Below are 55,000 nucleotides of genomic sequence, written 5' to 3' on the forward strand. Positions count from 1 at the left end.
TCGATGTCGTTAAGTGAGACACGCATCACTCTTACTGAATTGACCAAGCGTTTAGAGGAAGATTTAACTCAAGCAATGGGTGATGAAATTGACGAGTTGCAGTTTGAATTAGACGCAGCAAAACATTCATTAAAGAAATAAGGGAAGAGGGTAAGAGCGATGAACCGAGACCAAAGCGACCTTCATATAGATGAATTATTGGCAGATCCTTTTGGTGGTAACATAGAGATACCAGGTTCGGAGGCTGTAAAAGCAGAGAAAGAGCAAGTACGGCTTGTTGATGTTCTTCCTGAGGAAAACAAGGAAAAAGCAATTCAGCTTGCTGGACAGATTGATCATAAAAATATGCAAAGCATTGTCTTATACGGTTCACAAGCTCAATCTAAACTGCTGAACTTTTCTCATGATATGATTAATCATGTTCAAAAGAAGGATGTCGGGGAGATTGGCGAAATACTTGGAGAGCTGATGAAAAAGCTGGAGCAAGTAAATCCTGATGATCTCCAATCTAAGAAAAAGGGTTTTTTGGCACGCATGTTTGGAAGAGTATCAAGTTCTCTTCAAGAGGTGCTGTCTAAATACCAAAAGACCAGTGTGCAGATAGACAGAATCAGCTTGAAGCTGGAGCACTCTAAAAATGCTTTAATCAGTGACAACAAGCTGTTAGAGCAGTTATATGAAAAAAATAAAGAATATTTCGCAGCGCTGAATGTTTATATTGCTGCAGGAGAACTGAAGCTGGAGGAATTAAAAACAAAAACGATTCCTGAACTGAAGCAACAGGCTGAATCGAGTGATCATAACCAAATGGCCGTTCAAGAGGTGAATGATTTAATTCAATTTGCTGACCGGTTAGATAAAAGGGTGCATGATTTGCTGCTGAGCAGGCAAATTACAATCCAAAGTGCACCGCAAATCAGGCTGATTCAAAATACAAACCAAGCGTTAGCTGAAAAGATTCAGTCATCCATTGTGACAGCGATTCCGTTATGGAAAAATCAAGTTGCCATTGCACTGACGCTTTTAAGGCAGCGCAATGCAGTGGATGCACAGCAGAAAGTATCTGATACAACCAATGAGCTTTTGCTGAAAAATGCGGAGCTTTTAAAAACCAATACAATTGAAACTGCACGGGCAAATGAAAGAGGCCTTGTTGATATAGATACCTTGAAGAAGGTGCAGGAAAGCTTAATAAGCACGCTTGAAGAAACACTGACTATACAAGAAGAAGGACGAATCAAACGCCGTCAGGCAGAAGAAGAGCTCATGATGATGGAAGGCGACCTGAAGCAAAAGCTGATTACAATAAAGGAAAGATGATTACCAGTAAGTCTGGCTTTAAGTTCTGTCAGAGGCACGATATAATAAGGTGTAAGAAGACACATTCAAAGGATTGTTTTCATGAACACACCTTTATATAAAGCATTAATTCAACATGCGAGAAGAAATTCTCATTCATTTCATGTTCCGGGACATCACAATGGAGATGTCTTTTTTGATGACGCTAAGTCAATATTCGATCCGCTTCTCACCATTGATGTAACTGAACTGGCAGGACTGGATGATCTCCATCATCCTTCTGGGGTGATTAAGGAAGCTCAGGAGCTTGCCAGTCAATTATATGGATCGGCGGAAAGTTTTTTTCTGGTAAATGGTACGACTGTCGGAAACTTAGCGATGATTTTATCTGTTTGTGAACCTGGTGATACAATTCTGGTTCAAAGAAACTGTCATAAATCTGTATTTCATGCTGTTGATTTGTCCGGTGCTGAGCCGGTTTATCTTGCACCTGACGTTGATTCAGCGATGCATGTGCCTACGCATGTTCCGCTTGGAACAATTAAAGAGGCCCTGGAAGCATATCCAGATGCGAAAGGCTTGGTACTGACCAATCCGACATATTACGGACATAGTGCTGATTTGACTGAGATCATTACTGAAGCCCATCATTACGGGATTCCTGTTTTGGTCGATGAAGCGCATGGCGCACATTTTATTTTAGGTGAGCCTTTTCCGGTCTCAGCTTTAAAAATGGGGGCAGATATTGTTGTTCAGTCGGCCCACAAAACGTTGCCTGCCATGACGATGGGTTCTTATTTGCATCTCAACAGCAGCTGCAGGATTAACAGGGATCGGGTGGCAGAGTATTTAAACCGATTACAAAGCAGCAGCCCGTCTTATCCGATTATGGCTTCGTTAGATATTGCCCGCGCTTATGTACAGCATATTATAGAAGAACAAAAGCTTTCTGACATTCTGCAGCGGATACAAACACTTAAACAAACGTTTGATTCACTTACAAATGCTGAAGCTGTTAACCCTGCTAATCCACTGATCATCACGGACCCGCTGAAGCTCACAATTCGTTCAAAACGCGGGCATTCTGGCTATACGCTGCAAAGCATTTTAGAGCGTGCCAACATATTCACTGAGCTTGCTGATGAAAATCAAGTTCTGCTCGTTCTCCCATTGGGGGGAAAACGGAGAATAAATGCTGAAACCATTAGAAGCATTGATGAAAAGATTGAGAAAACGCCTCCGGATCAGGCGTTTGTTTCTGCAGAATGGGGAGTGCAGCCTGTTACTGTCTTGCCTTATCCAAAAAAGGTCTTACATTCGTTTAAGAAAGAATATGTGGACTTTGAGGAAGCAACTGGCCGGCTGAATGCAGAAGATATCATCCCTTATCCTCCGGGTATCCCGATGATTATGGCGGGAGAAAGAATAACAAAAGAAAGTGTGCAAAAGCTCAGCCGCTTGATCAGCATGAAAACGCATGTTCAAGGGAATATGAAAATCAAAGAGAAACAACTACTTGTTTATATAGAAGAGGAGAAATCATGAGCGGTTTATTTATTACATTCGAAGGTCCTGAAGGTGCAGGAAAAACGACTGTTCTGCAGGAGATCAAAAACATACTGACAGCAGAAGGCCTTCAGGTTATGGCAACTCGAGAGCCAGGCGGAATAGATATTGCAGAACAAATTCGAGAGGTTATTCTGAATGAGAACAACACATTAATGGACCCAAAAACAGAAGCTCTCTTATATGCGGCTGCAAGGCGCCAGCATTTAGTTGAAAAAGTAAAACCTGCTTTAGAACAGGGGTTTATCGTTCTTTGCGACAGATTTATAGACAGTTCTCTTGCGTATCAAGGATATGCAAGAGGACTTGGAATTGATGAGGTTCTGTCGATTAATGAATTTGCCATTGGAGATATGATGCCCCATGTAACGGTTTATTTTTCAATTGATCCGGAAGAAGGACTGAAGCGTATTTACGCAAACGGCTCACGGGAGAAAAACAGGCTCGATTTAGAAAAACTGGACTTTCATACAAAAGTACAAGAAGGTTATCAAGAGCTGATGAAGCGATTTCCGGAAAGATTTCATTCAGTTGATGCCGGGCAATCCAAAGGCCTCGTCGTTCAGGATGTTCTAAAGGTGATCGATGAAGCGTTGAAAAAAATTCAATTGTGACCTGTTTCCCAATAGTTGATATAATAATGTAAACGAGATCACGTTGTTTCCAATCTAAAGGAGGCCTTCACAGATGAAATTGATAGTGGCAGTTGTACAAGATCAGGACAGCAACAGACTTTTGAAAACCTTAACGGATCACAACTTCAGAGTCACAAAGCTTGCGACGACAGGAGGATTTCTTAAATCAGGCAATACAACGTTTATGATCGGTGTCGAGGATATACGCGTCAATAAAGCGTTGAGTCTCATTAAAGAAAACGGGCAGAAACGTGATCAGATGATTGCCCCTGTATCTCCAATGGGCGGAAATGCTGATTCCTATGTCCCTTATCCAGTCGAAGTTGAAGTTGGCGGAGCGACAGTATTTGTCCTTCCAGTCGATGAATTTCATCAATTTTAAGGATCTGAAACTGTGAAAATTAATAAAGATATACGTACATTTATAGATAATAAGCAGATTCCCTCTGTGAAAACATCTGAGATCACGGCATCGTTTAAAACATCAATGGAAAACCAAAGCAGCAAAATGAAGCTTGATCAGCTTACCAGGCTGTTATCTGATATAGAAGCATTCGGAAAAAGGCTAACGAAATCTCGGAATTTTAAAGACTTAGCGAGATTTAAAGGACTTGTGAAACGTTTTGTCAAAGAAGCTGTGGACAGCGGCCTTTCACATGAAACATCGAAAAGCTTTGACCTTTATGGGAACAGCAGAACGCTGGGACTTGTGAAAGAAATAGATGACAAATTGATACAGCTTACGGAAGAGATGATGGATCAGGAAAAACCGGCAATTGATTTGCTGGAGCGTATTGGCGAAATAAAAGGTTTATTAATTAACCTTTACACATAGAGAGTGATACAATGGCAATATCCTGGAAGGAAATGAACGAGCTTCAGCCCAGAGTGATGAAGCTTTTATATAATAGTATTGAGAAGGACAGACTATCACACGCTTATTTGTTTGAGGGGAAAAAAGGAACAGGCAAGCTTGATGCCGCGCTGCTTCTTGCAAAAAGCTTCTTTTGTCTGGAGGATGGCGCGGAGCCTTGCGAGAGCTGCCGAAACTGTAAACGGATAGAGTCAGGGAACCATCCTGATCTCCATCTTGTTCAGCCTGATGGCTTATCAATCAAAAAGGCGCAAATTCAAGCGCTCCAAGAAGAGTTTTCTAAGACAGGACTTGAATCGCATAAAAAGCTGTATATTATTTCGCACGCAGATCAAATGACAGCAAATGCGGCGAACAGCCTGCTGAAATTTTTAGAAGAACCGAACAAAGACACAATGGCCGTCCTCATCACTGAGCAGCCCCAAAGGTTATTGGATACCATCATTTCAAGATGCCAAACCCTTCCTTTTCAGCCTTTGCAGCCGAAAGCAATTGAAGACAGACTGATCGAACAGGACGTCTCGCCTCATATGGCAAGGCTTCTGGCCAACATGACTAATAATGTAGCAGAAGCAGTCGAATTAAGTCGAAATGATGAGTTTGCAGAGTCTAGAGCGAAAGTGATAAAATTGTATGAAGTCCTACACCAGCGGAAAGGACATGCTTTTTTCTTTATTCAAGATCAATGGATGCCCTTTTTCAAAGAAAAAACCCATCAAGAAATGGGTCTTGATATGCTCTTATTGATATATCGTGATGTGTTGTCCATCCAAATAGGAAATGAAGATAAATTGATTTATCAAGACTTATTCCAATCAATAAAACAGCATGCGCTACAATCAACACAACAAAGCGTTACGAATCAGATACTTGCTGTTTTAGAAGCAAAGAAACGGCTTCATTCCAATGTGAATGTACAAGGATTAATGGAGCACTTGGTGTTAATGTTGCAGGAGGGATAAGCTTGTACAATGTAATTGGTGTCCGCTTTAAGAAAGCGGGTAAAATATATTATTTTGATCCGAATGGATTTCATATAGAACATGACAGCTGCGTAATTGTAGAAACTGTCAGAGGCGTTGAGTACGGCCAGGTCGTAATTGCAAATAAACAGGTGGATGAGCATGATGTGGTGCTTCCCCTTCGAAAAGTGATACGTGTGGCTGACGAGCGCGATCTTCTCATTGTAGAAGAAAATAAACAGGAAGCACTATCAGCATTTGATATCTGCCAAAAGAAAGTGATTGAGCATGGCTTGGATATGAAGCTGGTCGATGTTGAATTCACGTTTGATCGCAATAAAGTCATTTTTTACTTCACTGCTGACGGCCGAGTCGACTTTAGAGAGCTTGTAAAGGATTTGGCTTCTATCTTTAAGACAAGAATTGAGCTGCGCCAAATCGGAGTAAGGGATGAGGCAAAAATGCTCGGAGGAATCGGTCCTTGCGGAAGAATGCTTTGCTGTTCAACGTTTCTTGGAGATTTTGAACCCGTTTCCATTAAAATGGCCAAGGATCAGAACTTGTCTTTAAATCCTACGAAGATTTCGGGTCTTTGCGGACGATTGATGTGCTGTCTAAAATATGAGAACGATGAGTATGAGACGGCAAAAGAACAGCTTCCGGATATAGGAGAAATGATTACGACAGCAAACGGTCCCGCGAAGGTCGTCGGACTAAATATTCTGGAACGGGTGCTTCAGGTGGAACTGATAAACCGTGAAAAAGTGATAGAATATACTTGGGAAGAGCTCTTGGAAGAGGGCGTCGTATCCGCACAAACCACAGATTAACGAGGTGTGGAACCTTGGATAAAAAAGAGTTATTTGATACAGTCATTAACTTAGAAGAACAAATTGGCTCACTGTACCGGCAGCTGGGGGATTTGAAGCAGCATATCGGTGAGATGATTGAGGAAAATCATCATTTACAGCTTGAAAACAAGCATTTGCGCAAACGGCTGGACGATACGACGCAGCAGATTGAAAAGTTCAAAGCTGATAAAAAAGAATCAAAAACACAGAAGACGGAGCAAACTGATATAGGGGAAGGATATGATAATCTGGCACGTCTGTATCAAGAAGGATTTCATATCTGCAATGTCCACTATGGAAGTGTTCGAAAAGAGGATTGTCTTTTCTGTCTGTCATTCTTAAATAAAAAATAGGGAAAAGGCTTCCGCATAAGACGGGAGCCTTTTTCAAAGGTACTGAAAGGATAAGAAGATGGTTTCATTACATGATGATGAAAGATTAGATTATTTGCTGGCAGAGGACATGAAAATCATACAAAGTCCAACAGTGTTTGCTTTTTCGTTGGACGCTGTGCTTCTGTCCAAATTTGCGTACGTTCCGATTCAAAAAGGGAAAATTGTTGATTTATGCACCGGCAATGGTATTGTGCCGCTGCTGCTCAGTACAAGATCAAAAGCAGACATTCTGGGAGTCGAAATTCAAGAAAGACTGCATGATATGGCTGTTCGCAGCGTGGAGTATAATAAGTTGGACGATCAGATCGAGATCATACATGATGACCTGAAAAACATGCCGGAGAAACTTGGACATAATCGATATGATGTTGTCACCTGCAATCCGCCGTATTTTAAAACGCCGAAACAAACTGAACAAAACATGAACGAGCATCTCCGAATCGCAAGACATGAAATCCACTGCACGCTGGAGGATGTCATTTCAGTCAGCAGCAAGCTGCTCAAGCAAGGGGGAAAAGCAGCTCTTGTTCACCGGCCGGGAAGGCTTCTGGAGATTTTTGAACTGATGAAGGCTTATCAAATCGAGCCGAAACGTGTACAATTTGTCTATCCGAAGCAAGGGAAAGAAGCCAATACCATTTTGGTTGAAGGTATCAAAGGCGGGCGCCCGGATTTGAAAATTCTTCCTCCCTTATTCGTATATGATGAACAAAATGAATATACAAAAGAAATCAGGACCATTTTATATGGAGACAAATAACCATTTCTTCTACGTCGTGAAATGTAAGGACAATAGCTGGTATGCCGGGTATACCAACGATCTGCATAAACGAGTGAAAACGCACAATGATGGAAAGGGCGCAAAGTACACAAAAGTAAGACGTCCGGTTGAATTAATTTTTGCCGAGAGCTTTTCAACAAAGCGGGAAGCTATGCAGGCGGAATATTATTTCAAAAAACTAACTCGGAAGAAAAAAGAGCTTTATATAGAAGAAAAGCGGAACAGCAAGGAGGCTGTATATGTTAAGGCGCCAAATGAGCTTTAATGGAAAGTCGGACATGGGGATTCTTTACTTGGTCCCAACCCCAATCGGAAATTTAGAGGATATGACATTCCGGGCGATCGACACGCTGAAATCAGTGGATGCGATTGCTGCGGAAGATACGAGGCAAACGAAAAAGCTTTGTCATGTATATGAAATTGAAACACCGCTCGTCAGCTATCACGAACACAATAAAGAAAGCAGTGGGCACAAAATTATTGAATGGCTGAAATCGGGAAAAAACATTGCTCTTGTCAGTGATGCCGGTCTGCCGACGATTTCTGATCCCGGAGCGGAAATTGTAAAGGATTTTACGGATATAGGCGGTTATGTTGTTCCGTTGCCGGGAGCAAATGCTGCATTAACAGCTCTTATTGCTTCAGGTATTGTACCGCAGCCTTTTTTCTTTTACGGTTTTCTCAACAGACAGAAAAAAGAAAAGAAGAAGGAGCTTGAAGCCCTTAAAAAACGGCAGGAAACGATCATTTTTTATGAAGCGCCCCACAGATTGAAGGAAACCTTGTCAGCGATGGCAGAGATATTAGGAGATCGGGAAATTGCTGTAACACGTGAACTCACTAAGAAATATGAAGAGTTTATCCGAGGAACGATATCCGAGGTCATTGGATGGGCAAACGAGGATCAGATACGCGGCGAGTTTTGTCTTGTTGTAGAAGGAAGTAATAATGAAGAGGTAGATGAGGAAGAACAATGGTGGGAAACCCTCACTGCGAAAGAACATGTCGAGCATTACATCTCGAAAGGCGCTACGTCTAAAGAAGCCATTAAAAAAGCAGCAGTCGATCGCAATGTACCAAAGCGTGAAGTGTACGATGCTTACCATATTAAGCAATAAAAAAACGTTCTTGTGTCATAACAAGAACGTTTTTTGTACAAGAAATGATTATTTAAGGTTTTGAAGCTGGTTTTGGATTTCGCTGATGATTTGCTCAGCGCCTTCTTTACTAAGAACCAATTTACCGCCTGCAAGTTTAAGGTTATCATCAGAAACTTCACCAGTTACTTGGCAAGTCATGTTTGGTTTATATTTTTTAAGGATGATTTTTTCATCATCAACATAGATTTCAAGAGCATCTTTTTCTGCGATTCCAAGAGTACGACGCAGTTCGATAGGAATAACTACACGTCCTAATTCATCAACTTTACGTACAATACCAGTAGATTTCATAAACATTCTCCTCCCAAGAGATACTTATTTGTTTAAATTATATTTTTCTTCGTCATTATTCGACAAAATCCTTACCTTCATAGCATAACAAGGTTTCCAATAATCGTCAATCATTTTGTTTACTATTGATTGTAAGAATTAGTTCTTATAGTCAGTAATGTCTTAGAAACTACCGAAATAACAGCATTTTATAAATATTTAATAAAGCTATTATCCTACTAAAAATCCTTTTAAATCAAGACTTTCGAACCAAAGTTTTTTATTTCATTTGATTATATACGACAAAATTCGACACGAACAGACTTTTTTTATTTTCATTAAAGATTTTTAATTTTAATTATTCTTTTTCAGGGCGTATGTATATATTCTTGATCTTAAAGGCTAAGATGGTATCATAGATAAAGGATAAATATAAATAATATTCATATATGATTTGCACTTATCGCCGCTCTCGTCCTTTGGGCGGGAGCTTTTTGACATTCTGATTAGGAGGTTTCAAGATGCCGCAAGAAAACAATACATTTTACATTACAACACCGATTTATTATCCGAGCGGAAAATTACATATCGGCCATGCATATACGACAGTCGCGGGAGATGCAATGGCACGTTACAAAAGATTAAAAGGGTTCGATGTTCGCTATTTAACGGGAACGGACGAGCATGGACAAAAGATCCAGCAAAAAGCTGAACAGGAAAACATTACACCTCAGGAGTATGTGGATCGCGCAGCGGCAGATATTCAAAAACTGTGGAAGCAGCTTGAAATCTCAAACGACGACTTTATCCGCACGACAGAAAAACGGCATAAAGTTGTCATTGAAAAAGTGTTTCAAAAGCTTCTTGATAACGGGGACATCTATCTTGATGAGTATGAAGGCTGGTACAGCATCCCTGATGAAACGTTCTACACGGAAACTCAGCTCGTTGATATTGAGCGGAATGAAAAGGGAGAGGTCATCGGCGGAAAAAGCCCTGACAGCGGTCACCCAGTTGAATTGATCAAAGAGGAATCTTATTTCTTCCGCATGGGGAAATACGCGGATCGTCTTCTGAAATACTATGAAGAAAACCCGACATTCATTCAGCCAGAATCACGCAAAAACGAAATGATTAATAACTTTATCAAACCTGGACTTGAGGATTTGGCAGTATCACGTACCACTTTTGATTGGGGCGTGAAGGTGCCGGAAAATCCAAAGCATGTTGTATATGTTTGGATTGACGCACTATTTAACTATTTAACGGCACTCGGTTATGATACAGAAAATGATGAGCTTTATCAAAAATATTGGCCTGCCGATGTTCATTTAGTCGGTAAGGAGATTGTACGATTCCATACTATTTACTGGCCAATTATGCTGATGGCGCTGGATCTTCCGCTGCCAAAGCAAGTATTCGCGCATGGCTGGCTTTTGATGAAAGACGGAAAAATGTCGAAATCAAAAGGAAACGTTGTAGATCCGGTTACATTAATTGAACGCTATGGTTTAGACGAACTTCGCTATTACTTGCTTCGCGAAGTGCCGTTCGGATCAGACGGTGTTTTCACGCCGGAAGGATTTGTTGAGCGAATCAACTATGATTTAGCGAATGATTTAGGAAATCTATTGAATCGTACTGTTGCGATGATTAATAAGTATTTTGACGGACAAATCGGTTCTTACAAAGGTGCTGTTACGGAATTTGACCATACGCTCACTTCTGTTGCTGAAGAAACAGTGAAAGCTTATGAGAAAGCAATGGAAAATATGGAGTTCTCGGTAGCACTTTCGACTTTATGGCAGCTCATCAGCCGCACAAACAAATACATTGATGAGACAGCTCCATGGGTGCTTGCGAAAGATCCGGCAAAAGAAGAAGAATTGCGATCAGTTATGTATCATCTCGCTGAATCATTGCGTATTTCAGCGGTACTGCTTCAGCCATTCTTAACAAAAACACCTGAAAAAATGTTCGAGCAGCTGGGCATTACTGATGAATCTTTAAAAGCTTGGGACAGCATTACAGCTTTCGGCCAGCTGAAAGATACAAAAGTACAAAAAGGCGAGCCATTGTTCCCTCGTTTAGAGGCAGAAGAAGAAATTGCTTACATCAAAGGGAAAATGCAAGGTTCAGCACCAGCGAAAGAAGAAACAAAAGAAGAAGAGCCTCAAGAGGTCGATCGTTTACCTGAAATTACGATTGATCAATTTATGGATGTAGAGCTTCGCGTAGCTGAGGTCATTGAGGCAGAGCCAGTGAAAAAAGCAGACCGTTTATTGAAGCTGCAGCTTGATCTTGGTTTTGAAAAGCGCCAAGTGGTATCCGGCATTGCGAAGCATTATACGCCTGAAGAGCTTGTTGGAAAAAAACTCGTTTGTGTAACAAATCTAAAACCGGTTAAACTCAGAGGAGAGCTTTCTCAAGGTATGATCCTTGCAGGAGAAGCAGACGGCGTTTTAAAGGTCGTGTCTATCGATCAGTCGTTACCAAAAGGCACAAGAATTAAATAATGATAAAACAAAAGGTGTTTCACGTGTAACAATTCGTCGAACACCTTTTGTGTTTCGACAAGAAAGGAGTTTTTCACTTATGTTGTTTGACACTCACGCGCATTTAAATGCAGAACAATATGATACTGATCTTGAAGAGGTTATTGAACGGGCAAAAGCTGAAAAAGTTGAACGAATTGTCGTAGTTGGTTTTGACCGTCCGACGATTACCCGTGCGATGGAAATGATTGAGGAATATGATTTTATTTATGCAGCCATTGGCTGGCACCCTGTTGACGCAATTGACATGACAGAGGAAGACTTAGCGTGGATTAAAGAGCTTTCTGCTCATGAGAAAGTGGTAGCCATAGGGGAAATGGGACTGGATTATCATTGGGATAAATCACCTAAAGATATTCAAAAAGAGGTGTTTAGAAAACAAATCGCCTTAGCGAAAGAGGTCAATTTGCCTATTATCATTCATAACCGTGATGCAACGGAGGATGTCGTGACCATTTTGAAAGAGGAAGGCGCAGAAGCTGTGGGTGGAATCATGCACTGCTTTACAGGAAGTGCGGAAGTGGCAAGAGAATGCATGAAAATGAATTTTTATTTATCATTTGGGGGACCGGTGACATTTAAAAATGCGAAGAAACCGAAGGAAGTAGTGAAGGAAATTCCCAATGACCGGCTGCTGATTGAAACGGACTGCCCGTTTCTCACACCGCACCCTTTCCGCGGGAAAAGAAATGAGCCAAGCTATGTGAAATATGTGGCAGAACAAATCGCCGAATTAAAAGAAATGACCTTTGAAGAGATTGCTTCCATCACGACTGAAAATGCGAAAAGACTTTTCCGTATAAACTGACAAAAAACGCTAGCGGGTTTTGTAAGAGCTTGTCCCTTACAGCGTTTTTCTATAAAAGTTCTACATGCTTTCTTCTCCTCATAGGATAGGTTTGTCGACAAGTCTTTCTTCCGTTTCTCAGTGTATTTCAGGATAATGAAGAGGACACTGAGCTTTTGGGAGAAAGAGAAGGGAGGGTTGACAGCCTTTTAGATACTCTATATAATCTCTCCGAGGAGAAGGAGGCGTTTTTCATCACACAAAAAATGAAAAAGCTGTTTTCCGTAAAGCTTAGCAAAAGCAAAGTCATTCTGGTTGCTGCTTGTTTGCTTTTGGCAGGAAGCGGGACTGCGTACGCGGCTCATGAGCTGACGAAACAATCAGTCTCAGTTTCTATCAATGGCAAAAAGAAACATATACGCACACATGCAAATACAGTCGGTGATCTTTTGGAGACGCTTGATATAAAGACAAGAGACGAAGACAAGATCACACCTGCTAAACAGACAAAGATAACAGCAGACATGGACGTTGTGTATGAGGCTGCAAAACCTGTGAAGCTTACAATAAACGGGGAAGAAAAGACGTTATGGTCAACAGCAAAAACGGTCGGTGCATTACTGGACGAACAAGATGTTGATGTGAAAGAACAAGATCAAATTGATCCCGCAATAGATACAGATATTTCGAAAGACATGAAGATTAACATAGAGCCCGCATTTCAGGTTACTGTGAATGATGCAGGGAAACAAAAGAAGATCTGGACGACTTCGACTACGGTCGCTGACTTTTTAAAACAGCAAAAGATGAACATAAAAGACGAAGATAAAATCAAGCCTGCGTTAGATGCAAAGCTGACGAAAGGAAAGGCTGATATTACAATTACTCGTATCGAAAAGGTCACCGATGTAGTTGAAGAGAAGATTGCGTTCGATGTGAAAAAGCAAGAAGACGCTTCTCTTGAAAAAGGGAAAGAAAAGGTCGTCCAAAAAGGAAAAGAAGGCAAGCTAAAAAAACATTTCGAAGTCGTTAAAGAAAACGGCAAAGAAGTGTCCAGAGAGCTTGTAAAAGAAGAAACAGCTGAGCAAAGCAAAGATAAAGTGATTGCTGTCGGCACAAAGCAAAGCAGCCCAAAAGTTGAAACGGTCAGTGCTTCAGGTGATTCAAAAACAGTTGTGTCCCGCAGCAATGAATCAACAGGCAAAGTCATGACTGTATCATCTACGGCTTATACGGCAAGCTGCAGCGGTTGTTCAGGACATACAGCGACAGGCGTCAATTTAAAAAATAATCCGAATGCCAAAGTCATCGCTGTGGATCCAAACGTCATTCCGCTAGGCTCCAAAGTCCACGTGGAAGGCTATGGATATGCCATTGCTGCAGATACCGGTTCAGCGATTAAAGGGAACAAGATAGACGTCTTTTTTCCAGAGAAATCATCGGCGTACCGATGGGGAAATAAAACAGTCAAAATTAAAATCTTAAATTAATATATACTTATGTATTCAGAGGGTTTTGCGCCCTCTGTTTTTTTCGTTATAATAGACAAAGTGCATTTTCTGCTTATTAGACGCTCGATATAAGAAAAAGTTTCATGAATATACAAAAGTTTTTATTTTGTCTTGGAGGAAATAATGAAAATTAAAGAGATCATTGTGGTCGAGGGGCGTGACGATACGGCCCGCATCAAATTGGCTGTTGATGCAGACACAATTGAAACAAATGGTTCAGCCATCGATGATCATGTGATTGACCAAATCCGTTTGGCCCAGAAGACCAGAGGCGTCATTATTTTAACGGATCCTGACTTTCCGGGAGAGAAGATTCGCAAAACCATCTCAAAGGCTGTACCCGGCTGTAAGCATGCATTTTTGCCAAAACATCTTGCCAAACCTAAAAACAAGCGGGGAATTGGTGTGGAGCATGCATCGGTTGAAAGCATTAGGGCATGTTTAGAAAATGTGCATGAGGAGATGGAAACGCAGCCGAGTGACATTTCAGCTGAGGATTTGATTCATGCCGGACTAATAGGCGGACCTGCGGCCAAACGCCGCCGGGAACGACTGGGTGATCTGTTGAAAATCGGCTATACAAATGGTAAACAGCTTCAAAAACGGCTGCAAATGTTTCAAATTAAAAAAAGTGATTTTATGAGTGCGCTCGATACCGTTATGCGGGAGGAACAGAATGAATAAAGATATTGCGACACCGATTAGAACGAAAGAGATACTGAAGAAATACGGTTTTTCTTTTAAAAAGAGCTTAGGACAGAATTTCTTAATTGATACGAACATTTTAAACAGAATTGTTGATCACGCGGAAGTGACTGAGAAAACAGGTGTCATTGAAATCGGCCCGGGAATCGGGGCTTTAACCGAACAGCTTGCCAAGCGGGCGAAAAAGGTCGTGGCATTTGAGATTGACCAGCGATTATTGCCGATTCTGAAGGATACGCTGTCACCTTACGACAATGTCACTGTCATTCATCAGGACGTGTTAAAGGCTGATGTCAAATCAGTCATTGAAGAACAATTTCAAGATTGTGATGAGATCATGGTAGTTGCCAACCTTCCTTATTACGTAACAACACCGATTATCATGAAACTGCTTGAAGAACATCTTCCGCTGAAAGGGATTGTGGTCATGCTGCAAAAAGAAGTGGCTGAGCGCATGGCGGCTGATCCTTCATCTAAGGAATACGGCTCGCTTTCAATCGCGGTGCAGTTTTATACAGAAGCCAAAACGGTGATGATCGTTCCGAAAACCGTATTTGTTCCTCAGCCTAATGTCGATTCCGCAGTCATCCGTCTGGTTCTCCGAGACGGTCCGGCAGTGGACGTGGAAAACGAATCCTTTTTCTTTCAGCTCATCAAGGCAAGCTTTGCACAGCGCCGTAAAACGCTGCTCAATAACTTAGTTAACAATCTGCCTGAAGGAAAAGCGCAAAAATCAACAATTGAGCAAGTGCTCGAAGAAACAAATATTGACGGTAAGCGCCGAGGTGAATCCCTGTCTATTGAGGAGTTCGCAGCGCTGTCTAACGGATTGTATAAAGCCCTTTTCTAAAAGGGCTTTTTGTTTTGCGCACCACATGGACTGCCGCTACATAGGCTAGAGAAGGACCTTTCATTCAATGATAAGAAAAAACTTGGACTCAGCGAAAAAAGGCGCTTTCTCAAGGCTCTTTCTTTCATGATGAGGCTTAGTCTATGTGTGGAGTGAGGAACGTGCAATTTCAAATAGGGGATATGGTAGCCAGAAAATCCTATCAGATGGATGTTTTGTTTCGAATTATAGGAATAGAGCAAACGAGCAAAGGAAATGCAATTGCCATTTTGCATGGAGATGAAGTCAGGCTGATTGCTGATTCGGATTTTTCTGATCTGGTAGCAGTGAAAAAAGATGAGCAGATGATGCGGAAAAAGAAAGATGAGAGCAGAATGAATGAGTCGCTCGAATTGCTCCGCCAGGATTATAAACTGCTCAGAGAAAAACAGGAGTACTATGCGACAAGCCAATATCAGCATCAGGAGCATTATTTCCATATGCCGGGCAAAGTGCTTCATCTGGATGGTGACGAAGCATATCTGAAAAAATGCCTGAATGTCTATAAAAAAATTGGAGTGCCGGTCTATGGCATCCATTGCCATGAAAAGAAAATGTCTGCTTCTATTGAAGAATTGCTCGACAAATATCGACCTGATATCCTGGTGATCACAGGGCATGATGCGTATTCGAAGCAAAAGGGCGGTATTGATGATTTGAATGCGTACAGACATTCTAAGCACTTTGTTGAAACTGTTCAAACAGCCCGAAAAAAGATCCCTCACTTAGATCAGCTTGTTATTTTTGCGGGGGCCTGCCAATCCCATTTTGAATCACTCATCAGAGCGGGTGCAAATTTTGCAAGTTCACCGTCAAGAGTCAATATTCATGCGCTTGATCCGGTATATATCGTCGCGAAGATCAGCTTTACGCCGTTTATGGAACGGATTAATGTATGGGAAGTGCTCCGTAATACGCTGACAAGAGAGAAAGGGCTTGGAGGTATTGAAACAAGAGGAGTTCTGAGAATTGGTATGCCTTATAAGTCCAATTAACAGTTGAAAACCTGCATAGGAGAGCTATGCGGGTTTTTTATTTTACATAATGATACATAATTTACCGAAACTTGCGGAACATAATTGAGGAATCATAGAATTTTGTCAAAATAATTTTATTGACAACGTCTTATTAACGTTGATATAATTTAAATTTTATTTGACAAAAATGGGCTCGTGTTGTACAATAAATGTAGTGAGGTGGATGCAATGGCGAAGACGTTGTCCGATATTAAAAGATCGCTTGATGGGAATTTAGGTAAAAGGCTGACGTTAAAAGCAAACGGTGGCCGCCGAAAAACGATTGAGCGTTCGGGCATTTTAGCTGAGACGTACCCTTCTGTTTTTGTGATACAACTAGATCAAGACGAGAACTCGTTTGAAAGAGTTTCATACAGTTATGCTGATATTTTGACTGAGACTGTTGAGCTGACATTTAATGATGACGCCGCAAGCTCAGTGGCATTTTAACGGGCAGTGAACCTTTTGTTTACTGCTTTTTGTTTTGCCTTTTTTGTTTCCAGTAATTTTAACGAAAGTTCCATCTGATTTAACAAAAGATAAAACAGTCACATATTATCGTGACGTGCACGAATGGCTATCACTTCTAAAAAAGGGGTTGTTTCGTTTGGGCAGACGTCGTGGAGTTATGTCAGATGAGTTTAAATATGAGCTGGCTAAAGACCTTGGTTTTTATGACACAGTAAAAAATGGCGGCTGGGGCGAAATTCGGGCTCGCGATGCCGGTAACATGGTAAAGCGTGCTATTGAAATCGCCGAACAGCAAATGGCTCAGAATCAGAATAACCGATAAGGATGTGACCCGGGGGACGTGCTGTTCCCTGGTTTTTTTATTTTGGATATAAATACATAATGGGCTGAATATGGATATGTTCATCCTGTACTTCAAATGTGATACAATGTTCATACTTATGTTTAGATGGAGAAGTAGGTGAAAGCTATGCGTATTTTAGAAAAAGCGCCAGCTAAGATCAATCTGTCACTTGACGTCACCCGAAAACGCCCGGATGGCTATCATGAAGTCGAAATGATCATGACGACAATTGATTTAGCTGATCGAATTGAATTGACGGAGCTTGCAGAGGATGAAGTGAGGGTTTCCTCCCACAACCGATTTGTGCCTGATGACCAAAGAAACTTAGCTTATCAGGCTGCCAAGCTGATCAAGGACAGATACAACGTGAAAAAGGGAGTTTCCATCATGATTACGAAGGTAATTCCGGTGGCTGCCGGTCTTGCCGGCGGAAGCAGTGATGCGGCGGCGACACTCAGAGGGCTGAACAGACTGTGGAATTTAAATCTGTCCGCGGAAACGCTTGCTGAGCTTGGAGCGGAAATTGGCTCTGACGTTTCATTTTGTGTCTATGGCGGAACTGCATTAGCAACAGGGCGCGGCGAGAAAATTAAACATATCAGCACGCCTCCGCACTGCTGGGTCATTTTAGCGAAGCCGACAATCGGTGTATCAACTGCTGAAGTGTACAGAGCGCTGAAACTGGATGGTATAGAGCATCCCGATGTACAAGGCATGATCGAGGCGATAGAAGAAAAGAGTTTTCAGAAGATGTGCAGCCGGTTAGGCAATGTGCTTGAATCTGTTACACTCGATATGCATCCTGAAGTTGCGATGATCAAAAACCAGATGAAACGCTTTGGTGCAGATGCCGTGTTAATGAGCGGGAGCGGCCCGACAGTGTTTGGACTGGTTCAGTATGAGTCGAAGGTGCAGAGAATTTATAACGGGTTAAGAGGCTTCTGCGATCAAGTTTATGCGGTGAGAATGATCGGCGAACAGAACGCTCTTGATTAAATCCGTATATTAAGTTATATTGATCTTAAAATATTCGGATTTTGGGGGTAAGTTCATGAAGTTTCGTCGCAGCGGCAGATTGGTGGACTTAACAAATTATTTGTTAACCCATCCGCACGAGTTAATACCGCTAACCTTTTTCTCTGAGCGGTATGAATCTGCAAAATCATCGATCAGTGAAGATTTAACAATTATTAAACAAACCTTTGAACAGCAGGGGATTGGTACTTTGCTTACTGTTCCCGGGGCTGCCGGAGGCGTTAAATATATTCCGAAAATGAAGCAGGCTGAAGCTGAAGAGTTTGTGCAGACACTTGGACAGTCGCTGGCAAATCCTGAGCGTATCCTTCCGGGCGGTTATGTATATTTAACGGATATCTTAGGAAAGCCATCTGTACTCTCCAAGGTAGGGAAGCTGTTTGCTTCCGTGTTTGCAGAACGCGAAATTGATGTTGTCATGACCGTTGCCACGAAAGGCATCCCTCTTGCGTATGCAGCTGCAAGCTATTTGAATGTGCCTGTTGTGATCGTTCGTAAAGACAATAAGGTAACAGAGGGCTCCACAGTCAGCATTAATTACGTTTCAGGCTCCTCAAACCGCATTCAAACAATGTCACTTGCGAAAAGAAGCATGAAAACGGGTTCAAACGTACTCATTATTGATGACTTTATGAAAGCAGGCGGCACCATTAATGGTATGATTAACCTGTTGGATGAGTTTAACGCAAATGTGGCGGGAATCGGCGTCTTAGTTGAAGCCGAAGGAGTAGATGAACGTCTTGTTGACGAATATATGTCACTTCTTACTCTTTCAACCATCAACATGAAAGAGAAGTCCATTGAAATTCAGAATGGCAATTTTCTGCGTTTTTTTAAAGACAATCTTTTAAAGAATGGAGAGACAGAATCATGACAAAAGCAGTCCACACAAAACATGCCCCAGCGGCAATCGGACCTTATTCACAAGGGATTATCGTCAACAATATGTTTTACAGCTCAGGTCAAATCCCTTTGACTCCTTCAGGCGAAATGGTGAACGGCGATATTAAGGAGCAGACTCATCAAGTATTCAGCAATTTAAAGGCGGTTCTGGAAGAAGCGGGTGCTTCTTTTGAAACAGTTGTAAAAGCAACTGTATTTATCGCGGATATGGAACAGTTTGCGGAAGTAAACGAAGTGTACGGACAATATTTTGACACTCACAAACCGGCGAGATCTTGTGTTGAAGTCGCGAGACTCCCGAAGGATGCGTTAGTCGAGATCGAAGTTATTGCACTGGTGAAATAATAAGAAAAGTGATTCTGGGAGAGCCCGGGATCACTTTTTTATTTACCTTATGCCCGAAATGAAAGCTTTATGACCTAATTGTGTAACTATATCCTATTTTTTCAAAAAATATTTTAAAAACGAGCAGGATTTCAGAAAAAATCGTGGAATTGATACACTAATGCTTTTATATAGGGAAAAGGTGGTGAACTACTGTGGAAGTTACTGACGTAAGATTACGCCGCGTGAATACCGATGGTCGCATGAGAGCGATTGCATCCATCACGCTGGATCACGAATTTGTTGTACATGATATTCGTGTGATTGATGGAAACAATGGTCTTTTCGTTGCGATGCCGAGTAAACGCACCCCTGATGGAGAGTTCCGCGATATTGCTCATCCTATTAATTCAAGCACGCGAGGAAAGATTCAAGATGCCGTGTTAAATGAGTATCATCGTCTGGGTGACACTGAAGCATTAGAATTCGAAGAAGCTGGAGCTTCTTAAAAAATAACCAAAAAGCAAGGACTGCTGAAAGGGCTGACATAAGCCTTTTGCCGGCGGTCCTTTTTTAATTCTGATTTTTCAAACTTAGTTGCACTCAATAGAAAATTCTTGCACTTCATGAAGTCTCCTTGAAATCAGAAGATATTTAGGATATATTTTTCTATGGATAAAAGGGATATTGGAGGCCAATAAATGGATAAGCGGTTTGCAGTTGTTTTAGCGGCTGGACAAGGAACGAGAATGAAATCGAAGCTTTATAAAGTCCTTCATCCAGTTTGCGGTAAGCCTATGGTAGAGCACGTCGTGGACGAAGCCTTAAAATTATCTTTATCAAAGCTTGTCACGATTGTCGGACATGGTGCGGAAGAAGTGAAAAAGCAGCTTGGTGATAAAAGCGAGTACGCGCTTCAAGCAGAACAGCTTGGCACTGCTCATGCTGTAAAACAGGCACAGCCATTTCTTGCTGACGAAAAAGGCGTCACAATTGTCATTTGCGGAGATACGCCGCTTTTGACAGCAGAGACGATGGAACAGATGCTGAAAGAACATACACAAAGAGAAGCGAAAGCTACGATTTTAACTGCGGTTGCAGAAGATCCAACCGGATACGGCCGCATTATTCGCAGCGAAAACGGAGCGGTTCAAAAAATCGTTGAGCATAAGGACGCCTCTGAAGAAGAACTTCTTGTAACTGAGATCAACACCGGTACGTATTGTTTTGACAATGAAGCGCTATTTCGGGCTATTGATCAGGTGTCTAATGATAATGCCCAAGGCGAGTATTATTTGCCGGATGTCATAGAGATTCTTAAAAATGAAGGCGAAACTGTTGCCGCTTACCAGACTGGTAATTTCCAAGAAACGCTCGGAGTTAATGATAGAGTTGCTCTTTCTCAGGCAGAACAATTTATGAAAGAGCGCATTAATAAACGGCATATGCAAAATGGCGTGACGTTGATCGACCCGATGAATACGTATATTTCTCCTGACGCTGTTATCGGAAGCGATACTGTGATTTACCCTGGAACTGTGATTAAAGGTGAGGTGCAAATCGGAGAAGATACGATTATTGGCCCTCATACGGAGATTATGAATAGTGCCATTGGCAGCCGTACGGTTATTAAACAATCGGTAGTCAATCACAGTAAAGTGGGGAATGATGTAAACATAGGACCTTTTGCTCACATCAGACCTGATTCTGTCATCGGGAATGAAGTGAAGATCGGGAATTTTGTAGAAATTAAAAAGACTCAATTCGGAGACCGAAGCAAGGCATCTCATCTAAGCTATGTCGGCGATGCTGAGGTAGGCACTGATGTAAACCTGGGCTGCGGTTCAATTACTGTCAATTATGATGGAAAGAATAAGTATTTGACAAAAATTGAAGATGGCGCGTTTATCGGCTGCAATTCCAACTTGGTTGCCCCTGTCACAGTCGGAGAAGGCGCTTATGTGGCGGCAGGTTCAACTGTTACGGAAGATGTACCTGGAAAAGCACTTGCTATTGCCAGAGCGAGACAAGTAAATAAAGACGATTATGTGAAAAATATTCATAAAAAATAATCCTAAATTCGGAGGTTTATCCATGTCTAATCAATACGGAGATAAGAATTTAAAGATTTTTTCTTTGAATTCGAATCCAGAGCTTGCAAAAGAAATCGCAGATATAGTTGGAGTTCAATTAGGGAAATGTTCTGTCACAAGATTTAGTGACGGGGAAGTCCAAATTAATATCGAAGAAAGTATTCGCGGATGTGATTGTTACATCATCCAGTCTACAAGTGACCCCGTTAACGAGCATATTATGGAACTGCTGATTATGGTAGATGCGTTAAAACGCGCTTCTGCAAAAACGATTAACATTGTTATTCCTTATTACGGTTATGCGCGTCAAGACAGAAAAGCAAGATCCCGTGAGCCAATCACAGCTAAACTTTTCGCTAACCTGCTTGAAACAGCCGGTGCGACTCGTGTGATTGCACTTGACCTGCATGCGCCGCAAATTCAAGGATTCTTTGATATACCGATTGACCACTTAATGGGTGTTCCGATTTTAGGAGAATATTTTGAAGGCAAAAATCTTGAAGATATCGTCATTGTTTCACCAGACCATGGCGGTGTGACACGTGCCCGCAAACTGGCTGACCGACTAAAAGCGCCAATTGCGATTATCGATAAACGCCGTCCGCGTCCAAACGTGGCGGAAGTCATGAATATTGTAGGTAACATCGAAGGGAAGACTGCTATCCTCATCGATGACATTATTGATACTGCAGGTACGATTACACTTGCTGCTAATGCGCTCGTTGAAAACGGAGCGAAAGAAGTATATGCATGCTGTACACACCCTGTACTATCAGGCCCTGCGGTTGAACGGATTAATAATTCAACAATTAAAGAGCTTGTTGTGACAAACAGCATCAAGCTTCCCGAAGAAAAGAAAATTGAACGCTTTAAGCAGCTTTCAGTCGGACCGCTTCTGGCCGAAGCGATTATTCGCGTTCATGAGCAGCAATCTGTCAGCTACCTTTTCAGCTAAACCGATTTTGAAAGGTTTAAACCTTTATCGTTTTGGGTATTGTTTGTAATAGGACAACTAAAACGACAATAGGATGGTGCTGAATATGGCAACTTTAACGGCAAAAGAAAGAACGGACTTTACTCGTTCGTCTCTTCGGAATATCCGTACTTCAGGACATGTTCCAGGTATCATATATGGGAAGGGTACGGGTAACAAACCTGTGTCATTAGACAGTGTGGAGCTCATCAAAACGCTGAGGGACGAAGGCAAAAATGCAGTCATTACGCTTGAGGTCAGCGGAGAAAAACACTCAGTCATGGTAACAGACCTGCAGACGGACCCGCTGAAAAATGAAATCACTCATGCTGATTTTCAAGTAGTTAATATGAGTGAGGACATTGAAGTGGAAGTTCCGATTCATCTGACCGGAGAAGCCATTGGAGTGAAAAACGGAGGCGTACTGCAGCAGCCGTTATATGCACTTACTGTAAAGGCCAAGCCAAAAGCCATTCCGCAAACGATTGAGGCTGATATTTCAAGCCTCGATGTAAATGAAGTACTGACGATTGCAGATTTGCCTGCTGGCGGTGACTACTCCTTTAATCATGAATCAGATGAGGTTGTGGCTTCAATCCTTCCTCCGCAGCAGCAGGAAGCAGCTGAGGTCGATGAAGAGGAATCTGCCGATGCTCAGCCAGAAGGTGAAAACGAACAATAATAGCTTAAGGCGTAACCCTCCCGCGGTTACGTCTTTTGTGCTAGAATGAGAAGAATTATAGCCCGTTTATGAAGACGGGAGTTATGTGACTAAGGGAGGATTCGCCATGCTTGTGATTGCCGGTCTCGGAAACCCGGGGAAGAACTATGAAAATACACGGCATAATGTCGGATTTATGGTGATAGATCAGCTTGCAAAGGAATGGAATATAGAGCTGAATCAAAATAAATTTAACGGATTATACGGAACCGGATTTGTTTCCGGCAAAAAGGTTCTACTTGTTAAACCGCTTACATATATGAATTTATCAGGAGAATGTTTGCGGCCTTTAATGGACTACTATGATGTCGATAACGAAGATTTGACAGTCATTTATGACGACCTTGACCTTCCGACTGGCAAGATCCGTTTAAGAACGAAAGGAAGCGCCGGAGGGCACAATGGCATCAAATCACTGATCCAGCATCTTGGTACATCCGAGTTTGACCGTATCCGCATCGGAATCGGCCGGCCTGTAAACGGCATGAAGGTCGTTGATTATGTGTTAGGCTCCTTTACCAAGGAGGAGGCACCTGAGATCGAAGAAGCGGTTGATAAATCTGTGAAGGCTTGTGAGGCTTCTTTGAGTAAACCGTTTTTAGAAGTCATGAACGAATTTAACGCAAAGGTATAAAATGTAACAACAAAGTCCATACTACACCAAAATGACTTTTTCATCAGGAGGTCCCTTGTATGGCTTTGCATTATTATTGTCGTCATTGCGGAGTGAAAGTAGGCAGTCTCGAATCTTCAATGGTATCGACAGACTCACTTGGATTTCAGCACTTAACAAATGAGGAAAGAAACGATATGATTTCTTATAAAGAAAATGGAGATGTCCATGTTTTGACGATATGTGAAGACTGCCAAGAGGCGCTTGACCGAAATCCGCATTACCACGAATATCACACATTTATTCAATAAAAAGCTTTGGTGTAGACACTAGACCAAAGCGTTTTTCTGTTCTCACAGGAAACAGAGAGGAGGGGCCATATGGACAACATTCAAACCTTTATAAAAGAAAGCGATGACTTTAAATCCATCATCAACGGTTTACACGAGGGCCTGAAGGAACAGCTGCTCGCGGGTCTGTCGGGTTCCGCGCGTTCTGTTTTTACTTCTGCTCTGGCTAATGAAACGAATAAGCCTATCTTTCTAATCACCCATAACTTATATCAAGCCCAGAAAGTAACAGATGATCTGACTTCACTTCTAGAGGATCGGTCTGTCCTTTTGTACCCCGTCAATGAACTCATTTCATCAGAAATCGCAGTTGCAAGCCCTGAATTGCGGGCGCAGCGATTAGATGTCATTAATAGACTAACGAATGGAGAAGCGCCAATTGTCGTTGCTCCGGTAGCTGCAATCAGAAGAATGCTGCCGCCTGTTGAGGTGTGGAAAAGCAGCCAGATGCTCATTCAAGTAGGCCATGATATTGAACCTGACCAGCTTGCCTCACGGCTGGTAGAGGTAGGGTATGAGCGGTCTGATATGGTTTCTGCGCCCGGGGAATTCAGTATTCGCGGGGGAATCATTGACATTTATCCGTTGACTTCAGAGAATCCGGTGAGAATTGAACTTTTTGACACCGAGGTGGATTCAATCCGCAGCTTTAATTCAGATGATCAGCGGTCAATTGAGACCCTTACCTCGATCAATATCGGTCCCGCGAAGGAATTAATTATCAGACCGGAAGAAAAAGCGCGGGCGATGGAGAAAATCGATAGTGGTCTTGCCGCGAGCCTGAAAAAATTAAAGGCTGACAAACAAAAAGAAATACTTCATGCGAATATTTCTCACGATAAAGAACGCTTGTCTGAAGGCCAGACAGATCAGGAGCTCGTGAAGTATCTCTCATATTTCTATGAAAAGCCTGCTAGTTTACTAGATTATACACCTGATAATACACTCCTGATTTTGGATGAAGTCAGTCGGATTCATGAGATGGAAGAACAGCTTCAAAAAGAAGAAGCGGAGTTTATCACAAATCTTCTTGAGGAAGGGAAGATTTTGCATGATATTCGTTTGTCATTCAGCTTCCAGAAAATAGTGGCTGAGCAAAAACGGCCTCTGCTGTACTACTCTTTATTTTTGCGGCATGTACACCATACGAGCCCGCAAAATATTGTCAATGTGTCAGGCCGGCAAATGCAGAGTTTCCATGGCCAAATGAACGTGCTTGCGGGCGAAATGGAGCGTTTTAAAAAATCAAATTTCACTGTTGTGTTCTTAGGAGCAAACAAGGAACGTACACAGAAATTGTCATCTGTTTTGGCTGATTATGATATCGAGGCCGCCGTGACAGACAGCAAAAAAGCGCTTGTTCAGGGACAGGTCTATATCATGGAAGGCGAGCTCCAATCAGGATTTGAGCTGCCGTTAATGAAGCTTGCCGTTATTACGGAAGAAGAACTGTTCAAAAACCGTGTAAAGAAGAAGCCGCGAAAACAGAAGCTTACCAATGCAGAACGCATCAAAAGCTATTCTGAGCTTCAAATTGGAGATTATGTCGTTCATATTAATCACGGGATCGGAAAATACCTGGGGATCGAAACTCTTGAAATCAACGGCATTCATAAAGACTATTTAAATATACATTATCAGGGCAGTGACAAGCTTTACGTCCCTGTAGAACAAATTGATCAGGTCCAAAAATATGTCGGCTCCGAAGGAAAAGAGCCAAAGCTGTATAAATTAGGCGGAAGTGAATGGAAGCGGGTCAAGAAAAAAGTAGAGACATCCGTTCAGGATATTGCTGACGACTTAATTAAGCTGTATGCCGAAAGAGAAGCGAGCAAGGGCTATGCGTTTTCTCCTGACCATGAGATGCAGCGTGAATTCGAATCGGCTTTCCCTTATCAAGAGACTGAGGATCAGCTCCGTTCGATTCACGAAATCAAAAAAGACATGGAAAGAGAACGTCCGATGGACCGCTTGCTGTGCGGAGATGTGGGCTACGGTAAAACAGAGGTTGCCATACGTGCCGCGTTTAAGGCGATCGGTGACGGAAAGCAGGTAGCTCTGCTCGTTCCGACAACCATTTTGGCACAGCAGCACTATGAAACCATAAAAGAGCGCTTCCAGGACTATCCGATTAATATCGGCCTTCTCAGCAGGTTCAGAACGAGAAAAGAAGCAAACGAAACAATCAAAGGGCTGAAAAACGGAACGGTTGATATCGTCATCGGGACGCATCGGCTGCTATCAAAGGATGTCGTGTATAAAGACTTAGGGCTCCTCATCATTGATGAAGAGCAGCGTTTCGGTGTAACCCATAAAGAAAAGATCAAGCAAATAAAAGCCAATGTTGATGTATTAACGTTAACAGCAACGCCGATTCCGCGTACGCTGCATATGTCTATGCTTGGCGTAAGGGACCTTTCAGTCATCGAGACTCCGCCGGAAAATCGCTTCCCCGTACAGACGTATGTTGTGGAATATAACGGCGCTCTTGTCAGAGAGGCGATTGAACGTGAGCTTGCACGCGGAGGCCAGGTCTATTTCTTGTACAACCGGGTAGAGGACATTGAGCGGAAAGCGGATGAAATTTCAATGCTAGTCCCTGACGCGAAGGTAGCATATGCGCATGGGAAAATGACAGAAAATGAATTAGAAACCGTTATGCTAAGCTTCCTTGAAGGAGAATCAGACGTTCTCGTCAGCACAACCATTATCGAAACTGGCGTGGACATCCCAAACGTCAATACGCTGATCGTATTTGACGCCGACAAGATGGGACTTTCTCAGCTTTACCAGCTGCGGGGGCGTGTCGGCCGTTCTAACCGTGTGGCGTATGCGTACTTCACGTATCGCCGGGATAAAGTGCTGACAGAAGTGGCTGAAAAAAGGCTGCAGGCTATTAAAGAATTCACAGAGTTAGGTTCCGGTTTTAAAATCGCAATGCGTGACTTAACGATTCGCGGAGCCGGGAATCTTCTTGGTGCCCAGCAGCATGGCTTCATCGATTCGGTCGGATTTGACCTCTATTCACAAATGCTGAAGGAGGCCATTGAGGAGCGTAAAGGAGACACAGCGAAGACAGAGCAGTTTGAAACAGAAATTGATGTCGAGCTTGATGCGTATATTCCGGAAACTTATATTCAAGACGGCAAACAGAAAATTGATATGTATAAACGCTTCAGGTCTGTGGCGACAATCGAAGAGAAGAATGAGCTTCAAGATGAAATGATCGACCGCTTTGGAAACTATCCAAAAGAAGTCGAATACTTGTTTACTGTTGCAGAAATGAAAGTCTATGCGAGACAGGAACGTGTCGAGCTGATTAAGCAGGATAAAGATGCTGTCAGATTGACGATTTCTGAAGAAGCAAGTGCTGAAATTGACGGGCAGAAGCTGTTTGAGCTTGGCAATCAATATGGCAGACAAATCGGACTGGGAATGGAAGGGAAAAAACTCAAAATCTCCATACAGACGAAAGGCCGTAGTGCTGATGAATGGCTCGACACCGTGCTGGGCATGCTGAAGGGCTTAAAAGATGTGAAAAAGCAAACCATTTCATCAACGTAAATTTTGTTACTCTCTGGTGTATATTACATTTGATGTGACGGATACTAATTTCAAGCGAGGCGGAAGGTACATAAAGTAACTGCTTTAGGTCTTTCCCACATGTATATACCATCAAATGAAAGAGAGGCACCAGAGATGAAAGCAACCGGTATCGTACGTCGTATTGATGACTTAGGTCGGGTCGTGATTCCTAAAGAAATTCGAAGAACTCTGAGAATCAGGGAAGGCGATCCGCTTGAGATTTTTGTAGATCGTGACGGAGAAGTGATTTTGAAAAAGTACTCTCCGATCAGTGAGCTTGGAGACTTTGCAAAGGAGTATGCAGACGCGCTTTACGACAGCCTCGGCCATTCAGTGCTGATTTGTGATCGTGATGTATATATTGCCGTGTCCGGCAGCTCCAAAAAAGATTACTTAAACAAGTCAATCAGCGAAATGCTGGAAAGAACAATGGATCAGCGCAGCTCCGTGCTTGAGAGTGATGCGAAATCAGTACAGCTTGTGAATGGAATTGATGAGGACATGAATTCTTATACTGTAGGCCCAATTGTGGCGAACGGTGATCCGATAGGTGCTGTGGTGATCTTTTCAAAAGATCAGACAATGGGCGAAGTAGAGCATAAAGCCGTTGAAACAGCAGCTGGATTTTTGGCTCGTCAAATGGAACAGTAGGTCTTATTCCTTTCTTCGAAAATAGGTATGTAAAGAACAGCTCTCCTTGGGACGCTGTTCTTTTTCATGCGTGCCGAAAAAGGAATCCAAGGGTTGGGATGTGGTATAATAACCTCGTTTTTATTTGTGCCGCGGTAATACGTGAACCGTATTGCCCCTGACGTTGGGAAGGAGCTTTTGGATGGACGATTCAATAGGCGTTAAACGGCATTGGATTTGGCAGGGGGCTTTTGTTTTAATTCTGGCAGGCGTCATCACAAAAATTTTAAGCGCTGTTTACAGAGTCCCGTTTCAAAACATTGTCGGCGATGTTGGATTTTATATATATCAGCAGGTATATCCCTTTCTTGGTATTGCGGTCATGCTGTCCACATCAGGATTTCCAGTCATTATTTCAAAGCTGATGAATGATTATAGTGAAAAAAATCATCACACCATATTAAAAATATCTGCGTTGTTTTTGTCTTTAATCGGTATTTTATTATTTCTTTGTTTATATCTGGGTGCTGTTCCTATTGCACTCTTTATGGGAGATTCGCATCTAGCCGTGTTAATTCAAGTGACCGCGTACGCGTTTCTGCTGTTCCCATTTGTCGCGTTGCTTAGAGGTGGTTTTCAGGGGCGGCACGAAATGCTCCCTTCAGCCTTATCACAGATGACAGAGCAATTTCTGCGAGTTGCGGTGCTCTTGGGTTTATCATTTTGGCTCGTGAAAAAGGGAGCCTCACTTTATACTGCGGGAGCGGCAGCCGCTTCAGGCTCCCTTGCCGGAAGTTTGGTTGCATTGGTGATACTGGGGTTTTTTTGGTTTAAAACGAATAGATACAACCAAACGGATAGGCAAAATGAAAATGTCATCACAACAAAAGAATTGACGAAAAAACTGCTTTTATATTCGGTTACAATTTGTGTAAGCAGTTTGCTGCTTTTGTTTATCCAGCTTGTTGATGCTTTGAATTTATATGCATTGCTTTCGGGTGGTGAGGCAAGCGAAGAAGCAAAACGCCTAAAGGGGATCTATGATCGGGGACAACCCTTGCTGCAGCTCGGTTCAATTTTCGCGGTAAGCATTGCGACGTCACTCGTTCCGTATATTTCTATGGCTGTAAAAAACAAAGAGCTGAAGATCATGAAAGAAAAAATCACGTCATCTTTGAAACTATGCCTTGTGCTCGGTACAGGCGCATCGGCTGGGTTGATTTGCATTCTAAAGCCGGTAAATATCATGCTGTTTCAAAATGGAGAAGGGACAGGTGCGTTACAAGTATTTAGCTGCTCCATTTTGTTTGCATCCTTGGCGGTAACGGCAGCGGCAGTCTTACAGGGAGCGGGATACACAGTTTTTCCTGCGATAGCGGTGGGCGCGGGTGTTGCGGTGAAATGGGTGTTAAACACACTTTTGGTTCCGCGCTATGGGATTGAAGGCGCATCGCTTGCGACAGCGGCTTCCTTTGCGGCTGTCGCCGGCCTTAACTTGTATCAGCTTCGGCAAAAGGAATGGCTCGATAAGCTTAGAGGCGTTTTGATTCCGATTATTGGATCTGCTCTTTTGATGTCAGCTGTTTTGCTTGCGTATACGCGTCTCTGGACTTTCTTGTTTCCTGCAACAGGAAGAGGAGCGGCTGTGATTGAGAGTCTTTCTGCTGTTGCCATTGGTGGCGCGGTGTTTATTTATTGTATGATGAGATTGGGAATATTTACAGATGAAGAGCTGAACAGTGTGCCATTCGGCAGCAAGTTAAGCAAATTCATGAGAAGGAGAGAACAAAATGGCGGGTAAAATTACAGTCGTCGGACTTGGTGCCGGAGACATGGACCAATTGACAATTGGTATACACAAGCTGCTGACGAAGGCAGATACGCTGTATGTCAGAACCAAGGATCATCCTTTAATTGAGGAGCTTGAAAAAGAAACGAAGAACATCCGTTTCTTTGATGATATATATGAGAAACATGATCAGTTCGAGGCGGTATATGAAGAAATTGCAGATATCCTCTTTGAAGCGGCGCGGCGTGAGGACGTGGTTTACGCTGTGCCGGGACACCCTTTTGTCGCAGAAAAAACAGTTCAGCTGCTGACGGAGCGGCAGGAAAAGGAAAACGTTCAAGTGAAAGTCGCGGGGGGACAAAGTTTCCTTGATGCCACATTCAATGTCTTGCAAATTGACCCGATTGAAGGTTTTCAATTTGTGGATGCCGGCACATTGTCCGCGGATGAGCTTGAGCTCAGACATCATCTGATCATATGTCAGGTTTACGACCAAATGACGGCTTCTGAAGTCAAGCTGACATTGATGGAGAAGCTGCCTGATGATTATGAGGTCGTCATTGTGACTGCAGCAGGCAGCCGTGGCGAGGAGATCAGGACAGTGCCATTATTTGAGCTGGACCGCAATGTCGCCTTGAACAACTTAACAAGTGTGTATATTCCGCCGATTAAAGAAGAGAAGCTGCTTTATCACGAATTCTCCACGTTCCGAAGCATCATCAGAGAGCTTCGCGGACCTAATGGATGTCCGTGGGATAAAAAGCAGACGCATCAGTCATTAAAGCAGTACATGATTGAAGAATGTTATGAGCTTCTCGAAGCTATTGACGAAGAAGACACAGACCATATGATCGAAGAGCTTGGCGACGTTTTGCTTCAGGTCTTGCTTCACGCGCAAATTGGTGAAGATGAAGGTTATTTCACAATTGATGATGTCATAAAAGGAATCAGTGAAAAAATGGTCCGAAGACATCCCCATGTGTTTAAAGATGTTAAGGTTCAGGATGAAAACGATGTTTTAGCCAATTGGGAAGATATAAAAAAGGCCGAAAAAAATACATCTGAATCATCGTTACTAGACAGCGTACCGAAAACCCTTCCAGCTCTTTCGAAAGCTGCTAAATTGCAGAAAAAAGCAGCGAAGGTCGGTTTTGACTGGGAAGACGTCAGCGATATTTGGGAAAAGGTAAGTGAGGAAATGAAGGAATTTTCTTCTGAGGTTTCTGAAGCTCCTCACGAACACAATCTTAAAGCTGAGTTTGGCGACATTTTGTTCGCGCTGGTGAATGTAGCCCGCTTCTACAAAATAGAGCCAGAGGAAGCGCTGACCATGACTAATGACAAATTCCGGAGACGGTTCTCGTACATTGAGGAAACAGCGAAGGAAGAGGGAGTCGAGTTGGCTGATATGTCCCTTGAGGACATGGACAAACTGTGGAATGAAGCAAAAGAAACTGAGAGGAGATCATAGATATGAGATTAGATAAATTTTTGAAAGTATCACGGCTGATCAAACGGCGTACACTAGCGAAGGAAGTAGCTGACCAAGGACGAATCTCTATTAACGGAAACCAAGCTAAAGCTAGCTCTGACGTAAAACCGGGAGATGAACTAACGGTCCGCTTCGGCCAAAAGCTTGTAACGGTTCAAGTTAATGAATTGAAAGACACGACGAAAAAAGAAGAAGCTGCAAACATGTACACGATTCTAAAAGAAGAAAAACTCGGCGAATAGGCTTGTTCTAAAAAAATCCCCCTCCTCATACAATGCAGTAATAATGCTAAAAGTATCGAGGATATGGGGGCTGAATAGATGAATTCATATTATGATCAAAAAGGTTCTTCGTCTGTTCCGGAACAGCATGATGTGACAATGAAAGGCCGGAAGCATTTAGATATTTCTGGGGTTAAGCATGTGGAGAGTTTTGATAACGAAGAATTCCTGCTGGAAACGGTGATGGGAATGCTCTCCGTCAGAGGCCAAAACCTGCAGATGAAAAATCTTGATGTGGAAAAAGGGATTGTTTCGATTAAAGGCAGGGTATTTGATTTAGTGTACTTAGACGAACAACAAGGGGATAAAGCTAAAGGGTTTTTTAGCAAGTTGTTTAAATGACGCTGACGACACAATTCTATACAATGCTGGCGATGTCCGGTATGGGTCTCTGGCTTGGTGCTTCGCTTGATACATACCGGCTCTTTGTCATTCGTGCCAAAACAGCCAGATGGCTATTATTTATTCATGATATTCTTTTCTGGATTGTGCAAGGGCTGCTTTTCTTTTATGTCTTGCTTCATGTAAATGAGGGAGAATTCAGGATTTACATCTTTTTAGCGGTTCTGCTGGGCGTTGCGACGTATCAGAGCCTTTGCAAACGAATCTATATAAAAATACTGAAATTCGTCATTTACCTTGTTGTTTCTGTTTATCAATTCTTCAAAAAACTCATTCAGCACGTGTTATTTCGTCCTATTGTGTGGACATGCGGAGCGATCATCTGGATGGCGGCATTTTTATTCAAGAAAACATACAGCCTGATAGGTTTTCTCCTGCTGTGTCTATATAAAATAGTCATGGTTCTGTGTTTTCCGATCCGTTTTATCGCGAAACAATGTTTGAAACTTCTTCCTGTGAAAATGCGTCTAACTTTTAGACGTTATTTTGAAAAAGGTGCAGGATTTCTCAAAAAGAAGAAGAAACTATTGATAACCATAAGAACGACCATTACACGGTTTTTGAAGAAATGAAAGGAGGACCGTCTGGTTTGAATTTTTCCAGGGAACGAACGATAACTGAAATACAAAACGACTATAAAGAACAAGTAGAACGGCAAAATCAGCTGAAGAAACGAAGACGCAAAGGGCTGTACAGACGGTTAACTGTATTCGGCGCCCTAGTATTCCTGACGGCAATTGTGCTGGCAAGCTCTGTATGGTCCCAAACATCTTCCCTTAGTGCAAAAGAAGAAAAGAAAGAACAGCTTGAAAAAGAACTCAAAAGTTTAAAGACAAAACAAACGGATTTAAAAGAAGAAATATCCAAATTGAAGGATGAAGATTACGTCACAGAGCTTGCCAGAAGGGACTTATTCATGTCTGGAGACGGAGAAATTATCTTCAATGTGGAGAAGAAGAGTAAGTAGCCTTGTTGACACTTAAATTTTTATTTAGGTATAATTAAGCAAACGATCTTTTTATAAGCCTAAGGAGGAGCACTTTTTTTATGTCGATTGAAGTTGGCAGCAAGTTGCAAGGGAAAATTACAGGTATTACAAATTTTGGAGCATTTGTTGAATTGCCTGGAGGCTCAACCGGTCTCGTTCACATTAGTGAGGTAGCTGATAATTATGTCAAAGACATTAACGACCACTTAAAAGTCGGCGACCAAGTTGAAGTGAAAGTCATCAACGTTGAAAAAGACGGGAAAATTGGTTTATCTATTAAAAAAGCTAAAGACCGTCCGCAAGCCAGACCTAGAAATGATTTCCGTCCGAAAGAATCTTTTGAACAGAAAATGAATAAGTTTTTAAAAGACAGCGAAGATCGCTTGTCATCTTTAAAACGCAATACGGAATCAAAACGTGGAGGGCGCGGAGCAAGAAGAGGATAACTTGCTGCTTTCTATAAAATAAATGAAGCATCCGTTCATCCCGACGGATGCTTTTTTATTATCCTCATTCTCTTTAAGAGTCAGAAAATTACAACATTAAAGTTTCTGTTGACGAAAGAGACAAACCTTTGTATTATATAACTTGTGCTTAGAAGCACAAAACAATATGGCGGTGTAGCTCAGCTGGCTAGAGCGTACGGTTCATACCCGTGAGGTCGGGGGTTCGATCCCCTCCGCCGCTACCATATTTGTTTGGCCCGTTGGTCAAGCGGTTAAGACACCGCCCTTTCACGGCGGTAACACGGGTTCGAATCCCGTACGGGTCATCCTAAAAAATCGGTTTCTCTTGCAGAAGCCGATTTTTTTCATTTTTAGACAACATTCCGGAAATTCTTTTCATAAACGAATATCAAGGCAGAAACCGTCGAAGATTTCTTTGGTATTGTTACCTTCTTTTGACAAAATCCTATCTGTGCTTTCGCTATAATGACAGGCAACGAATATAACAGGTGGGAGATGAGAGGAATGGAAAAAGCAGAAAGAAGAGTGAACGGGCCAATGGCGGGACAAGCTTTGGAAAAACTCCAATCGTTTTTTAACAGGGGCACGAAGCTGGTGACTCATCATTTGCATTCACTGTTTTTCTATAAAGGATTCATTTATGTTGTTATCGGATTTTTGCTTGGACGGGCTTTCATATTATCCGAGGTGCTTCCTTTCGCACTTCCTTTCTTTGGAGCGATGCTTCTCATCAGAAGAGACAAAGCGTTTTATGCGGTTTTGGCTGTGCTTGCAGGTGCGCTGACCATATCTCCAAAGCACTCATTGCTCATACTGGCGGCATTGCTGGCATTCTTCGTATTTTCTAAAGTGGCTGCCTTCATTACCGACGATCGTGTTAAAGCGCTCCCGATTGTCGTGTTCTTCTCGATGGCTGCAGCAAGAGCCGGGTTTGTTTATGCCCAAAATGGCGTATTTACAACCTATGATTATGTAATGGCTATCGTTGAGGCTGGACTGTCGTTTATCTTAACACTGATTTTCCTTCAGAGCCTTCCGATTTTTACTGTGAAAAAAGTGAAACAATCATTAAAAATAGAGGAAATCATTTGCTTTATGATTCTTATTGCCTCTGTTTTAACGGGGCTGGCCGGCTTGTCCTACCAAGGGATGCAGGCAGAACATATATTGGCTCGTTATGTTGTATTGAGTTTTTCCTTTATTGGCGGAGCAAGCATCGGCTGTACGGTTGGTGTTGTGACCGGCCTGATTCTTGGCTTGGCGAATATCGGAAACCTATATCAAATGAGTCTGCTTGCTTTTTCCGGTTTATTGGGTGGTTTGCTGAAGGAAGGGAAAAAAGCGGGTGCAGCAATCGGTCTGATCGTTGGATCACTTCTTATATCTTTATATGGTGAAGGCTCTGCCGGTCTGATGACAACGCTCTATGAGTCATTAATCGCAGTCGGCCTGTTTTTGCTCACACCTCAATCTATTACAAGGAAAGTGGCGAGATATATTCCGGGAACTGTCGAGCATCTTCAAGAGCAACAGCAATACGCTAGAAAAATCCGAGATGTCACTGCTCAGAAGGTAGACCAGTTCTCCAATGTATTTCACGCGCTGTCTGAAAGCTTTGCAACCTTTTACCAAGCATCAGACGAACAGACAGATGACAGCGAAGTTGATCTGTTCTTAAGCAAAATCACGGAGCATTCCTGTCAGACGTGCTACAAGAAAAACAGGTGCTGGGTACAGAACTTTGATAAAACATATGATTTAATGAAACAAGTTATGCTTGAAACAGAGGAAAAAGAATATGCATCAAACCGAAGGCTGAAAAAAGAGTTTCAACAGTATTGTTCTAAATCCAAGCAGGTTGAAGAGCTGATTGAGGATGAGCTCGCACATCATCATGCCCATTTGACACTCAAGAAAAAAGTCCAAGACAGCAGGCGCCTTGTTGCTGAACAGCTTTTAGGCGTTTCTGAAGTCATGGCCGACTTTTCTCGGGAAATAAAAAGAGAGCGAGAACAGCACTTTCTGCAGGAAGAGCAAATCATAGAAGCGCTTCAGCATTTCGGAATTGAGATTCAGCATGTCGAGATCTATAGTCTTGAACAAGGAAATATCGATATTGAAATGACCATTCCGTTCAGCGGACATGGAGAAAGTGAAAAAATCATTGCTCCTATGCTGTCTGACATTCTGGAAGAACAAATTCTTGTGAAAGCCGAACAGCACTCTCCGCATCCGAATGGATACAGCCATGTTGCCTTTGGATCAACAAAATCATACAGGGTGTCCACGGGAGCTGCTCACGCTGCGAAGGGCGGCGGCCTTGTCTCCGGCGACAGCTACAGCATGATGGAGCTTGGAGCCAGAAAATATGCTGCAGCAATCAGTGACGGAATGGGCAATGGCGCAAGAGCGCACTTTGAAAGCAATGAAACGATCAAGCTTCTTGAAAAAATCCTTGAATCGGGAATTGATGAAAAAATAGCAATTAAAACGATCAACAGCATACTGTCTCTAAGGACAACTGACGAAATATATTCCACGCTTGACCTGTCTATTATCGATCTTCAAGATGCCAGCTGTAAATTTTTGAAGGTTGGATCGACGCCTAGCTTTATCAAACGGGGTGACCAGGTCATGAAAGTTCAAGCGAGCAATCTGCCAATCGGTATTATTAATGAATTCGATGTGGAGGTTGTGAGTGAACAGCTGAAAGCGGGTGACCTCTTAATTATGATGAGTGATGGCATTTTTGAGGGGCCTAAGCATGTGGAAAATCACGACTTATGGATGAAACGTAAAATGAAAGGGTTGAAAACAAATGACCCGCAGGAGATTGCCGATTTGCTTATGGAAGAAGTCATCCGCACAAGATCCGGCCAAATTGAGGACGATATGACTGTTGTTGTTGTCCGGATTGATCACAATACACCGAAGTGGGCATCCATTCCTGTTCCGGCAATCTTTCAAAACAAACAAGAAATTTCATAACGCTTCCGTATAAATCAAATTTCTTCTGGCGAAGATGGGAATATATGAATCTGAGAATCCTCGTATTCTCCAGGAGGAATGAATGTGAACAACGGACATTTAAATCAAATTTTGCTGATAACGGATGGCTGCTCAAACCATGGGGAAGACCCGCTTGCAATGGCTGCTTTTGCTAAAGAGCAGGGGATTACGGTAAATGTCATTGGTATAATGGAAGAAAATCAAATTGACCCTGAGGCAATGAAGGAAGTCGAAGGGATTGCACTTGCCGGAGGAGGCGTGCATCAAGTCGTTTATGCATCTCAGCTTTCACAAACTGTTCAAATGGTAACAAAAAAAGCGATGACGCAAACCTTACAAGGTGTAGTCAATCAAGAACTGAAACAGATTCTCGGAAAGAATGTGGAAATGGAAGAGCTTTCCCCGGAAAAACGCGGCGAAGTCATGGAAGTGGTAGACGAGCTTGGAGAAACGGTGCATCTTCAGGTTTTGGTTCTTGTTGATACAAGTGCAAGTATGGCGCCAAAGCTTCCAACAGTAAAAGAGGCACTGATTGATTTGTCTGTAAGCCTCAATTCTCGAATCGGGAATAACGAATTTGCGATGTGTATATTTCCCGGGAAAAAACAAGAGGTCGAGCTTGTGCTGAACTGGACACCGAAGCTGCAATCTCTTTCCACACTCTTTGCAAAGCTTTCGACAGGCGGCATCACGCCGACAGGTCCGGCGATTCGTGAAGCGACACTGCAGTTTGAAAAAATACGCTCAAGAAGGGGCATGCTGGCAGATGATGAACGACGCTTTGACGAGTTTGGCATGTAGCCTCAAGCCGGGTACGACAATCAAAGGCAAGTGGAATGGAAACACTTATACATTGCGTAAACAGCTTGGTAAAGGGGCCAATGGAATTGTGTATTTGGCAGAAGCATCAGATGGACATGTTGCCTTAAAGGTGAGTGATGACAGCCTGTCTATTACTTCTGAAGTGAATGTCTTGAAATCTTTCTCAAAGGCCCAGTCCGTTACGATGGGGCCTTCTTTTTTTGATACGGATGATGCCTATATTCCCAGTACCAATACGAAAGTTTCATTTTATGCAATGGAATACATAAAAGGGCCGCTGCTTTTGAAGTATGTCAGTGATAAAGGAGCAGAGTGGATACCGGTATTAATGATTCAGCTGTTATCCAGCTTATCGGTGCTTCACCAGCAAGGATGGATATTCGGCGATCTTAAACCTGATAATCTGATCGTAACTGGTCCGCCCGCAAGGATCCGCTGCATTGATGTGGGCGGCACGACAAAGGAAGGCCGGGCGATAAAAGAGTATACGGAGTTTTATGACAGAGGCTATTGGGGGTATGGAACAAGAAAGGCAGAGCCATCCTATGATCTGTTCGCAGTTGCCATGATTATGATCAACAGTGTGCATAAAAAAGAATTTAAGAAAACGAACCAGCCCAAAGAACAGCTTAGGTCTCTCATCGAAGGAAACCCGCTGCTTCATAAGTATAAAAAAGTGCTTTTTTCAGCCTTGAACGGAGATTATCAATCCGCAGATGAAATGAAAAAGGATATGCTAGACGCGGGGCAAAAAGCAGCACAAAGAAAACAGCCTATAAAAGCATCACCGCAGCCTGCCACACGACAAAGACAGCAAAAACCGCGCCAAGGAAAAATAACGAAGAGGCGATATACCCCAAAACAGAAACCGGCTAAGTCGGGGGGGTTATTTGAAACAACGCTTATCGTGATCAGTGTTTTAGCGCTTTATTTCGCCTATATTATCTTTTTCTTAATCTGAATGGCGCAAACTGCAGAGCCTATGCTTCTTCTTTGCTTGGAGGGGTTGAAAGTGTTAGGATATGAATATCTTTAAAATACCTGCTCATTGTGAGGAGGACATTGTGAAAAGTGTCAAAGATTTTTTAAACAAACACAATCTTACGTTAAAAGGGGCGACGATCATTGTAGGCGTTTCTGGCGGTCCGGACTCAATGGCTCTTCTTCACGCGTTGCATACGTTATGCGGCCGTTCAGCGAATGTTATTGCAGCTCACGTTGACCATCGGTTCAGAGGTGCGGAATCCGAAGAGGACATGCGTTTTGTCCAAGCTTATTGTAAAGCTGAACAGCTCGTGTGCGAAACGGCTCAAATCAATGTAACCGCATATGCACAGGAAAAAGGACTCAATAAGCAGGCTGCAGCACGCGATTGCCGCTACCAGTTTTTTGAGGAAATCATGTCGAAGCACCAAGCGGACTATCTGGCTCTTGCGCATCATGGTGATGACCAGGTTGAAACAATGCTTATGAAACTGGCTAAGGGCACGCTTGGAACGGGACTTGCGGGAATGCAACCGGTTAGACGTTTTGGGACGGGGCGGATTATCAGGCCGTTCTTAACCATTACAAAGGAAGAGATCCTTCACTATTGCCGTGAAAACGGCTTGAGCTACCGGACGGATGAAAGCAACGCCAAAGATGACTACACAAGAAACAGATTCAGAAAAACAGTGCTCCCGTTTATGAAGCAGGAATCTCCGGATGTGCATAAAAGGTTTCAGAAAGTGAGTGAAGCACTGACGGAAGATGAGCAATTCTTACAGTCATTAACGAAAGATGAAATGAATAAAGTAATCACAAGCCAGTCTAATACATCAGTTGAAATCAATTCCTCTCAATTGCTTGCCCTCCCGATGCCTTTACAAAGAAGAGGAGTTCAACTAATATTAAACTATCTTTATGAAAACGTTCCATCATCCTTTTCAGCCCATCACATTCAGCAGTTTCTCGATTGGGCGGAAAATGGCGGTCCTTCAGGAGTACTGGACTTTCCGAAAGGGCTGAAGGTGGTCAAATCATATCAGACATGTTTGTTTACATTTGAACAATGGCAGTGCAAAAATGTTCCCTTTGAATACCAAATTAGCGGAGCTGCTGATGAAACGGCAGTGCTCCCTAATGGATATCTGATAGAGGCAAGGCATTATGCGGACTCGCCTGAAGAACATGGGAATGCTGTTTTTATCACAAGTGAAAAAAAGGTGCGATTTCCCTTAACAATCCGGACGAGAAAAGCTGGAGACCGGATCAAACTAAAAGGGATGAACGGCTCAAAAAAGGTAAAGGATATATTTATTGATAAGAAATTGCCTCTCCAAGAAAGAGACAACTGGCCGATTGTGACGGACGCAAGCGGTGAAATTATCTGGATACCTGGCTTGAAAAAATCAATTTTTGAAGATCTTGTGATTCCAAACAGCGACCGCATTGTATTACAATATAGACAGCATGAAAAGTGTAGGGGGCAAGCAAAATCATGATGAAACATGATATCGAGAAAGTACTGATCTCAGAGGAAGAGATACAAAAGAAAGTAAAAGAGTTAGGTGCAGAATTAACGAGCGAGTATCAAGATACATTTCCGTTGGCAATCGGTGTGTTAAAAGGAGCACTTCCTTTTATGGCAGATCTTATCAAGCATATTGATACATATTTGGAAATGGATTTCATGGATGTATCAAGCTACGGAAATTCTACGGTTTCTTCTGGAGAAGTAAAAATCATTAAAGATTTGGATACATCTGTAGAGGGCCGGGACATCTTAATTATTGAAGATATCATCGACAGTGGGTTAACCTTAAGTTATCTCGTAGAGCTCTTCCGATACCGTAAAGCAAAATCAATTAAGATTGTTACCCTTTTGGATAAACCGAGCGGAAGAAAAGCGGACATCAAAGCAGACTTTGTCGGTTTTGAAGTTCCTGACGCGTTTGTAGTGGGTTACGGACTTGATTATGCTGAGCGCTATCGCAATCTGCCTTATATCGGAGTGTTAAAACCGGCAGTTTATGAAAGCTGATCGGCAGCCTGCTTCCGAGATGGTTATTGTTTGTATTGGAATGATTTTCTATGGTACTATTGAACATAGTTGTGCTTACTGTGGGAGGAGGTAAGGAATGAATCGGGTCTTCCGTAATACCATTTTTTATTTACTTATTTTATTAGTAGTAATCGGGGTTGTGAGCTACTTCCAGACCTCAAATCCGAAAACAGAAAATATGTCGTACAGTACGTTCATCAAAAACCTGGATGACGGGAAAGTTGATAGCGTATCGGTTCAGCCTGTCAGAGGTGTTTATGAGGTAAAAGGGCAGCTGAAAAACTACGACAAAGATCAATACTTTTTGACTCATGTTCCTGAAGGAAAGGGAGCAGACCAGATATTTAACGCTTTGAAAAAGACAGACGTAAAGGTTGAGCCCGCGCAAGAAACAAGCGGATGGGTGACGTTCCTGACGACCATCATCCCATTTGTCATTATCTTTATTCTGTTTTTCTTCCTGCTCAATCAGGCTCAAGGCGGCGGCAGCCGTGTCATGAACTTTGGCAAGAGTAAAGCGAAGCTGTATACAGAGGAAAAGAAACGCGTCAAATTTAAAGACGTTGCAGGGGCTGACGAAGAAAAGCAAGAACTTGTTGAAGTTGTTGAGTTTCTGAAAGATCCCCGCAAGTTTGCCGAGCTCGGCGCCAGAATACCGAAAGGCGTGCTTTTAGTCGGACCTCCGGGTACCGGTAAAACATTGCTTGCCAAGGCTTGTGCAGGAGAAGCCGGCGTACCTTTCTTCAGCATCAGCGGATCTGATTTCGTTGAAATGTTTGTAGGGGTCGGTGCTTCCCGTGTGCGTGACTTGTTTGAAAATGCGAAAAAGAATGCGCCTTGTTTGATCTTCATTGATGAAATTGACGCAGTCGGACGCCAGCGTGGCGCTGGTCTCGGCGGTGGACACGATGAACGTGAACAGACGCTAAACCAATTGCTTGTTGAAATGGACGGATTCAGCGCTAATGAAGGAATTATCATCATTGCTGCGACGAACCGTGCGGACATCTTGGACCCAGCCTTACTTCGTCCGGGACGTTTTGACCGTCAAATCACAGTGGACCGCCCAGATGTCATTGGCCGTGAAGCTGTATTGAAAGTCCATGCGAGAAACAAACCGCTGGATGAAACGGTTAACCTAAAATCAATTGCCATGAGAACACCAGGCTTCTCAGGCGCTGACTTAGAAAACCTCTTGAATGAAGCTGCGCTTGTAGCGGCTCGTCAAAACAAGAAAAAAATCGATGCGCGTGATATTGACGAAGCGACGGACCGTGTAATTGCCGGACCCGCTAAGAAGAGCCGCGTTATCTCCAAGAAAGAACGCAATATCGTGGCTTATCACGAAGGCGGACACACCGTTATCGGTCTCGTTTTAGATGAGGCAGATATGGTTCATAAAGTAACGATTGTTCCTCGGGGCCAGGCTGGCGGTTATGCTGTTATGCTGCCAAGAGAAGACCGTTATTTCCAAACAAAGCCGGAGCTGCTTGATAAAATTGTCGGCCTCTTGGGCGGACGTGTTGCTGAAGAGATTATCTTCGGTGAAGTCAGCACAGGGGCGCACAATGACTTCCAGCGTGCGACGAATATTGCAAGACGAATGGTTACAGAATTCGGTATGTCAGAAAAACTGGGACCGTTGCAATTTGGACAGTCTCAGGGCGGTCAGGTATTCTTAGGCCGTGATTTCAACAATGAACAGAACTACAGTGATCAAATCGCTTATGAAATTGATCAGGAAATTCAGCGCATCATCAAAGAATGTTATGAGCGTGCGAAACAAATCCTGACTGAAAATCGTGACAAGCTTGAATTGATTGCCCAAACGCTTCTGAAAGTTGAAACGCTTGACGCTGAACAAATCAAACACCTTATCGATCATGGAACATTACCTGAGCGTAATTTCTCAGATGATGAAAAGAACGATGATGTGAAAGTAAACATTCTGACAAAAACAGAAGAAAAGAAAGACGATACGAAAGAGTAATTCGCTTTCTTTCTAAAAAAACTGCCGGCTGACGCTGGCAGTTTTTTTATGTAAATGATGTGCTCAGGTGCGGCTTTTACAATCATCCAATTCTGGTATCGATTTGTTTACAAATGAGCCGCTGATCGTGTATGGTATTGTAGAATGTTTGTAAAAAGTAAAGTAGAGAAACTATTCAAAAGTGGTGATAGAGGTTGTTACTGGTTATCGATGTGGGGAACACCAATACTGTACTTGGTGTATATCATGATGGAAAATTAGAATATCACTGGCGTATAGAAACAAGCAGGCATAAAACAGAAGATGAGTTTGGGATGATTTTGCGCTCCTTATTTGATCACTCCGGGCTTATGTTTGAACAGATAGATGGCATTATTATTTCGTCAGTAGTGCCGCCAATCATGTTTGCGTTAGAAAGAATGTGCACAAAATACTTTCATATCGAGCCTCAAATTGTTGGTCCAGGTATGAAAACCGGTTTAAATATAAAATATGACAATCCGAAAGAAGTGGGGGCAGACAGAATCGTAAATGCTGTCGCTGCGATACACTTATACGGCAATCCATTAATTGTTGTCGATTTCGGAACCGCCACAACGTACTGCTATATTGATGAAAACAAACAATACATGGGCGGGGCGATTGCCCCTGGGATTACAATTTCGACAGAGGCGCTTTACTCGCGTGCAGCAAAGCTTCCTCGTATCGAAATCACCCGGCCCGACAATATTATCGGAAAAAACACTGTTAGCGCGATGCAATCTGGAATTTTATTTGGCTATGTCGGCCAAGTGGAAGGAATCGTTAAGCGAATGAAATGGCAGGCAAAACAGGAACCAAAGGTCATTGCGACAGGAGGCCTGGCGCCGCTCATTGCGAACGAATCAGATTGTATAGACATCGTTGATCCATTCTTAACCCTAAAAGGGCTGGAATTGATTTATGAAAGAAACCGCGTAGGAAGTGTATAGGAGGTTTAGTAATGGATTATTTAGTAAAAGCACTTGCGTATGACGGAAAAGTTCGGGCTTATGCAGCGAGAACGACTGATATGGTAAATGAGGGGCAGAGACGCCATGGTACGTGGCCGACAGCATCCGCTGCACTAGGCCGTACAATGACAGCTTCACTTATGCTCGGCGCTATGCTGAAGGGCGATGATAAGCTGACCGTGAAAATCGAGGGCGGAGGTCCGATCGGAGCTATTGTAGCTGATGCCAATGCCAAAGGAGAAGTCAGAGCCTATGTCTCTAACCCGCAAGTTCATTTTGATTTAAATGAACAAGGTAAGCTTGATGTCAGACGTGCGGTTGGAACAAACGGAACGTTAAGTGTCGTAAAAGATTTAGGTTTGCGCGAGTTCTTCACAGGACAAGTAGAAATCGTTTCAGGAGAATTAGGAGATGATTTTACTTACTATCTTGTGTCATCTGAGCAGGTTCCTTCATCAGTGGGCGTAGGTGTGCTCGTAAATCCTGACAATACCATTCTTGCGGCAGGGGGCTTTATTATTCAGCTGATGCCGGGAACAGATGATGAAACAATCACAAAAATTGAACAGCGTCTATCTCAAGTAGAGCCGATTTCTAAGCTCATCCAAAAAGGGCTGACACCAGAAGAAATTTTAGAAGAAGTCCTAGGCGAGAAACCTGAGATTTTGGAAACGATGCCTGTCAGATTCCATTGCCCTTGTTCAAAAGAACGGTTCGAAACAGCCATTTTAGGACTAGGCAAAAAAGAAATTCAAGATATGATAGAAGAAGATGGACAAGCCGAAGCAGTATGCCATTTTTGTAATGAAAAGTACTTATTTACAAAAGAAGAGCTGGAAGGGCTTCGTGACCAAACTACCCGCTAAGCTCTTTAGCGGGTTTTTAATTTGAGAAAAGGGGCTGAAAGCAGGTTTGAAATCAAGAACAATCTGGACCATTATTTTAGGGGCGCTGTTGGTTTGCTGTATTGCTGTTGCATATACGCTGACGAAATCCCAAGCCGGCGCATCGTCATCCGGTGAGTCTATTGCGACTATCGGAGGCAAGAGTGTGACAAGAGAAGAATGGCTGAAAGAAATGGAAGATCAGTATGGTAAGTCAACGCTTGAAGATATGATCAATGTCCGAGTTGTTGAGCAGCTGGCTAAAAAGAACAAACTTAAAATATCCAAAAGCGAAGTTGATCGTGAGTTTTTGCTGATTAAAGCGGTCAATAATTCCTTTTACGAAGATGAACATACGACGGAGAAAGAGTGGAAAGACCAAATTCGTTATAATATCCTCCTTGAGGATTTGTTAACAAGGGATATCGATATCTCAAACAAAGAATTGGAATCATTCTATAATAAAAATAAGGAACTATATCAGTTTGATGATTCGTATCGAATTCGGCACATTGTTGTAAAAGATGAAGAAGAAGCAAGAGAAGTCCTGAAAGAACTGAAAGGCGGATCAAGCTTTGAAGCTGTCGCTGCCGAAAGATCTACAGACAGATATACATCACCATACGGCGGAGATTTAGGTTTTGTCACAGAGGCATCAGACAACATTCCATCAGCATACATTGAAGAGGCGAAAACACTCAAAGAGGATGAATGGTCTCAGGAACCAATAAAGGTCAGCAACGGATATGCCATTATCCAGCTGAAAGAAAAACTAAAGGCAAGAACGTTCTCATTTGATGAAGTAAAGGACCAGATCAGACGGCAAATCGCAATGGATCAGCTAGGCGATAAAGCGACAGTTAAGACACTTTGGAAAGAAGCCGATGTATCTTGGTTTTATGGGGAAAAAAGTACTAAGTGATTGACAAAAAATTTTGAAATTGATAGATTATATACATAATACCAATACAAATAGTCGGAAATTGAGGTGTCGAGAATGGTACGTGTAGCAAACTCCATTACTGAATTAATTGGGAATACGCCAATCGTTAAATTAAATCGCCTTGCAGATGAAAACAGTGCGGATGTATATCTAAAACTTGAATACATGAACCCTGGAAGCAGTGTAAAAGACCGTATCGGTTTAGCTATGATTGAAGCGGCTGAAAAAGAAGGAAAATTAAAAGCCGGTAATACAATCATTGAACCGACAAGCGGAAATACTGGAATCGGGCTTGCAATGGTTGCTGCTGCTAAAGGATTAAAAGCCATTTTGGTTATGCCTGATACAATGAGCATGGAGCGCCGCAACCTTCTTCGCGCATATGGTGCTGAGCTTGTGCTGACTCCTGGTGCGGAAGGCATGAAAGGTGCTATTAAGAAAGCTGAAGAGCTTGCTGAAAAGCACGGATACTTTGTGCCGCAGCAGTTTAACAACCCTTCTAACCCCGAAATTCACCGCCAAACAACGGGTAAAGAAATCGTTGAGCAATTCGGTGATGATCAGCTTGACGCATTTGTAGCCGGAATCGGAACGGGCGGAACGATTACGGGAGCGGGCGAAGTGCTGAAGGAAGCATACCCTTCCATCAAGATTTATGCTGTTGAACCGTCAGATTCCCCAGTGCTTTCAGGAGGAAAACCAGGCCCCCACAAAATTCAGGGAATCGGAGCAGGATTCGTGCCGGACATCTTAAACACTGAAGTATATGATGAAATCTTCCCTGTGAAGAATGAAGAAGCATTCGAATATGCCCGCAGAGCTGCACGTGAAGAAGGAATTCTCGGAGGCATCTCATCAGGTGCGGCAATTTATGCTGCTCTTCAAGTAGCAAAAAAACTCGGAAAAGGCAAAAAAGTATTGGCCATCATTCCAAGTAACGGCGAACGTTATCTAAGCACGCCGCTGTACCAATTCGATTAAAAAAAGCCAAAACTCCCGGTTCGCCGGGAGTTTTTTTATATTTCGTGCATCAAATATGCCATGTCTGCGACGAATGTTATTCTTGGAAGAGAAATTCACTTTTTTCACTAACAACATTGCTTTACAATTAAAAACAAGTAAAAAAGAAAATAGAGGAATGATACAAATGGCACAACGCAGACCGGCAGGCAAAAAAATACCTTTTCAAAAAGACTCATTCTTACAACAATTTGAGAAACTTGCGCAATCCCGGAAACATCATGTACTTCTCGAAAGTGCAAGAGGCGGCAGATATAGTATAGCCGGTCTTGATCCAATTGCGACTGTGAAAGGAAAAGACGGAATAACTACAATTAAGCATGGTGATGAGATGCTGTTTAAAGAAGGTGATCCATTACGGGCCTTCCACAGCTGGTTTAAAACACTGGAAACAGAAACGAATCATGAGTTCCCTGACTTTCAAGGCGGGGCAATCGGGTTTCTCAGCTATGATTACGCACGGTACATTGAAAATTTTAAAATGCTCTCATTAGATGATTTAGAAACACCAGATATTTATTTTCTTGTTTTTGATGATATAGCAGTTTATGACCATCAAGAAGAGTCTCTATGGCTGATTACTCATGTTAATGGTTCTGATCAGGAAACAGCGGATGTGAAGCTATCTGAGTTAGAGCAGATGTGGTTGACTGAGCTTCCCGCTGTCACTTCGCGAGAGATGAAGCCTGAAACAGCTGGTTCTTTCGCGGCGCCATTTACCGAGGATGGGTTCTCACAAGCTGTAGAGAAAATCAAACAATACATTGCCAGCGGAGATGTGTTTCAAGTCAATCTATCAATAAGGCAGTCACAGTCACTGTCTGTCCACCCATATCAAATTTACAAAACCTTGAGAGAAGTAAATCCTTCTCCTTATATGGCGTATTTAGAAACACCTGATTTCCAAATCATTTGCGGATCGCCTGAACTGCTTGTCAGCAAAAAGGGCAAGCTATTAGAGACGAGACCGATTGCGGGCACCCGTTCCAGAGGGAAAACAAATGAAGAAGACGAGGCGCTTGCAAACGAATTGATACACAATGAAAAAGAACGCGCGGAACATGTCATGCTGGTTGATCTTGAGCGAAATGATCTGGGAAGAGTATCACGTTACGGGTCTGTGCGCGTAAATGAATTCATGGCAATTGAAAAATACTCGCATGTGATGCACATTGTGTCTAATGTCCAAGGTGAACTGCAGGATGGGTATGATGCTGTAGATATTATTCATGCTGTGTTTCCCGGAGGAACCATTACTGGTGCACCGAAAGTAAGAACGATGGAAATTATAGAAGAACTTGAGCCGACACGCCGAGGGCTTTATACTGGATCTATAGGATGGTTTGGATATAATCACGATCTGCAGTTTAATATCGTCATTCGAACCATTTATGCAACCGGAGGGCAGGCATTTATGCAGTCCGGTGCAGGAGTTGTGATTGATTCTGTTCCGAAGCACGAATACAAGGAATCATTCAAAAAAGCTTTTGCGATGCAAAGAGCATTAGAGCTGAGCGAAGAAGAGACAAAAATTAGATGAGGTGAGCGGAGAAATGATTTTAATGATTGATAACTACGATTCATTCACGTACAACTTGGTACAGTATTTGGGCGAGCTTGGGGAAGAGCTGGTTGTGAAACGCAATGACAGCATCACAATCGATGAAATTGAAGAACTGTCTCCGGACTTTCTGATGATATCTCCCGGACCGTGCAGCCCTGATGAGGCGGGAATCAGCCTCGAAGCAATTAAACATTTCGCAGGGAAAATTCCTATTTTCGGTGTATGTCTCGGACATCAGTCCATCGCACAAGTGTTCGGTGGTGATGTTGTTAGGGCAGAACGGCTTATGCACGGGAAAACCTCGGATATCGAGCATGACGGCAAAACCATTTTTGAAGGGTTGAAAAATCCCCTTGTTGCGACGCGATACCACTCGCTGATCGTAAAACCTGAGACGCTGCCAAGCTGTTTTACAGTAACAGCACAAACGAAAGAAGGAGAAATCATGGCTATTCGCCACAATGACCTCCCGATAGAGGGTGTGCAATTTCACCCAGAGTCTATTATGACCTCCTTTGGGAAAGAAATGCTCAGAAATTTTATTGAGACATATCGCAAGGAAGTTATTGCGTGATGATATATGTGAACGGCCGGTATATGGAGGAGAAAGATGCAGTTCTTTCTCCTTTTGACCATGGGTTTTTATATGGGATCGGTGTTTTCGAAACCTTCAGGCTCTACGAAGGCTGCCCGTTTTTGCTTGATTGGCATATAGAGAGGCTTGAACGCGCGCTTAAGGATCTGCAAATCGAATATACTGTTTCAAAGCATGAGATCCTTGAGATGCTGGACAAGCTGCTTAAGCTAAATGATATCAAGGATGGCAATGCCCGCGTCAGACTGAACATATCAGCGGGAATCAGCGATAAAGGCTTTGTCGCCCAGACGTACGATAAGCCCACCGTTTTATGCTTTGTGAATCAGCTGAAACCAGAAAGTCTTCCTTTGCAAAAAGAAGGAAAGGTTTTATCGATACGGAGAAACACTCCAGAGGGATCGTTCCGGTTAAAATCTCATCATTATCTAAATAATATGTATGCGAAACGGGAAATTGGAAATGATCCGCGTGTCGAGGGAATTTTCTTAACGGAGGATGGAGCTGTTGCAGAGGGTATCATATCTAATGTCTTCTGGAGAAAAGGTCGCTGTATCTATACGCCATCGCTTGATACCGGTATTCTGGACGGCGTCACGAGACGTTTTATCATAGAAAATGCAAAGGATATCGGCCTGGAGCTCAAAACGGGCCGATATGAGCTAGAAGCTCTCTTGACAGCTGACGAAGCGTGGATGACGAACTCGGTTCTTGAAATCATCCCGTTTACTAAAATAGAAGAAGTAAACTATGGAAGCCAAAGCGGAGAAGCAACCTCCGCTCTTCAATTGTTATACAAAAAAGAAATAAAGAACATGATTCATGAAAAGGGAGGAAGAGCATGGCGCAGCACACAATAGATCAAACACAAGTAATCCACACTAAGCCCAGCGCTTTATCATATAAAGAGAAGACGCTGGTGATGGGAATTTTAAACGTAACGCCTGACTCTTTCTCGGACGGCGGAAAATATGACAGCTTGGACAAGGCGCTGCTGCACGCGAAAGAGATGATCGATGATGGTGCCCATATCATTGATATTGGAGGGGAATCGACAAGGCCTGGCGCTGAGTGCGTATCTGAGGATGAGGAGATGTCCAGAGTCATTCCGGTGATTGAGCGGATTACGAAAGAGCTTGGTGTTCCTATTTCTGTAGACACGTACAAGGCTTCTGTCGCAGATGAAGCAGTGAAAGCCGGTGCATCCATTATCAATGATATTTGGGGAGCCAAACATGATCCGAAGATGGCTTCCGTTGCAGCTGAACATAATGTTCCAATTGTACTCATGCATAACCGCCCTGAAAGAAACTACAATGACTTATTGCCGGATATGCTGTCGGACTTAATGGAGAGTGTAAAAATTGCTGTTGAGGCCGGAGTAGACGAGAAGAACATTATTCTTGATCCTGGTATCGGTTTCGCGAAAACCTATCACGATAACTTGGCAGTGATGAACAAACTAGAGATTTTCAGCGGATTGGGATATCCGGTTCTTCTGGCAACCTCCCGAAAAAGATTCATCGGACGTGTTCTGGATCTTCCGCCTGAGGAGCGGGCTGAGGGCACAGGCGCGACTGTGTGTCTCGGCATTCAAAAAGGCTGTGACATTGTCAGGGTCCATGATGTAAAGCAAATTGCCAGAATGGCGAAAATGATGGACGCGATGCTGAATAAGGGAGGGGTGCACCATGGATAAAGTTTATGTAGAAGGTATGGAGTTTTACGGATATCACGGTGTGTTCACAGAAGAAAACAAACTTGGCCAGCGGTTTAAAGTCGATTTAACCGCTGAGCTGGATTTAAGCAAAGCTGGACAGACAGACGACCTTGAGCAAACGATCAACTATGCTGAGCTCTATCACGTATGTAAAGATATCGTGGAAGGGGAGCCTGTGAAATTGGTGGAAACGCTGGCGGAACGTATTGCTGGCACTGTTCTCGGAAAATTTCAGCCTGTTCAGCAATGTACGGTGAAAGTGATTAAGCCAGACCCGCCAATTCCCGGACACTATAAATCAGTAGCAATTGAAATTACGAGAAAAAAGTCATGAACAACATAGCTTATATTGCACTTGGATCTAATATTGGAGATAGAGAAACGTATTTAAGGCAAGCAGTGGCTTTACTGCATCAGCATGCTGCGGTGACAGTCACTAAAGTGTCGTCTATTTACGAAACTGACCCGGTCGGATACGAAGATCAAGCTCAATTTTTGAATATGGCTGTTGAAATCAAGACATCATTGAACCCTTTTGAACTCCTTGAACTGACGCAGCAGATAGAAAATGAATTAGGCAGAACAAGGGAAGTAAGATGGGGGCCGCGGACGGCAGACCTTGACATTTTGTTATTTAATCGTGAAAATATTGAAACAGAGCAACTAATTGTTCCGCATCCGAGAATGTATGAGCGTTTGTTTGTCCTTGCGCCGCTTGCGGAAATTTGCCAGCAGGTTGAAAAAGAGGCTACAAGCGCCGAAACAGACCAAGAAGGTGTAAGAGTATGGAAGCAGAAATCTGGGGTAGACGAATTCGTGCATTCAGAAAGCTGAAAGGTTATACTCAAGAAGGATTTGCAAAAGCATTAGGTATATCAGTTTCTATTCTCGGCGAAATTGAACGCGGAAACCGATTGCCGTCTGCTGCCATCATTCAAGATGCAGCAGATGTTTTAAATATAAGTGCGGACGAATTGGCGCCGCCAGAAAAATAGAACAAATGAAAGGAGGAGAAAAATTGTTCAAAATCGGAGATATTCAATTGAAAAACCGGGTTGTGCTCGCACCTATGGCTGGTGTCTGCAACTCTGCGTTCAGATTGACTGTAAAGGAATTCGGAGCCGGATTGGTATGCGCTGAAATGGTCAGTGACAAAGCGATCCTTTACAACAATGCAAGAACAATGGGTATGCTTTATATTGATGAACGTGAGAAACCACTGAGCCTTCAAATTTTCGGAGGAAAAAAGGAAACCCTTGTGGAAGCGGCGAAGTTTGTAGACCAAAACACAACTGCTGATATCATTGATATTAACATGGGATGTCCCGTGCCGAAGATTACAAAATGCGATGCGGGAGCCAAATGGCTTCTCGATCCTGATAAGATTTACGAAATGGTTTCTGCAGTAGTGGATGCTGTTAATAAGCCAGTTACAGTGAAAATGAGAATGGGCTGGGATGAAGACCACATTTTCGCAGTGAAAAATGCACAGGCTGTAGAACGTGCGGGCGGTAAAGCAGTGGCGCTTCACGGCCGTACGAGAGTGCAGATGTACGAAGGAACGGCAAACTGGGATATCATCAAAGAAGTAAAACAATCAGTATCGATTCCGGTTATCGGAAACGGCGATGTTAAGACACCGCAGGATGCTAAGCGTATGCTCGATGAGACAGGAGTAGACGGGGTCATGATCGGACGCGCTGCATTGGGTAACCCGTGGATGATTTACCGTACGGTTCAGTATCTTGAAACAGGTAAATTAAAAGAAGAGCCGCAAGTACGCGAAAAAATGGCCGTATGCAAACTGCATCTTGACCGCCTGATTGACTTAAAAGGTGAAAACGTAGCGGTAAGAGAAATGAGAAAGCACGCTGCATGGTATCTGAAAGGCGTGAAAGGCAATGCGAACGTTCGTAATGAAATCAATCATTGCGAGACGAGAGAAGAGTTTGTACAGCTTTTAGATGCATTTACGGTTGAAGTTGAGGCAAAAGAGCTTCAAAATGCAAAAGTAGGATAATACTCACCTCTATTTGCTGCTCACTGCTAGTTTTACGCTGGCAGTTTTTCTGCTTTTTTCATGAAACAATATCTGTAATGGAGTGATAACAATGAGTCAAGAAGAGCATAACCATGAAGAATTGAATGATCAGCTGCAAGTCAGACGCGATAAAATGAATCAGCTGAGAGATAACGGCATCGATCCATTCGGCGCACGTTTTGAAAGAACTCATCAGTCTCAAGAAGTTATTTCGGCATATCAAGATCTAACCAAAGAAGAGTTAGAAGAAAAAGCGATTGAAGTTACAATCGCAGGCCGCATGATGACAAAACGCGGCAAAGGAAAAGCCGGCTTTGCCCATCTTCAGGATTTAGAAGGCCAAATCCAAATCTACGTAAGAAAAGACAGTGTCGGTGACGACCAATATGAAATCTTCAAGTCTTCTGACCTCGGTGATCTTATCGGCGTAACCGGAAAAGTCTTCAAAACAAATGTAGGCGAATTGTCTGTTAAAGCAACTTCCTTTGAATTGCTGACAAAAGCGCTTCGTCCGCTTCCTGACAAATACCATGGTTTAAAAGACGTTGAGCAGCGCTACCGTCAGCGCTATCTGGATCTTATCGTAAACCCAGACAGCAAACATACGTTCATTACACGAAGCAAGATCATTCAAGCTATGAGAAGGTACCTTGATGATCATGGATACTTAGAAGTAGAAACACCTACAATGCACAGCATTCCTGGGGGAGCTTCTGCACGTCCGTTTATCACTCACCACAACGCGTTAGACATTCCACTCTATATGCGTATTGCTATCGAACTGCACCTAAAACGTCTAATTGTCGGCGGTTTAGAAAAAGTATATGAAATCGGCCGTGTTTTCCGTAACGAAGGTGTCTCTACACGCCATAACCCTGAATTTACAATGATTGAGTTATATGAAGCATATGCGGACTATAAAGATATCATGAGCTTAACTGAAAACCTTGTCGCTCATATCGCCCAAGAAGTGCTTGGCACAACTACGATTCAATACGGGGAAGAGCAAATCGACCTTAAACCGGAGTGGAAAAGAATCCATATGGTTGACGCAGTCAAAGAAGCGACCGGCGTTGATTTCTGGGAAGAGGTTACTGTTGAGCAGGCGCGTGAATATGCAAAAGAACATGAAGTAGAAATTAAAGACTCTATGACAGTAGGCCATATCATCAACGAATTCTTCGAACAAAAAATTGAAGAAACGCTTATTCAGCCAACGTTTATTTACGGGCATCCTGTAGAAATTTCTCCTCTTGCTAAGAAAAACCCTGAGGACCCGCGTTTTACAGACCGTTTTGAGCTGTTTATCGTTGGCCGTGAACATGCCAACGCGTTTACAGAGCTGAATGATCCTATTGATCAAAGAGAACGCTTTGAAGCGCAATTAAAAGAGCGTGAAGCCGGTAATGATGAAGCTCATTTAATGGATGAAGACTTTGTTGAAGCTCTGGAATACGGTATGCCGCCAACAGGAGGTTTAGGCATCGGTATCGACCGTCTGGTTATGCTGCTGACGAATGCCCCTTCTATTCGCGATGTGCTGTTATTCCCGCAAATGAGACAACGCTAATAAAAAAGAGCGGTATCCTCCATAGGGAAAGGATGCCGCTCTTTTTAAATCCCTTAGTATTTCTTCAAAAAAACTATTGCACTATTATTTACTAGGTGGTATATTATTATTCGTTGCCGCTAAACAAGGCGATAACGAAAAAAAGAACTTCAAAAAAAGTTATTGACTTCACTGAGTCAACGAGTTATAATAATAAAGTCGCTTGAACGAAGTGAACAAAATGATCTTTGAAAACTAAACAAGACAAAACGTACCTGTTAATTCAGTTTTTAAAAATCGCACAGCGATGTGCGTAGTCAGTCAAACTACTTTATCGGAGAGTTTGATCCTGGCTCAGGACGAACGCTGGCGGCGTGCCTAATACATGCAAGTCGAGCGGACAGATGGGAGCTTGCTCCCTGATGTTAGCGGCGGACGGGTGAGTAACACGTGGGTAACCTGCCTGTAAGACTGGGATAACTCCGGGAAACCGGGGCTAATACCGGATGGTTGTTTGAACCGCATGGTTCAAACATAAAAGGTGGCTTCGGCTACCACTTACAGATGGACCCGCGGCGCATTAGCTAGTTGGTGAGGTAACGGCTCACCAAGGCAACGATGCGTAGCCGACCTGAGAGGGTGATCGGCCACACTGGGACTGAGACACGGCCCAGACTCCTACGGGAGGCAGCAGTAGGGAATCTTCCGCAATGGACGAAAGTCTGACGGAGCAACGCCGCGTGAGTGATGAAGGTTTTCGGATCGTAAAGCTCTGTTGTTAGGGAAGAACAAGTACCGTTCGAATAGGGCGGTACCTTGACGGTACCTAACCAGAAAGCCACGGCTAACTACGTGCCAGCAGCCGCGGTAATACGTAGGTGGCAAGCGTTGTCCGGAATTATTGGGCGTAAAGGGCTCGCAGGCGGTTTCTTAAGTCTGATGTGAAAGCCCCCGGCTCAACCGGGGAGGGTCATTGGAAACTGGGGAACTTGAGTGCAGAAGAGGAGAGTGGAATTCCACGTGTAGCGGTGAAATGCGTAGAGATGTGGAGGAACACCAGTGGCGAAGGCGACTCTCTGGTCTGTAACTGACGCTGAGGAGCGAAAGCGTGG

The 55,000-nt window shown here is 42.9% G+C and carries 58 protein-coding genes, 2 tRNA genes and 1 rRNA gene (2 of these 61 running past the window's edge); 60 read left to right on the forward strand and 1 reads right to left on the reverse strand.

From position 1 onward, the window contains the following. The 12 genes from QF06_RS19125 to rsmI all read left to right on the forward strand — a co-directional run. Positions 1 to 141 carry the end of a 5-bromo-4-chloroindolyl phosphate hydrolysis family protein gene (locus tag QF06_RS19125; protein WP_003242630.1) on the forward strand. It extends 474 nt beyond the left edge of the window, so only the last 141 of its 615 coding nucleotides appear in the window; its start codon lies beyond the left edge, outside the window; it ends in the stop codon at positions 139 to 141. A gap of 18 nt (positions 142 to 159) precedes the next feature. Next, entirely contained in the window at positions 160 to 1,320 is a 1,161-nt protein-coding gene (locus tag QF06_RS19130) for a toxic anion resistance protein (protein ID WP_003226779.1), read from the forward strand. Between the two features lie 81 nt (positions 1,321 to 1,401). Continuing rightward, entirely contained in the window at positions 1,402 to 2,844 is a 1,443-nt protein-coding gene (locus QF06_RS19135) for an aminotransferase class I/II-fold pyridoxal phosphate-dependent enzyme (RefSeq protein ID WP_003226777.1), read from the forward strand. Continuing rightward, positions 2,841 to 3,479 carry a dTMP kinase gene (gene tmk, locus QF06_RS19140; protein ID WP_003226776.1) on the forward strand — a complete coding sequence of 213 codons (639 nt, stop codon included), beginning with the start codon at positions 2,841 to 2,843 and terminating at the stop codon, positions 3,477 to 3,479. Before QF06_RS19135 ends, tmk begins: the two co-directional genes overlap by 4 nt. Before the next feature lie 73 nt (positions 3,480 to 3,552). Then, positions 3,553 to 3,882, forward strand: coding sequence for a cyclic di-AMP receptor DarA (darA, locus tag QF06_RS19145; RefSeq protein WP_003242755.1), 330 nt, complete (start codon positions 3,553 to 3,555; stop codon positions 3,880 to 3,882). Positions 3,883 to 3,894: 12 nt separating this feature from the next. Beyond that, positions 3,895 to 4,335, forward strand: coding sequence for a YaaR family protein (locus QF06_RS19150; protein WP_009966249.1), 441 nt, complete (start codon positions 3,895 to 3,897; stop codon positions 4,333 to 4,335). 11 nt (positions 4,336 to 4,346) lie between these two features. Then, positions 4,347 to 5,336, forward strand: a complete 990-nt coding sequence (gene holB / locus QF06_RS19155) for a DNA polymerase III subunit delta' (protein WP_003226770.1) — start codon at positions 4,347 to 4,349, stop codon at positions 5,334 to 5,336. A 2-nt stretch (positions 5,337 to 5,338) separates the two neighbouring features. Beyond that, positions 5,339 to 6,166 carry a competence/sporulation regulator complex protein RicT gene (gene ricT / locus QF06_RS19160; protein ID WP_003226767.1) on the forward strand — a complete coding sequence of 276 codons (828 nt, stop codon included), beginning with the start codon at positions 5,339 to 5,341 and terminating at the stop codon, positions 6,164 to 6,166. 14 nt (positions 6,167 to 6,180) lie between these two features. Beyond that, complete coding sequence (gene yabA, locus QF06_RS19165) at positions 6,181 to 6,540, forward strand: replication initiation-control protein YabA (RefSeq protein ID WP_003218308.1); 360 nt, start codon at positions 6,181 to 6,183, stop codon at positions 6,538 to 6,540. 58 nt (positions 6,541 to 6,598) lie between these two features. After that, positions 6,599 to 7,342 carry a tRNA1(Val) (adenine(37)-N6)-methyltransferase gene (locus QF06_RS19170; protein ID WP_003226765.1) on the forward strand — a complete coding sequence of 248 codons (744 nt, stop codon included), beginning with the start codon at positions 6,599 to 6,601 and terminating at the stop codon, positions 7,340 to 7,342. Further along, complete coding sequence (locus QF06_RS19175; protein ID WP_003242983.1) at positions 7,329 to 7,628, forward strand: GIY-YIG nuclease family protein; 300 nt, start codon at positions 7,329 to 7,331, stop codon at positions 7,626 to 7,628. Before QF06_RS19170 ends, QF06_RS19175 begins: the two co-directional genes overlap by 14 nt. Further along, on the forward strand, positions 7,603 to 8,481 hold the full coding sequence (rsmI, locus tag QF06_RS19180; RefSeq protein WP_003243457.1) for a 16S rRNA (cytidine(1402)-2'-O)-methyltransferase: 879 nt from the start codon (positions 7,603 to 7,605) through the stop codon (positions 8,479 to 8,481). The genes QF06_RS19175 and rsmI overlap by 26 nt, the downstream gene beginning before the upstream one ends. Before the next feature lie 48 nt (positions 8,482 to 8,529). Here rsmI and abrB read toward each other — a convergent pair whose 3' ends face one another. Next, positions 8,530 to 8,820 (reverse strand): transition state genes transcriptional regulator AbrB, encoded by a 291-nt coding sequence (abrB, locus tag QF06_RS19185; protein WP_003226760.1) that lies wholly within the window; start codon positions 8,818 to 8,820, stop codon positions 8,530 to 8,532. 494 nt (positions 8,821 to 9,314) lie between these two features. Here abrB and metG point away from each other — a divergent pair, with 494 nt between their 5' ends. The 48 genes from metG to QF06_RS19425 all read left to right on the forward strand — a co-directional run. Further along, positions 9,315 to 11,309 carry a methionine--tRNA ligase gene (gene metG / locus QF06_RS19190; RefSeq protein WP_003226758.1) on the forward strand — a complete coding sequence of 665 codons (1,995 nt, stop codon included), beginning with the start codon at positions 9,315 to 9,317 and terminating at the stop codon, positions 11,307 to 11,309. 79 nt (positions 11,310 to 11,388) lie between these two features. Further along, the gene (locus QF06_RS19195; protein ID WP_014475570.1) at positions 11,389 to 12,156 is read left to right on the forward strand and encodes a TatD family hydrolase; all 768 of its coding nucleotides are present in this window, start codon (positions 11,389 to 11,391) and stop codon (positions 12,154 to 12,156) included. A 155-nt stretch (positions 12,157 to 12,311) separates the two neighbouring features. Continuing rightward, complete coding sequence (locus QF06_RS19200; protein ID WP_015715099.1) at positions 12,312 to 13,625, forward strand: ubiquitin-like domain-containing protein; 1,314 nt, start codon at positions 12,312 to 12,314, stop codon at positions 13,623 to 13,625. Between the two features lie 144 nt (positions 13,626 to 13,769). Beyond that, entirely contained in the window at positions 13,770 to 14,330 is a 561-nt protein-coding gene (gene rnmV, locus QF06_RS19205) for a ribonuclease M5 (protein WP_015715100.1), read from the forward strand. Beyond that, on the forward strand, positions 14,323 to 15,201 hold the full coding sequence (rsmA, locus tag QF06_RS19210; RefSeq protein ID WP_015715101.1) for a 16S rRNA (adenine(1518)-N(6)/adenine(1519)-N(6))-dimethyltransferase RsmA: 879 nt from the start codon (positions 14,323 to 14,325) through the stop codon (positions 15,199 to 15,201). Before rnmV ends, rsmA begins: the two co-directional genes overlap by 8 nt. A 161-nt stretch (positions 15,202 to 15,362) precedes the next feature. Then, entirely contained in the window at positions 15,363 to 16,235 is an 873-nt protein-coding gene (gene prtG, locus QF06_RS19215; protein ID WP_015715102.1) for a sporulation-specific protease PrtG, read from the forward strand. Positions 16,236 to 16,445: 210 nt separating this feature from the next. Further along, positions 16,446 to 16,706, forward strand: a complete 261-nt coding sequence (veg, locus tag QF06_RS19220; RefSeq protein WP_003218330.1) for a biofilm formation stimulator Veg — start codon at positions 16,446 to 16,448, stop codon at positions 16,704 to 16,706. Between the two features lie 157 nt (positions 16,707 to 16,863). Beyond that, positions 16,864 to 17,049 carry a small, acid-soluble spore protein, alpha/beta type gene (locus QF06_RS19225; protein ID WP_003218333.1) on the forward strand — a complete coding sequence of 62 codons (186 nt, stop codon included), beginning with the start codon at positions 16,864 to 16,866 and terminating at the stop codon, positions 17,047 to 17,049. Between the two features lie 147 nt (positions 17,050 to 17,196). Beyond that, positions 17,197 to 18,066, forward strand: coding sequence for a 4-(cytidine 5'-diphospho)-2-C-methyl-D-erythritol kinase (gene ispE, locus QF06_RS19230; RefSeq protein ID WP_003226742.1), 870 nt, complete (start codon positions 17,197 to 17,199; stop codon positions 18,064 to 18,066). A gap of 55 nt (positions 18,067 to 18,121) precedes the next feature. Beyond that, positions 18,122 to 18,979 (forward strand): pur operon repressor, encoded by an 858-nt coding sequence (gene purR, locus QF06_RS19235; RefSeq protein ID WP_003218342.1) that lies wholly within the window; start codon positions 18,122 to 18,124, stop codon positions 18,977 to 18,979. After that, positions 18,976 to 19,353: a 2-iminobutanoate/2-iminopropanoate deaminase gene (gene ridA / locus QF06_RS19240; protein WP_003226738.1), complete on the forward strand. Its 378-nt coding sequence runs from the start codon at positions 18,976 to 18,978 to the stop codon at positions 19,351 to 19,353. Before purR ends, ridA begins: the two co-directional genes overlap by 4 nt. 194 nt (positions 19,354 to 19,547) lie before the next feature. Then, positions 19,548 to 19,841, forward strand: coding sequence for a septation regulator SpoVG (gene spoVG / locus QF06_RS19245; protein WP_003218346.1), 294 nt, complete (start codon positions 19,548 to 19,550; stop codon positions 19,839 to 19,841). A gap of 192 nt (positions 19,842 to 20,033) precedes the next feature. Beyond that, a complete protein-coding gene (gene glmU / locus QF06_RS19250) occupies positions 20,034 to 21,404 on the forward strand; it encodes a bifunctional UDP-N-acetylglucosamine diphosphorylase/glucosamine-1-phosphate N-acetyltransferase GlmU (protein WP_041850257.1) in 1,371 nt (456 codons plus the stop codon). 22 nt (positions 21,405 to 21,426) lie between these two features. Then, positions 21,427 to 22,380, forward strand: coding sequence for a ribose-phosphate diphosphokinase (locus QF06_RS19255; protein WP_003218353.1), 954 nt, complete (start codon positions 21,427 to 21,429; stop codon positions 22,378 to 22,380). Positions 22,381 to 22,465: 85 nt separating this feature from the next. Beyond that, positions 22,466 to 23,080, forward strand: a complete 615-nt coding sequence (locus QF06_RS19260) for a 50S ribosomal protein L25/general stress protein Ctc (RefSeq protein WP_043940261.1) — start codon at positions 22,466 to 22,468, stop codon at positions 23,078 to 23,080. A gap of 106 nt (positions 23,081 to 23,186) precedes the next feature. After that, positions 23,187 to 23,753: an aminoacyl-tRNA hydrolase gene (pth, locus tag QF06_RS19265; RefSeq protein ID WP_003226727.1), complete on the forward strand. Its 567-nt coding sequence runs from the start codon at positions 23,187 to 23,189 to the stop codon at positions 23,751 to 23,753. Between the two features lie 59 nt (positions 23,754 to 23,812). Then, the gene (gene fin / locus QF06_RS19270; RefSeq protein ID WP_003243417.1) at positions 23,813 to 24,043 is read left to right on the forward strand and encodes an anti-sigma-F factor Fin; all 231 of its coding nucleotides are present in this window, start codon (positions 23,813 to 23,815) and stop codon (positions 24,041 to 24,043) included. A gap of 69 nt (positions 24,044 to 24,112) precedes the next feature. After that, positions 24,113 to 27,646, forward strand: coding sequence for a transcription-repair coupling factor (mfd, locus tag QF06_RS19275; RefSeq protein WP_014478601.1), 3,534 nt, complete (start codon positions 24,113 to 24,115; stop codon positions 27,644 to 27,646). Positions 27,647 to 27,781: 135 nt separating this feature from the next. After that, a complete protein-coding gene (spoVT, locus tag QF06_RS19280) occupies positions 27,782 to 28,318 on the forward strand; it encodes a stage V sporulation protein T (protein WP_003218365.1) in 537 nt (178 codons plus the stop codon). A 181-nt stretch (positions 28,319 to 28,499) separates the two neighbouring features. Beyond that, on the forward strand, positions 28,500 to 30,098 hold the full coding sequence (locus tag QF06_RS19285) for a putative polysaccharide biosynthesis protein (RefSeq protein ID WP_032730643.1): 1,599 nt from the start codon (positions 28,500 to 28,502) through the stop codon (positions 30,096 to 30,098). After that, positions 30,088 to 31,557 carry a bifunctional methyltransferase/pyrophosphohydrolase YabN gene (gene mazG, locus QF06_RS19290; RefSeq protein ID WP_003226718.1) on the forward strand — a complete coding sequence of 490 codons (1,470 nt, stop codon included), beginning with the start codon at positions 30,088 to 30,090 and terminating at the stop codon, positions 31,555 to 31,557. The genes QF06_RS19285 and mazG overlap by 11 nt, the downstream gene beginning before the upstream one ends. A 2-nt stretch (positions 31,558 to 31,559) precedes the next feature. Then, the gene (locus QF06_RS19295; protein WP_003226716.1) at positions 31,560 to 31,820 is read left to right on the forward strand and encodes an RNA-binding S4 domain-containing protein; all 261 of its coding nucleotides are present in this window, start codon (positions 31,560 to 31,562) and stop codon (positions 31,818 to 31,820) included. A gap of 78 nt (positions 31,821 to 31,898) precedes the next feature. Continuing rightward, a complete protein-coding gene (yabP, locus tag QF06_RS19300) occupies positions 31,899 to 32,201 on the forward strand; it encodes a sporulation protein YabP (protein ID WP_003226714.1) in 303 nt (100 codons plus the stop codon). Then, entirely contained in the window at positions 32,198 to 32,833 is a 636-nt protein-coding gene (gene yabQ, locus QF06_RS19305; protein WP_003226711.1) for a spore cortex biosynthesis protein YabQ, read from the forward strand. Before yabP ends, yabQ begins: the two co-directional genes overlap by 4 nt. Before the next feature lie 17 nt (positions 32,834 to 32,850). Then, positions 32,851 to 33,228 (forward strand): cell division protein DivIC, encoded by a 378-nt coding sequence (gene divIC, locus QF06_RS19310; RefSeq protein ID WP_003243211.1) that lies wholly within the window; start codon positions 32,851 to 32,853, stop codon positions 33,226 to 33,228. A gap of 80 nt (positions 33,229 to 33,308) precedes the next feature. After that, a complete protein-coding gene (locus QF06_RS19315; protein WP_003218379.1) occupies positions 33,309 to 33,695 on the forward strand; it encodes a S1 domain-containing RNA-binding protein in 387 nt (128 codons plus the stop codon). A gap of 168 nt (positions 33,696 to 33,863) precedes the next feature. Beyond that, a tRNA-Met gene (locus tag QF06_RS19320) sits at positions 33,864 to 33,940 on the forward strand. A 9-nt stretch (positions 33,941 to 33,949) separates the two neighbouring features. Then, positions 33,950 to 34,021: transfer RNA gene (locus QF06_RS19325), tRNA-Glu, on the forward strand. Positions 34,022 to 34,220: 199 nt separating this feature from the next. Then, positions 34,221 to 36,704 (forward strand): stage II sporulation protein E, encoded by a 2,484-nt coding sequence (gene spoIIE, locus QF06_RS19330; protein ID WP_015253002.1) that lies wholly within the window; start codon positions 34,221 to 34,223, stop codon positions 36,702 to 36,704. Between the two features lie 84 nt (positions 36,705 to 36,788). Then, entirely contained in the window at positions 36,789 to 37,526 is a 738-nt protein-coding gene (locus tag QF06_RS19335; RefSeq protein WP_003243782.1) for a vWA domain-containing protein, read from the forward strand. Then, positions 37,492 to 38,508, forward strand: coding sequence for a serine/threonine protein kinase PrkT (gene prkT, locus QF06_RS19340; protein WP_019712374.1), 1,017 nt, complete (start codon positions 37,492 to 37,494; stop codon positions 38,506 to 38,508). Before QF06_RS19335 ends, prkT begins: the two co-directional genes overlap by 35 nt. Before the next feature lie 103 nt (positions 38,509 to 38,611). Continuing rightward, positions 38,612 to 40,030 carry a tRNA lysidine(34) synthetase TilS gene (gene tilS / locus QF06_RS19345; RefSeq protein WP_019712373.1) on the forward strand — a complete coding sequence of 473 codons (1,419 nt, stop codon included), beginning with the start codon at positions 38,612 to 38,614 and terminating at the stop codon, positions 40,028 to 40,030. Then, entirely contained in the window at positions 40,027 to 40,569 is a 543-nt protein-coding gene (hpt, locus tag QF06_RS19350; RefSeq protein ID WP_003226700.1) for a hypoxanthine phosphoribosyltransferase, read from the forward strand. Before tilS ends, hpt begins: the two co-directional genes overlap by 4 nt. Positions 40,570 to 40,666: 97 nt before the next feature. Further along, positions 40,667 to 42,580: an ATP-dependent zinc metalloprotease FtsH gene (gene ftsH / locus QF06_RS19355; protein WP_003243881.1), complete on the forward strand. Its 1,914-nt coding sequence runs from the start codon at positions 40,667 to 40,669 to the stop codon at positions 42,578 to 42,580. Between the two features lie 194 nt (positions 42,581 to 42,774). Continuing rightward, a complete protein-coding gene (locus QF06_RS19360; protein WP_010886388.1) occupies positions 42,775 to 43,551 on the forward strand; it encodes a type III pantothenate kinase in 777 nt (258 codons plus the stop codon). 11 nt (positions 43,552 to 43,562) lie between these two features. Further along, positions 43,563 to 44,438 carry a redox-regulated molecular chaperone HslO gene (gene hslO / locus QF06_RS19365; RefSeq protein ID WP_003226695.1) on the forward strand — a complete coding sequence of 292 codons (876 nt, stop codon included), beginning with the start codon at positions 43,563 to 43,565 and terminating at the stop codon, positions 44,436 to 44,438. A gap of 46 nt (positions 44,439 to 44,484) precedes the next feature. Further along, entirely contained in the window at positions 44,485 to 45,378 is an 894-nt protein-coding gene (locus tag QF06_RS19370) for a peptidyl-prolyl cis-trans isomerase (protein WP_003243824.1), read from the forward strand. A gap of 75 nt (positions 45,379 to 45,453) precedes the next feature. Then, complete coding sequence (gene cysK / locus QF06_RS19375; protein ID WP_003244491.1) at positions 45,454 to 46,380, forward strand: cysteine synthase A; 927 nt, start codon at positions 45,454 to 45,456, stop codon at positions 46,378 to 46,380. A gap of 166 nt (positions 46,381 to 46,546) precedes the next feature. Then, positions 46,547 to 47,959, forward strand: coding sequence for an anthranilate synthase component I family protein (locus QF06_RS19380; RefSeq protein WP_003242468.1), 1,413 nt, complete (start codon positions 46,547 to 46,549; stop codon positions 47,957 to 47,959). A 13-nt stretch (positions 47,960 to 47,972) separates the two neighbouring features. Continuing rightward, positions 47,973 to 48,557: an aminodeoxychorismate/anthranilate synthase component II gene (gene pabA / locus QF06_RS19385; protein ID WP_003243797.1), complete on the forward strand. Its 585-nt coding sequence runs from the start codon at positions 47,973 to 47,975 to the stop codon at positions 48,555 to 48,557. Further along, positions 48,557 to 49,438, forward strand: coding sequence for an aminodeoxychorismate lyase (pabC, locus tag QF06_RS19390; protein ID WP_003244544.1), 882 nt, complete (start codon positions 48,557 to 48,559; stop codon positions 49,436 to 49,438). The genes pabA and pabC overlap by 1 nt, the downstream gene beginning before the upstream one ends. Then, positions 49,420 to 50,277 carry a dihydropteroate synthase gene (gene folP, locus QF06_RS19395; protein WP_003242672.1) on the forward strand — a complete coding sequence of 286 codons (858 nt, stop codon included), beginning with the start codon at positions 49,420 to 49,422 and terminating at the stop codon, positions 50,275 to 50,277. The genes pabC and folP overlap by 19 nt, the downstream gene beginning before the upstream one ends. After that, a complete protein-coding gene (folB, locus tag QF06_RS19400) occupies positions 50,270 to 50,632 on the forward strand; it encodes a dihydroneopterin aldolase (protein ID WP_003242949.1) in 363 nt (120 codons plus the stop codon). Before folP ends, folB begins: the two co-directional genes overlap by 8 nt. After that, positions 50,629 to 51,132, forward strand: a complete 504-nt coding sequence (gene folK / locus QF06_RS19405; RefSeq protein ID WP_003242690.1) for a 2-amino-4-hydroxy-6-hydroxymethyldihydropteridine diphosphokinase — start codon at positions 50,629 to 50,631, stop codon at positions 51,130 to 51,132. Before folB ends, folK begins: the two co-directional genes overlap by 4 nt. After that, positions 51,084 to 51,293: a helix-turn-helix domain-containing protein gene (locus QF06_RS19410; RefSeq protein ID WP_003226678.1), complete on the forward strand. Its 210-nt coding sequence runs from the start codon at positions 51,084 to 51,086 to the stop codon at positions 51,291 to 51,293. The genes folK and QF06_RS19410 overlap by 49 nt, the downstream gene beginning before the upstream one ends. A gap of 23 nt (positions 51,294 to 51,316) precedes the next feature. Then, the gene (gene dusB, locus QF06_RS19415) at positions 51,317 to 52,318 is read left to right on the forward strand and encodes a tRNA dihydrouridine synthase DusB (RefSeq protein ID WP_003243741.1); all 1,002 of its coding nucleotides are present in this window, start codon (positions 51,317 to 51,319) and stop codon (positions 52,316 to 52,318) included. Positions 52,319 to 52,409: 91 nt separating this feature from the next. Continuing rightward, entirely contained in the window at positions 52,410 to 53,909 is a 1,500-nt protein-coding gene (lysS, locus tag QF06_RS19420) for a lysine--tRNA ligase (RefSeq protein ID WP_003242743.1), read from the forward strand. Between the two features lie 310 nt (positions 53,910 to 54,219). Continuing rightward, positions 54,220 to 55,000 (forward strand): 16S ribosomal RNA (locus tag QF06_RS19425) (it continues 769 nt past the right edge of the window).

Origin of the sequence: Bacillus sp. YP1 (assembly GCF_000877815.1) — a bacterium.
GTDB lineage: Bacteria > Bacillota > Bacilli > Bacillales > Bacillaceae > Bacillus > Bacillus subtilis.

Coding starts and splice junctions, on each gene's coding strand:
- holB (WP_003226770.1), top strand. CDS start 4,347: ATGGCAATATCCTGGAAGGAAATGAACGAGCTTCAGCCCAGAGTGATG.
- QF06_RS19195 (WP_014475570.1), top strand. CDS start 11,389: ATGTTGTTTGACACTCACGCGCATTTAAATGCAGAACAATATGATACT.
- pabC (WP_003244544.1), top strand. CDS start 48,557: ATGATATATGTGAACGGCCGGTATATGGAGGAGAAAGATGCAGTTCTT.
- QF06_RS19130 (WP_003226779.1), top strand. CDS start 160: ATGAACCGAGACCAAAGCGACCTTCATATAGATGAATTATTGGCAGAT.
- folB (WP_003242949.1), top strand. CDS start 50,270: ATGGATAAAGTTTATGTAGAAGGTATGGAGTTTTACGGATATCACGGT.
- yabQ (WP_003226711.1), top strand. CDS start 32,198: ATGACGCTGACGACACAATTCTATACAATGCTGGCGATGTCCGGTATG.
- rnmV (WP_015715100.1), top strand. CDS start 13,770: ATGAAAATTAAAGAGATCATTGTGGTCGAGGGGCGTGACGATACGGCC.
- spoVT (WP_003218365.1), top strand. CDS start 27,782: ATGAAAGCAACCGGTATCGTACGTCGTATTGATGACTTAGGTCGGGTC.
- QF06_RS19315 (WP_003218379.1), top strand. CDS start 33,309: ATGTCGATTGAAGTTGGCAGCAAGTTGCAAGGGAAAATTACAGGTATT.
- spoIIE (WP_015253002.1), top strand. CDS start 34,221: ATGGAAAAAGCAGAAAGAAGAGTGAACGGGCCAATGGCGGGACAAGCT.
- darA (WP_003242755.1), top strand. CDS start 3,553: ATGAAATTGATAGTGGCAGTTGTACAAGATCAGGACAGCAACAGACTT.
- yabP (WP_003226714.1), top strand. CDS start 31,899: ATGAATTCATATTATGATCAAAAAGGTTCTTCGTCTGTTCCGGAACAG.
- ispE (WP_003226742.1), top strand. CDS start 17,197: ATGCGTATTTTAGAAAAAGCGCCAGCTAAGATCAATCTGTCACTTGAC.
- glmU (WP_041850257.1), top strand. CDS start 20,034: ATGGATAAGCGGTTTGCAGTTGTTTTAGCGGCTGGACAAGGAACGAGA.
- QF06_RS19255 (WP_003218353.1), top strand. CDS start 21,427: ATGTCTAATCAATACGGAGATAAGAATTTAAAGATTTTTTCTTTGAAT.
- tmk (WP_003226776.1), top strand. CDS start 2,841: ATGAGCGGTTTATTTATTACATTCGAAGGTCCTGAAGGTGCAGGAAAA.
- pth (WP_003226727.1), top strand. CDS start 23,187: ATGCTTGTGATTGCCGGTCTCGGAAACCCGGGGAAGAACTATGAAAAT.
- mfd (WP_014478601.1), top strand. CDS start 24,113: ATGGACAACATTCAAACCTTTATAAAAGAAAGCGATGACTTTAAATCC.
- hpt (WP_003226700.1), top strand. CDS start 40,027: ATGATGAAACATGATATCGAGAAAGTACTGATCTCAGAGGAAGAGATA.
- rsmI (WP_003243457.1), top strand. CDS start 7,603: ATGTTAAGGCGCCAAATGAGCTTTAATGGAAAGTCGGACATGGGGATT.
- QF06_RS19175 (WP_003242983.1), top strand. CDS start 7,329: ATGGAGACAAATAACCATTTCTTCTACGTCGTGAAATGTAAGGACAAT.
- ridA (WP_003226738.1), top strand. CDS start 18,976: ATGACAAAAGCAGTCCACACAAAACATGCCCCAGCGGCAATCGGACCT.
- rsmA (WP_015715101.1), top strand. CDS start 14,323: ATGAATAAAGATATTGCGACACCGATTAGAACGAAAGAGATACTGAAG.
- QF06_RS19380 (WP_003242468.1), top strand. CDS start 46,547: ATGGCACAACGCAGACCGGCAGGCAAAAAAATACCTTTTCAAAAAGAC.
- hslO (WP_003226695.1), top strand. CDS start 43,563: ATGGATTATTTAGTAAAAGCACTTGCGTATGACGGAAAAGTTCGGGCT.
- QF06_RS19170 (WP_003226765.1), top strand. CDS start 6,599: ATGGTTTCATTACATGATGATGAAAGATTAGATTATTTGCTGGCAGAG.
- QF06_RS19135 (WP_003226777.1), top strand. CDS start 1,402: ATGAACACACCTTTATATAAAGCATTAATTCAACATGCGAGAAGAAAT.
- abrB (WP_003226760.1), bottom strand. CDS start 8,820: ATGTTTATGAAATCTACTGGTATTGTACGTAAAGTTGATGAATTAGGA.
- fin (WP_003243417.1), top strand. CDS start 23,813: ATGGCTTTGCATTATTATTGTCGTCATTGCGGAGTGAAAGTAGGCAGT.
- lysS (WP_003242743.1), top strand. CDS start 52,410: ATGAGTCAAGAAGAGCATAACCATGAAGAATTGAATGATCAGCTGCAA.
- prkT (WP_019712374.1), top strand. CDS start 37,492: ATGATGAACGACGCTTTGACGAGTTTGGCATGTAGCCTCAAGCCGGGT.
- QF06_RS19260 (WP_043940261.1), top strand. CDS start 22,466: ATGGCAACTTTAACGGCAAAAGAAAGAACGGACTTTACTCGTTCGTCT.
- pabA (WP_003243797.1), top strand. CDS start 47,973: ATGATTTTAATGATTGATAACTACGATTCATTCACGTACAACTTGGTA.
- QF06_RS19295 (WP_003226716.1), top strand. CDS start 31,560: ATGAGATTAGATAAATTTTTGAAAGTATCACGGCTGATCAAACGGCGT.
- purR (WP_003218342.1), top strand. CDS start 18,122: ATGAAGTTTCGTCGCAGCGGCAGATTGGTGGACTTAACAAATTATTTG.
- mazG (WP_003226718.1), top strand. CDS start 30,088: ATGGCGGGTAAAATTACAGTCGTCGGACTTGGTGCCGGAGACATGGAC.
- cysK (WP_003244491.1), top strand. CDS start 45,454: ATGGTACGTGTAGCAAACTCCATTACTGAATTAATTGGGAATACGCCA.
- QF06_RS19410 (WP_003226678.1), top strand. CDS start 51,084: ATGGAAGCAGAAATCTGGGGTAGACGAATTCGTGCATTCAGAAAGCTG.
- metG (WP_003226758.1), top strand. CDS start 9,315: ATGCCGCAAGAAAACAATACATTTTACATTACAACACCGATTTATTAT.
- QF06_RS19285 (WP_032730643.1), top strand. CDS start 28,500: ATGGACGATTCAATAGGCGTTAAACGGCATTGGATTTGGCAGGGGGCT.
- veg (WP_003218330.1), top strand. CDS start 16,446: ATGGCGAAGACGTTGTCCGATATTAAAAGATCGCTTGATGGGAATTTA.
- folP (WP_003242672.1), top strand. CDS start 49,420: ATGGCGCAGCACACAATAGATCAAACACAAGTAATCCACACTAAGCCC.
- folK (WP_003242690.1), top strand. CDS start 50,629: ATGAACAACATAGCTTATATTGCACTTGGATCTAATATTGGAGATAGA.
- ftsH (WP_003243881.1), top strand. CDS start 40,667: ATGAATCGGGTCTTCCGTAATACCATTTTTTATTTACTTATTTTATTA.